Source organism: Enterobacter sp. PTB (assembly GCF_051130085.1).
Lineage (GTDB): Bacteria > Pseudomonadota > Gammaproteobacteria > Enterobacterales > Enterobacteriaceae > Enterobacter > Enterobacter ludwigii.
In genome coordinates this window covers 282,261-339,660 of the sequence record NZ_JBDKEE010000004.1, presented here as the reverse complement: position 1 = coordinate 339,660, position 57,400 = coordinate 282,261, and the positions used below count along the sequence as shown (strand labels likewise).

Annotated in this window: 53 protein-coding genes and 1 riboswitch (2 of these 54 only partly in view); of the genes, 25 read left to right on the top strand and 28 right to left on the bottom strand. The window is 55.8% G+C overall.

Annotated elements, in window-relative coordinates; genetic code table 11:
* The 3 genes in view from pgaB to pgaD are tightly spaced (each overlapping or abutting the next) and all read left to right on the top strand, a layout consistent with a single transcriptional unit that may run on beyond the window.
* On the top strand, positions 1-593 hold the 3' portion of the coding sequence (gene pgaB / locus AAIR21_RS07640) for a poly-beta-1,6-N-acetyl-D-glucosamine N-deacetylase PgaB (RefSeq protein ID WP_073396395.1). The gene continues 1,411 nt to the left of window position 1, outside the view; the window shows 593 of its 2,004 coding nt (coding positions 1,412-2,004); its start codon lies off the left edge, out of view; it ends in the stop codon at positions 591-593.
* Positions 586-1,917, top strand: a complete 1,332-nt coding sequence (gene pgaC / locus AAIR21_RS07635) for a poly-beta-1,6-N-acetyl-D-glucosamine synthase (protein ID WP_020883671.1) — start codon at positions 586-588, stop codon at positions 1,915-1,917. Before pgaB ends, pgaC begins: the two co-directional genes overlap by 8 nt.
* Positions 1,914-2,345 (top strand): poly-beta-1,6-N-acetyl-D-glucosamine biosynthesis protein PgaD, encoded by a 432-nt coding sequence (gene pgaD, locus AAIR21_RS07630; protein WP_047355874.1) that lies wholly within the window; start codon positions 1,914-1,916, stop codon positions 2,343-2,345. Before pgaC ends, pgaD begins: the two co-directional genes overlap by 4 nt.
* Positions 2,346-2,410: 65 nt before the next feature.
* Here the strand turns inward: pgaD and gss are convergent, their stop codons facing one another.
* On the bottom strand, positions 2,411-4,273 hold the full coding sequence (gene gss / locus AAIR21_RS07625; protein ID WP_032680303.1) for a bifunctional glutathionylspermidine amidase/synthase: 1,863 nt from the start codon (positions 4,271-4,273) through the stop codon (positions 2,411-2,413).
* A gap of 213 nt (positions 4,274-4,486) precedes the next feature.
* Here gss and yghU point away from each other — a divergent pair, with 213 nt between their 5' ends.
* Entirely contained in the window at positions 4,487-5,356 is an 870-nt protein-coding gene (yghU, locus tag AAIR21_RS07620) for a glutathione-dependent disulfide-bond oxidoreductase (RefSeq protein ID WP_020883668.1), read from the top strand.
* A gap of 160 nt (positions 5,357-5,516) precedes the next feature.
* Positions 5,517-5,849, top strand: coding sequence for a glycine zipper domain-containing protein (locus tag AAIR21_RS07615; protein ID WP_020883667.1), 333 nt, complete (start codon positions 5,517-5,519; stop codon positions 5,847-5,849).
* A gap of 80 nt (positions 5,850-5,929) precedes the next feature.
* Here AAIR21_RS07615 and AAIR21_RS07610 read toward each other — a convergent pair whose 3' ends face one another.
* Positions 5,930-7,477: a methyl-accepting chemotaxis protein gene (locus tag AAIR21_RS07610; protein ID WP_020883666.1), complete on the bottom strand. Its 1,548-nt coding sequence runs from the start codon at positions 7,475-7,477 to the stop codon at positions 5,930-5,932.
* A gap of 507 nt (positions 7,478-7,984) precedes the next feature.
* On the opposite strand from AAIR21_RS07610, the gene AAIR21_RS07605 reads away from it, so the two are divergent.
* Entirely contained in the window at positions 7,985-10,576 is a 2,592-nt protein-coding gene (locus AAIR21_RS07605) for an autotransporter outer membrane beta-barrel domain-containing protein (protein ID WP_079231680.1), read from the top strand.
* Positions 10,577-10,724: 148 nt separating this feature from the next.
* Positions 10,725-11,765, top strand: a complete 1,041-nt coding sequence (locus tag AAIR21_RS07600; RefSeq protein ID WP_025203160.1) for an aldo/keto reductase — start codon at positions 10,725-10,727, stop codon at positions 11,763-11,765.
* Positions 11,766-11,816: 51 nt separating this feature from the next.
* On the opposite strand, the gene AAIR21_RS07595 is transcribed toward AAIR21_RS07600, so the two are convergent.
* Entirely contained in the window at positions 11,817-12,305 is a 489-nt protein-coding gene (locus AAIR21_RS07595; RefSeq protein WP_014171606.1) for a TIGR00645 family protein, read from the bottom strand.
* Positions 12,306-12,386: 81 nt separating this feature from the next.
* Positions 12,387-12,890: an ESA_00282 family adhesion-associated protein gene (locus tag AAIR21_RS07590; protein ID WP_020883663.1), complete on the bottom strand. Its 504-nt coding sequence runs from the start codon at positions 12,888-12,890 to the stop codon at positions 12,387-12,389.
* 102 nt (positions 12,891-12,992) lie between these two features.
* Between AAIR21_RS07590 and AAIR21_RS07585 the strand changes: the two genes are divergently transcribed.
* A complete protein-coding gene (locus tag AAIR21_RS07585) occupies positions 12,993-13,397 on the top strand; it encodes a hypothetical protein (protein ID WP_020883662.1) in 405 nt (134 codons plus the stop codon).
* Position 13,398: 1 nt separating this feature from the next.
* Positions 13,399-13,851, top strand: a complete 453-nt coding sequence (locus AAIR21_RS07580) for a hypothetical protein (protein ID WP_020883661.1) — start codon at positions 13,399-13,401, stop codon at positions 13,849-13,851.
* Between the two features lie 45 nt (positions 13,852-13,896).
* Here the strand turns inward: AAIR21_RS07580 and exbD are convergent, their stop codons facing one another.
* Together exbD and exbB are read right to left on the bottom strand one after the other, a co-directional pair.
* Entirely contained in the window at positions 13,897-14,322 is a 426-nt protein-coding gene (gene exbD / locus AAIR21_RS07575) for a TonB system transport protein ExbD (protein WP_014171610.1), read from the bottom strand.
* A 4-nt stretch (positions 14,323-14,326) separates the two neighbouring features.
* The gene (exbB, locus tag AAIR21_RS07570) at positions 14,327-15,058 is read right to left on the bottom strand and encodes a tol-pal system-associated acyl-CoA thioesterase (protein ID WP_014171611.1); all 732 of its coding nucleotides are present in this window, start codon (positions 15,056-15,058) and stop codon (positions 14,327-14,329) included.
* A gap of 251 nt (positions 15,059-15,309) precedes the next feature.
* Here exbB and metC point away from each other — a divergent pair, with 251 nt between their 5' ends.
* Entirely contained in the window at positions 15,310-16,497 is a 1,188-nt protein-coding gene (gene metC, locus AAIR21_RS07565; protein ID WP_025203159.1) for a cystathionine beta-lyase, read from the top strand.
* 149 nt (positions 16,498-16,646) lie between these two features.
* Entirely contained in the window at positions 16,647-17,306 is a 660-nt protein-coding gene (gene yghB / locus AAIR21_RS07560) for a DedA family general envelope maintenance protein YghB (protein WP_014171613.1), read from the top strand.
* Between the two features lie 47 nt (positions 17,307-17,353).
* Here the strand turns inward: yghB and AAIR21_RS07555 are convergent, their stop codons facing one another.
* Entirely contained in the window at positions 17,354-18,253 is a 900-nt protein-coding gene (locus AAIR21_RS07555) for an AraC family transcriptional regulator (RefSeq protein ID WP_020883659.1), read from the bottom strand.
* 195 nt (positions 18,254-18,448) lie between these two features.
* On the opposite strand from AAIR21_RS07555, the gene yqhD reads away from it, so the two are divergent.
* A complete protein-coding gene (gene yqhD / locus AAIR21_RS07550) occupies positions 18,449-19,612 on the top strand; it encodes an alcohol dehydrogenase (protein WP_020883658.1) in 1,164 nt (387 codons plus the stop codon).
* A gap of 105 nt (positions 19,613-19,717) precedes the next feature.
* Positions 19,718-20,545, top strand: a complete 828-nt coding sequence (gene dkgA, locus AAIR21_RS07545; protein WP_020883657.1) for a 2,5-didehydrogluconate reductase DkgA — start codon at positions 19,718-19,720, stop codon at positions 20,543-20,545.
* A 35-nt stretch (positions 20,546-20,580) separates the two neighbouring features.
* Here the strand turns inward: dkgA and AAIR21_RS07540 are convergent, their stop codons facing one another.
* Complete coding sequence (locus AAIR21_RS07540) at positions 20,581-22,752, bottom strand: YgiQ family radical SAM protein (RefSeq protein ID WP_020883656.1); 2,172 nt, start codon at positions 22,750-22,752, stop codon at positions 20,581-20,583.
* A 200-nt stretch (positions 22,753-22,952) separates the two neighbouring features.
* Between AAIR21_RS07540 and AAIR21_RS07535 the strand changes: the two genes are divergently transcribed.
* Positions 22,953-24,428: a TrkH family potassium uptake protein gene (locus tag AAIR21_RS07535; protein ID WP_014171619.1), complete on the top strand. Its 1,476-nt coding sequence runs from the start codon at positions 22,953-22,955 to the stop codon at positions 24,426-24,428.
* Positions 24,429-24,461: 33 nt separating this feature from the next.
* Here the strand turns inward: AAIR21_RS07535 and ftsP are convergent, their stop codons facing one another.
* The 4 genes from ftsP to AAIR21_RS07515 form a co-directional block, all read right to left on the bottom strand.
* Positions 24,462-25,874: a cell division protein FtsP gene (gene ftsP / locus AAIR21_RS07530; RefSeq protein ID WP_020883655.1), complete on the bottom strand. Its 1,413-nt coding sequence runs from the start codon at positions 25,872-25,874 to the stop codon at positions 24,462-24,464.
* 59 nt (positions 25,875-25,933) lie between these two features.
* Positions 25,934-26,671, bottom strand: a complete 738-nt coding sequence (plsC, locus tag AAIR21_RS07525) for a 1-acylglycerol-3-phosphate O-acyltransferase (protein WP_020883654.1) — start codon at positions 26,669-26,671, stop codon at positions 25,934-25,936.
* A gap of 164 nt (positions 26,672-26,835) precedes the next feature.
* On the bottom strand, positions 26,836-29,094 hold the full coding sequence (gene parC, locus AAIR21_RS07520; RefSeq protein ID WP_014171622.1) for a DNA topoisomerase IV subunit A: 2,259 nt from the start codon (positions 29,092-29,094) through the stop codon (positions 26,836-26,838).
* A gap of 118 nt (positions 29,095-29,212) precedes the next feature.
* Positions 29,213-29,614: a YgiW/YdeI family stress tolerance OB fold protein gene (locus AAIR21_RS07515; RefSeq protein ID WP_059306217.1), complete on the bottom strand. Its 402-nt coding sequence runs from the start codon at positions 29,612-29,614 to the stop codon at positions 29,213-29,215.
* Positions 29,615-29,752: 138 nt separating this feature from the next.
* Here AAIR21_RS07515 and qseB point away from each other — a divergent pair, with 138 nt between their 5' ends.
* The 4 genes from qseB to AAIR21_RS07495 all read left to right on the top strand — a co-directional run bounded on the left by qseB (position 29,753) and on the right by AAIR21_RS07495 (position 32,790).
* Positions 29,753-30,412 (top strand): quorum sensing response regulator transcription factor QseB, encoded by a 660-nt coding sequence (qseB, locus tag AAIR21_RS07510; protein ID WP_025203157.1) that lies wholly within the window; start codon positions 29,753-29,755, stop codon positions 30,410-30,412.
* Positions 30,409-31,758, top strand: a complete 1,350-nt coding sequence (gene qseC / locus AAIR21_RS07505) for a quorum sensing histidine kinase QseC (RefSeq protein ID WP_183516711.1) — start codon at positions 30,409-30,411, stop codon at positions 31,756-31,758. Before qseB ends, qseC begins: the two co-directional genes overlap by 4 nt.
* 105 nt (positions 31,759-31,863) lie before the next feature.
* A complete protein-coding gene (locus tag AAIR21_RS07500; protein WP_020883651.1) occupies positions 31,864-32,445 on the top strand; it encodes an NAD(P)H-dependent oxidoreductase in 582 nt (193 codons plus the stop codon).
* A 30-nt stretch (positions 32,446-32,475) separates the two neighbouring features.
* Positions 32,476-32,790, top strand: coding sequence for a putative quinol monooxygenase (locus AAIR21_RS07495; RefSeq protein ID WP_014171627.1), 315 nt, complete (start codon positions 32,476-32,478; stop codon positions 32,788-32,790).
* Positions 32,791-32,848: 58 nt separating this feature from the next.
* Here the strand turns inward: AAIR21_RS07495 and AAIR21_RS07490 are convergent, their stop codons facing one another.
* The 3 genes from AAIR21_RS07490 to AAIR21_RS07480 are packed head-to-tail and all read right to left on the bottom strand — an operon-like array spanning position 32,849 to position 37,176.
* Positions 32,849-34,036 carry a glycoside hydrolase family 88 protein gene (locus tag AAIR21_RS07490; RefSeq protein ID WP_020883650.1) on the bottom strand — a complete coding sequence of 396 codons (1,188 nt, stop codon included), beginning with the start codon at positions 34,034-34,036 and terminating at the stop codon, positions 32,849-32,851.
* Between the two features lie 27 nt (positions 34,037-34,063).
* The gene (locus AAIR21_RS07485; RefSeq protein WP_025203155.1) at positions 34,064-35,329 is read right to left on the bottom strand and encodes an oligosaccharide MFS transporter; all 1,266 of its coding nucleotides are present in this window, start codon (positions 35,327-35,329) and stop codon (positions 34,064-34,066) included.
* Between the two features lie 32 nt (positions 35,330-35,361).
* Complete coding sequence (locus AAIR21_RS07480) at positions 35,362-37,176, bottom strand: DUF2264 domain-containing protein (protein WP_183516712.1); 1,815 nt, start codon at positions 37,174-37,176, stop codon at positions 35,362-35,364.
* 166 nt (positions 37,177-37,342) lie between these two features.
* On the opposite strand from AAIR21_RS07480, the gene AAIR21_RS07475 reads away from it, so the two are divergent.
* Positions 37,343-38,182 carry an AraC family transcriptional regulator gene (locus AAIR21_RS07475; protein WP_183516713.1) on the top strand — a complete coding sequence of 280 codons (840 nt, stop codon included), beginning with the start codon at positions 37,343-37,345 and terminating at the stop codon, positions 38,180-38,182.
* A 5-nt stretch (positions 38,183-38,187) separates the two neighbouring features.
* Here the strand turns inward: AAIR21_RS07475 and AAIR21_RS07470 are convergent, their stop codons facing one another.
* The 5 genes from AAIR21_RS07470 to AAIR21_RS07450 are packed head-to-tail and all read right to left on the bottom strand — an operon-like array spanning position 38,188 to position 42,861.
* The gene (locus AAIR21_RS07470; RefSeq protein ID WP_014171632.1) at positions 38,188-39,075 is read right to left on the bottom strand and encodes a MurR/RpiR family transcriptional regulator; all 888 of its coding nucleotides are present in this window, start codon (positions 39,073-39,075) and stop codon (positions 38,188-38,190) included.
* A complete protein-coding gene (locus AAIR21_RS07465; RefSeq protein WP_032680282.1) occupies positions 39,072-40,022 on the bottom strand; it encodes an iron-siderophore ABC transporter substrate-binding protein in 951 nt (316 codons plus the stop codon). Before AAIR21_RS07465 ends, AAIR21_RS07470 begins: the two co-directional genes overlap by 4 nt.
* Positions 40,023-40,031: 9 nt before the next feature.
* Entirely contained in the window at positions 40,032-41,072 is a 1,041-nt protein-coding gene (locus AAIR21_RS07460; RefSeq protein ID WP_032680281.1) for a FecCD family ABC transporter permease, read from the bottom strand.
* The gene (locus AAIR21_RS07455; RefSeq protein WP_032680280.1) at positions 41,069-42,052 is read right to left on the bottom strand and encodes a FecCD family ABC transporter permease; all 984 of its coding nucleotides are present in this window, start codon (positions 42,050-42,052) and stop codon (positions 41,069-41,071) included. Before AAIR21_RS07455 ends, AAIR21_RS07460 begins: the two co-directional genes overlap by 4 nt.
* A complete protein-coding gene (locus AAIR21_RS07450) occupies positions 42,049-42,861 on the bottom strand; it encodes an ABC transporter ATP-binding protein (RefSeq protein WP_014171637.1) in 813 nt (270 codons plus the stop codon). The genes AAIR21_RS07455 and AAIR21_RS07450 overlap by 4 nt, the downstream gene beginning before the upstream one ends.
* Positions 42,862-43,245: 384 nt before the next feature.
* Here AAIR21_RS07450 and AAIR21_RS07445 point away from each other — a divergent pair, with 384 nt between their 5' ends.
* Complete coding sequence (locus AAIR21_RS07445) at positions 43,246-45,387, top strand: TonB-dependent siderophore receptor (RefSeq protein ID WP_183516714.1); 2,142 nt, start codon at positions 43,246-43,248, stop codon at positions 45,385-45,387.
* A gap of 83 nt (positions 45,388-45,470) precedes the next feature.
* Here the strand turns inward: AAIR21_RS07445 and parE are convergent, their stop codons facing one another.
* Genes parE through nudF form a run of 5 tightly spaced genes read right to left on the bottom strand, consistent with a single transcriptional unit; the run spans position 45,471 to position 49,879 of the window.
* Entirely contained in the window at positions 45,471-47,363 is a 1,893-nt protein-coding gene (parE, locus tag AAIR21_RS07440; protein WP_020883640.1) for a DNA topoisomerase IV subunit B, read from the bottom strand.
* 28 nt (positions 47,364-47,391) lie between these two features.
* Positions 47,392-47,973 (bottom strand): esterase YqiA, encoded by a 582-nt coding sequence (gene yqiA / locus AAIR21_RS07435; protein WP_025203008.1) that lies wholly within the window; start codon positions 47,971-47,973, stop codon positions 47,392-47,394.
* Positions 47,973-48,800: a 3',5'-cyclic-AMP phosphodiesterase gene (gene cpdA / locus AAIR21_RS07430; protein WP_014171641.1), complete on the bottom strand. Its 828-nt coding sequence runs from the start codon at positions 48,798-48,800 to the stop codon at positions 47,973-47,975. Before cpdA ends, yqiA begins: the two co-directional genes overlap by 1 nt.
* Before the next feature lie 27 nt (positions 48,801-48,827).
* Positions 48,828-49,250, bottom strand: a complete 423-nt coding sequence (locus AAIR21_RS07425; RefSeq protein WP_014833293.1) for a DUF1249 family protein — start codon at positions 49,248-49,250, stop codon at positions 48,828-48,830.
* The gene (nudF, locus tag AAIR21_RS07420) at positions 49,247-49,879 is read right to left on the bottom strand and encodes an ADP-ribose diphosphatase (protein ID WP_032680277.1); all 633 of its coding nucleotides are present in this window, start codon (positions 49,877-49,879) and stop codon (positions 49,247-49,249) included. Before nudF ends, AAIR21_RS07425 begins: the two co-directional genes overlap by 4 nt.
* 204 nt (positions 49,880-50,083) lie before the next feature.
* Between nudF and tolC the strand changes: the two genes are divergently transcribed.
* From tolC to AAIR21_RS07405, 3 genes are all read left to right on the top strand, one after another.
* The gene (tolC, locus tag AAIR21_RS07415; RefSeq protein ID WP_020883637.1) at positions 50,084-51,562 is read left to right on the top strand and encodes an outer membrane channel protein TolC; all 1,479 of its coding nucleotides are present in this window, start codon (positions 50,084-50,086) and stop codon (positions 51,560-51,562) included.
* 190 nt (positions 51,563-51,752) lie between these two features.
* Positions 51,753-52,418, top strand: coding sequence for a DUF1190 family protein (locus AAIR21_RS07410; RefSeq protein WP_014171645.1), 666 nt, complete (start codon positions 51,753-51,755; stop codon positions 52,416-52,418).
* 2 nt (positions 52,419-52,420) lie between these two features.
* Positions 52,421-53,581 (top strand): glutathionylspermidine synthase family protein, encoded by a 1,161-nt coding sequence (locus AAIR21_RS07405; RefSeq protein ID WP_014171646.1) that lies wholly within the window; start codon positions 52,421-52,423, stop codon positions 53,579-53,581.
* A gap of 69 nt (positions 53,582-53,650) precedes the next feature.
* Here AAIR21_RS07405 and ygiD read toward each other — a convergent pair whose 3' ends face one another.
* Positions 53,651-54,439, bottom strand: a complete 789-nt coding sequence (gene ygiD / locus AAIR21_RS07400; protein ID WP_020883636.1) for a 4,5-DOPA dioxygenase extradiol — start codon at positions 54,437-54,439, stop codon at positions 53,651-53,653.
* A 196-nt stretch (positions 54,440-54,635) separates the two neighbouring features.
* On the opposite strand from ygiD, the gene zupT reads away from it, so the two are divergent.
* Positions 54,636-55,409, top strand: coding sequence for a zinc transporter ZupT (gene zupT / locus AAIR21_RS07395; protein ID WP_014171648.1), 774 nt, complete (start codon positions 54,636-54,638; stop codon positions 55,407-55,409).
* A gap of 67 nt (positions 55,410-55,476) precedes the next feature.
* Here the strand turns inward: zupT and ribB are convergent, their stop codons facing one another.
* Positions 55,477-56,130, bottom strand: a complete 654-nt coding sequence (gene ribB, locus AAIR21_RS07390; RefSeq protein ID WP_014171649.1) for a 3,4-dihydroxy-2-butanone-4-phosphate synthase — start codon at positions 56,128-56,130, stop codon at positions 55,477-55,479.
* A gap of 105 nt (positions 56,131-56,235) precedes the next feature.
* A riboswitch (FMN riboswitch) is annotated at positions 56,236-56,386 on the bottom strand.
* A gap of 117 nt (positions 56,387-56,503) precedes the next feature.
* Between ribB and ubiK the strand changes: the two genes are divergently transcribed.
* Positions 56,504-56,800, top strand: coding sequence for a ubiquinone biosynthesis accessory factor UbiK (gene ubiK, locus AAIR21_RS07385; RefSeq protein WP_020883634.1), 297 nt, complete (start codon positions 56,504-56,506; stop codon positions 56,798-56,800).
* 95 nt (positions 56,801-56,895) lie between these two features.
* Here ubiK and hldE read toward each other — a convergent pair whose 3' ends face one another.
* Positions 56,896-57,400, bottom strand: partial view of a bifunctional D-glycero-beta-D-manno-heptose-7-phosphate kinase/D-glycero-beta-D-manno-heptose 1-phosphate adenylyltransferase HldE gene (gene hldE, locus AAIR21_RS07380; RefSeq protein WP_149376008.1) — the final stretch only. 926 nt of this gene lie beyond the right edge of the window; 505 of the gene's 1,431 nt are visible here — the last part of the coding sequence; its start codon lies off the right edge, out of view; its stop codon occupies positions 56,896-56,898.

Sequence of the window (57,400 nt, the reverse complement as noted above, 5' to 3'; positions counted from 1 at the left end):
CAGACTTTGAAGATGCCGGCCCGGATGCCCTGCGCGCCTGGAATAACCGCAGCATCGCCGCGATGCAACACGATCCGGCCGCCCTTCACGCCTGGAGTCGCTTTAAAAGTCAGACGCTCATCGGCTTTACCCGCAGCCTTAGCCAGGCGGTGAAAAACATACGCGGCCCGCAGATTAAAACCGCGCGGAATATGTTCGCCCTGCCCATCCTGCAGCCCGAGAGCGAAGCGTGGTTTGCACAAAATCTGGATGATTTTCTGATGACCTACGACTGGACGGTTCCGATGGCTATGCCGCTGATGGAATCCGTTCCGGCAGAGGAAAGCGATGCCTGGCTCACGCGGTTGATCGCCGCCGTTGCCGCACGGCCCGGAGCGCTCAATAAAACCATTTTCGAGCTACAGGCCCGGGACTGGGAGCAGAAACCTCAACGTGCCGTGCCCGACACGCGTCTGGCGCAGTGGATGCGCGTACTCCAGCTGAACGGCATCAAAAATTATGGTTACTACCCCGACGATTTCATCAACAACCAACCTGATATTTCACGCATCAGGCCTGAATTCTCTTCGTACTGGTACCCTGACAATGACTGATCGCATTATCGCATTCTCTATTTTATGCCTGGTATTCGGGTTGCCTCTGGGCGTGGCAGCCCTCTTTACCGGAGAACTGATTCTGGATTTTGTCTTCTTCTGGCCACTGTTCATGTCCGTGCTCTGGATAACCGGGGGGCTCTATTTCTGGTTTCAGCTTGAACGGCACTGGTCATGGGATAAGCAGACGCCTGCTCCCACGTTAGACGGCGATCCGTTAATTTCAATCCTGATCCCGTGTTTCAACGAGGAAAGAAATGCCCGGGAGACCATTAGCGCCGCGCTGGATCAGCGCTACCCCAATATCGAAGTTATCGCGATCAACGATGGTTCTTCTGACAACACCGCAGAGGTGCTGCAGCAGCTGGCGCAGGAACAGCCGCGCCTGCGCGTCATTCACCTCGCAGAAAACCAGGGGAAGGCGGTGGCGCTTAAGGCCGGCGCGGCGGCGGCACGCGGCGATCTGCTGGTCTGTATTGATGGCGACGCCCTGCTCGATCGTGATACCGCAGCCTATCTGGTAGAGCCGCTGATTAAGTATCCCCACGTCGGAGCCGTCACCGGGAATCCGCGTATTCGCACACGATCAACGCTGATTGGCCGTATTCAGGTAGGCGAGTTCTCATCGATTATTGGTCTCATCAAACGGACGCAGCGGATCTACGGCAGGGTCTTTACCGTCTCCGGGGTTATTGCGGCCTTTCGCCGACAGGCGCTGGCAGATGTGGGGTACTGGAGCCCGGATATGATCACCGAAGATATCGACATCAGCTGGAAGCTTCAGCTTCGACACTGGGATATCTTTTTTGAGCCGCGGGCGCTGTGCTGGATCCTGATGCCAGAGACGTTAAAAGGTCTGTGGAAACAGCGTTTACGCTGGGCGCAGGGCGGTGCAGAGGTCTTTCTGGTTAACCTTCGCAAGATCGTGCGCTGGGAACATCATCGCATGTGGCCGCTGTTTTTAGAGTACGCGTTGTCAACGCTCTGGGCATTCGCGTATGCGGTGACCGTGTTGCTGTTCATTGTCAGCCATATCATTACGTTACCCACAAACCTGACCGTCGAGAGTCTGTTTCCTCCTGAATTTACCGGGTTGCTTCTGGGGGTCATGTGTCTGATGCAATTCCTCGTCAGTTTGTATATCGAGCGGCGCTATGAAAGAAACGTGGCGAGTTCGCTTTTCTGGGTGATCTGGTTCCCGATGGTGTACTGGATGATTGGTCTGTTCACCACCCTCGTCGCCTTTCCAAAAGTCATGCTTAAACGTCAGCGTGCACGTGCGCGCTGGATCAGTCCGGACCGGGGAAAAGGAAGCATTCAATGAACGAAAATACGCTAATTCTGACTGAACATCGGCTATTGCCCCGTCTTTTTGATGCGGTGCTGACGCTGCTGGCATGGGGAGGTTTTCTGTTTTTCCTCTATGCCAATCTGTGGATGCAGGTAACCGAGGAGAGCAACTACCGCTGGGGCATTATTATTGCCTCGTTTAATACGGTGCTGATCTATTTGCTGATCGCCGTGCTTAACGGCTGGTTGCTCATTCTGTGGTATCAGTACAATCGCCGTCGCGCTCAGGTAAGGCGGCGGCGTCCCGATACCTGGCGTCACGATGAGCTGGCGAGAAGCTTTAACGTCCCCCCGCAAATCATTTCAGAGATGAGTCAGTACAATTTGCTGACGGTCTATCATGACCAGATCGGCCGCATCATTGACCTGAAGATAAGTCAGCAGCACGACGAGCATCCCTGAGCCGCCAGAAAACGAAAAACACCCGCAAGGAACACTTGCGGGTGTGTGTTGACAGCCGGAACAGCTTACTTGTCTTTCACCACAATCAACGGTTCGATGTCGCTCTCTTTCTTCACCACCAGCGAATCATCCCCGCGCAGACAGGTGCCGCCGTAGTTACCGCCCACGGTAAACGTACAGACCTGGATATGCTTGCCATCCACCTTCGGCAGGCACCACAGCTGCTGGTAGATATTTTTGCGATCGACAAACTTGCCGCTCGATTTATCCAGCACTTCATCCCCGGCGCTAATCAGATCGATATTGCTGCCGCAGCGTCCGGCAATCGGTTTGATGGCGTAACCGGTCTGTTTCAGCAGGTCGTTAACCTCGAAATCGGTATCGAGCAGATAACGGTGATTCGGGAACAGCTGCCAGAGCACCGGGAGGATCGCCTTGTTGCCGGGAATAACCGTCCACAGCGGTTCGAACACCAGCACTTCCGGACGCAGCAGGACGTCAATCAGCCGTACGTCACCTGCCGGATACCCGGTGCGGATCGGCACGGCGGCGTATTCGGTTTCGCTCACCTCGCGGATCTGCTCTATCGCCGTCTCCCACGCCCAGGTTTTCCACACGCAGTTAACGTGACGGCCTTCGTCGTCAATCAGTTGCCCGGCCGCATCCCAGCTGAGAGCGTTAAGCCCATGCAGAATTTTGGTTTCAAACCCGGCCTGCAGCAGAGAGCGCTGAATAAAGAGCGCGTGATAATCCTCTTCGACGTCATTGTCCTGCATGATGTGCACGAACGGACGCGCATGGCTGTGCTTCCACGCGCCGGTAAGTTCTTCCAGCAAACCTTCCGCCGGATTGTGGCCGTTACCGCGATAACCGTTCTTCACCCACTCTTCGAGGATTAATCCCCCTTCCGTGTGGCAGGAGGCGGAATCGGCGTTGTACTCGTAAACCTTGATGCCACGCTCATCCATACAGAAATCCATACGACCGGTGATCATATGGTGACGACGCCACTGCCATGAGAGGCGCAGACGCGGCCAGAGGATTTTAGGGATGTCAAAAAGCGCCAGTAAGTTATCGTCTTTCAGCACTTTGTCGGTCGCGTGCAGGTACATCAGGTGCAGTTCATTGGTCGCTTTGATCAGCTCCTGCTCGGCACTTTCGGTGATGGTAAAATACTGGCAGGGATCTTTATTGATAAAGTGGCCGTTTGCGCGGACATATGCCTGCTGCAGGGCGTCGTTTTCGTTGAGCCATTTCCCGTCAAACTGACGTTTATTCTTCAGCCGCGCACCGCTGATTTTGAGCAGTTCACCGTCGAGTTCCGGCTGCGGGATGCTGTGCTCCGTGTCGTCCGTCTGGATCATCCAGCCGAGAATTTCGGTATCGTTAAAGGTGTCATGCAGCGTGTAAGTACCGTTCTCAACGGTCATTCGCAGCTCGCGCGTCCACTGCTGCCCGAGCGGGAGCGGAGAGTGAATAACGTTCTGCTCGGCAATGCGCACCTTATCGTCCAACAGTTGCGTGATCACAGCAACGTGGCCGGTCTCATGAAACTCCCCGCCCTTTTGCCAGATAAGCAACGCCCCGGCCTGCGGCGCGCGTTTCGACCCATTGGCAAAGGCCTGAAGCGGCAGGATGTTATCGTTCACGACCTGGCGCAAAAAGCGCAGAGAGAAGATCTCCCACGCCATACCGACGTCGGTGAAAACACATCCATAATTGAGGAACAGAAAACGGCGGGCGAACTCAACACACTGCCACTTATGGCCCATGTATTCATTGCCAATATAGCTGCGAAAATCCGCGTCTTCCGGATAACGACGCGGATCGAGACTGCCGTAGTTTGAAGAGTAAATCGCCACGCCACCCGGCGCATAACCTAATAACGTCCCGAATGGCGCGTCACTGCTTAACTTTCCTTTACGCATGTATCCAACCTAAAACGGGCAGGCGGCAATGTTGAAAGGGTTGTCGTCGTCTGCACGTTGTAATTAACCTGACAGAGGTGGGATTTATCATACACCCGTTCCGCTGTCTGTGTAGCGTGGCGCGAAGGGGAAATGTATTGCGCTCAGTTCGCTAAACCCTCCCATGAACTCCTGCTACACTCCCTCAACACATCACAAAAAAGGCAGGCCAACATGTCAGACGAAAATACCTATCAGCCACCCAAAGTGTGGGAATGGAAAAAGAACGGCGGCGGCGCGTTCGCCAATATTAACCGTCCGATCTCCGGTGCGACGCATGAGAAAGAGTTACCCGTGGGTTCGCATCCGCTGCAGCTCTATTCTCTGGGCACACCAAACGGGCAGAAAGTGACCATCATGCTGGAAGAGCTTCTGGCGCTTGGCGTGACGGGTGCCGAGTACGATGCATGGTTGATTCGCATTGGTGAAGGCGACCAGTTCTCCAGCGGCTTTGTTGAAGTGAACCCGAACTCGAAAATACCGGCGCTGCGTGACCACTCAACGACACCGCCCACGCGCGTATTTGAATCCGGCAGCATCCTGCTCTATCTGGCAGAGAAGTTCGGCCATTTCCTGCCAAAAGATCCGGCGGGACGTACGGAAACCCTGAACTGGCTGTTCTGGCTGCAGGGCGCGGCCCCGTTCCTCGGCGGCGGTTTCGGCCACTTCTATAACTACGCACCGGTGAAGATTGAGTACGCGATTGACCGCTTCACGATGGAAGCCAAACGCCTGTTCGACGTGCTGGATAAACAGCTGGCGCGTAGCCGCTACGTGGCCGGTGAAGAGTACACCATCGCCGATATGGCGGTCTGGCCGTGGTTCGGCTGTGTGGCGCTGGGTAGCGTGTATAACGCCGCCGAGTTCCTCGACGCTGAGAAGTACACCAACGTTCAGCGCTGGGCGAAAGATGTTGCACACCGCCCTGCCGTGAAGCGCGGGCGTATCGTTAACCGCACCAGCGGCGAGCTCAACGAGCAGCTCCACGAACGCCACGCGGCGAGCGACTTCGAGACCAATACGGAAGACAAGCGTCAGGCGTAATTCTCTGCCGGGCGGACCACCGCCCGGCAACAGGGATCCCTGCCAGGGGCATGATTTGCTTAAGGGTTGAGCCGGTATTACTGGCACTATGCGGACGTTTTTCTCAGGTCAGATGACGAGAAAAGCGGACTCAACCGACAGCAGTCACAAAGGATTTGTTATGAAATTGATGAAAACAGCGCTGATTATCAGCACCCTGATCTTTTCCACTTCTGGTATGGCGATAGATAAAACCGCCGCCGGTGCAGTGGCCGGTGCGGCAATTGGCGCAGCCACGGGCAAAGATTTGAAATCCACGGTAGGCGGTGCGGTCGTTGGCGCGGGTACCGGTGCGATGTTCAAAAACGGCGACAAAGGTAAAGCTGCGCGTAAAGGCGGCGCGGTGGGTGCCGTGGTGGGCGCAGGTGCTGCAGCGGTAACAGGCAACAGCGTACTGAAAGGGGCTGCCGTCGGTGCCGGCTCTGGCGCACTGATTGGTGAAGCCACCCACTGATAAGCGGCAGGCGGCGCTCCGTTTGGTTCGCCTGCATTTAACCGAAAAAAAGGCCGCACACGGCGGCCTTTTAGCAGTGATTATGCCGAGAGGCGGAATTTCTGCACCGACCGCTGAAGCTCTTCGGTCTGACGTTCAAGCGCGGAGGCCGCTGCCGAGACCTCTTCCACAAGCGAGGCGTTTTGCTGTGTCACGCCATCCATTTGCGTGATAGCAATACCCACCTGCGAAATCCCCTTACTTTGCTCCTCAGACGCAGACGCGATTTGCTTCATGATGGTCGTCACTTCCGTCACATCACGCAAAATGGCATCCATGGTGGTGCCCGTGTCGCCCACCAGCTTTGCGCCCTGCTCAACGCGGGAAACGGAATCGGTAATCAATCCCTCAATTTCTTTTGCCGCGTTGGCGCTGCGGCTTGCCAGGCTACGCACCTCGCCGGCCACGACGGCAAACCCACGTCCCTGCTCGCCCGCGCGCGCCGCTTCCACGGCAGCGTTGAGCGCCAGGATATTGGTCTGGAAGGCAATGCTGTTGATCACATTGGTGATTTCAGCAATCTTCTTCGAGCTCTCAGAAATACCGCTCATGGTGGTCACCACCTCTTCCACCAGCGAGCCGCCGCGGCTGGCCGTTGTTGACGCCACATCCGCCAGCTGGCTGGCCTGACGCGCGCTTTCCGCGTTCAGCTTCACGGTGGCGGTCAGCTGTTCCATGCTGGCCGCCGTCTCTTCCAGTGCGGCGGCCTGCTCTTCGGTACGGGACGAGAGATCGTTATTACCGCTGGAGATCTCCGTCGCGCCGCGCCAGATATTCTCGCTGCCGGAGCGAATAGAGCTCACCGCTTCTCGCAGGCTATCCTGCATCGCGCTCAGCAGAGGAACCAGTTGACCCACGCAGTTGCGACCGAACGGTTCAATCGGTTGACTGAGATCGCCCTGGGCAATCTGGCGGAACTGCTGGCGAATGCGAGCCAGCGGTTTTACCAGCATCGCCACCAGGTAACGGTCGGTGAAGAGCAGTATTAACAGGCCAATAATCGTGGCGGTGATAATTACCGTGCGGGTCATGCTGGTCAGGCTGTCCACGACCACTCGGGTGCTGTCGAGTGCCCGGGCGGCCGCGTTGTTAAAGTTCTCCGCAGCAGCACCAAACGCACGACTCAGCGGAGGGGTGATGTTATTCGCCTGCTGACGGTAGCCCTCCAGAGAGGACTGCTTCGCCTGCTGCATTTGCGGCGTTACGCCCTGCTCAAGCAAAGCCTGCCAGCTACCGATCACCTGAGCTGAAACTTGCTCATCCATCGGTCCTGGTGAGATTGCCTTCATCTCAGCCAGTTTCTTCCCCATATTGTCCAGCGCCTGCTGGGCAGGGGCCAGGTCCGGTGTGCCGCCCGCGGCTTTCACTTCCATCGCGCGACTCAACCGGGTCACAAAGCGAAAATACTGATCGTTACCCTGACTGAGTATGGTCATCTGTTTGACCAGCTGGCGATCCACCTCATTGCCCTCTGATACCCGTGACAGAGACCAGGTGCTGTAAAGCCCCACGCCCGCCCACATTAAACAAAAGATCCCGAGAATCGTCAGCATGACGAAACGGATCGTGAAATTACGCAACATATTCATAAGTCTTCCTTGCCGTGAGGGTGAATTCGCCCAGAGGCGAGTCTTACCCTCGTTATCGGCAGGAATGAGCAAATTCATCACCTTTCACGCATTATTTTTATTAAAATTTTTACTGCCCCTGCGTTCATTCAGAAAAAAGAGACATTTTAGAAGGGGAAAATTACCCTGCTAAGAATGTGTTTTACTTTGTCAGTGGATAAATAAATGTAAAACTGCAGCGCATTAAATTAACGGCCATACCTCCTGAGGAGTACATCATCAACAGGTTGCGTCAATCAATAGCGCTACCCTTTCGCGAAAACCCGCTTAATTTGCAGGGTAACTATTCAGTTCTATTTATCACACAAATATATTAACACCTAATTATCAGATCTCCTGATTTAAATACCCCAATAACTTACTCCTTATCTTTTAAATTTCATTACATCCTTTACTTATGAGAAATTCCTTAAATTAAATAAATTCCTTTACAAGGATGTCGACGATTTTTTATTAACGGAGTTTCAGATGCGTAAATTTATGAACCGCACATTGCTTTCGCAGTGTGTCTTAATGGCTTTAACCTCTTTCGGTACCCAGGCAGCAATGACGACAGCGACACCGTGTGAGGATGGCGTGACGACGCAAACCTGTGGATTAACGAAATATACCGATGACAGCTTTTATCAAAATCCCGGTGTAACAAATGCGGTTATGGCCGACGCCACGGCGAATAATATTTTCATGGATGGTCATCGAGGTGATGGCGACACGCAGTCATTAACGGTATCCGGAACGGATATGTCAGGCCACTATATCCAGGGAAGCAACGGCGGTACCGCGAATATCACCCTGAATAACGGCGCTACGGCCGATATGATTGAAGTCGGTAGCGGAGGCGCGACCACCAATACCACCGTGACGGTTGATGGCGCGACGCTGAACGGTGAAAACAGCACAGGCAATTACCAGGGTAATAAAATCTATATGATGGGCTCAGCGATTTATCTCGATCCCCTGGATAAAGGCTACCACACAGTCAATATTGAGAACGGGAGCGCGCTGCATGGCAGCATTGTAAGCGCCGGCGCTGGCGAACAGGATATTACCCTCAGCAACAGTACAATGGATAAGGGCGGTATTTATGCAGGGAGCGATCAATCAAATACCCGCATTACGCTGACCGGAGCCACCGTCGATGCCTCGCAGAGTGAAATCGCGCAGAACATGGGCGACCTGGCCGAAAAACTCAGCGAGTATAAGCCGTTCAGTGACATCAACCTGGATGGCGTGGGCGATCTAGCCATCGCCATGTACGGCACCCAGGCCGATTCCCTGGCCCTGAATAACAGTACCGTCACTGGCGATATTGGCGTTATTAATGAAAAGGGGTCGACATCACTTACGTTTACTAATAAGAGCGTCGTGAATGGCAATATTACCCTGAACGGCAGTTCAGCGAATTCTGTTCTGGTGGATAACAGCACCATTAATGGTGCGGTAAATACCGGTCAAAACAGCGGCAATACCACCATCACGCTGCAAAACAATGCCACCGTAAATGGTGATATTACAACCGGTGCGGGCGATGATACGGTCGTGCTGACCAATAATTCTCATGTTAACGGCAATGTTGATGGCGGTGACGGTAGCGACACGCTGTCAATGGATGCCGGCAGTTCTGTTTCTGGTGAAATTAGTCAGTTCGAGACGGTGAACACGACCAGCAATAACAGCATCGCCATTGATAAAATTAACGATGCCACCAGCTGGAGTTTGCAAAATGGCTCAACGCTTGTCGCTACTACCACCGGCAGTAATGCGATGGTAAATATGAGCACCGACAGCTTTGTTGATTTCGGCAATATCACCGGGGTTAATAACGCCGTTGTCGTCAACAGCATTACTCCCTCGGCACAAAATCAGCAGAACGTGATTCTGGGTACGTTCACCACTTCAGGCACCAGCACCCCGCAAAATTATGCGGCGGCCACCTTCACAAATGGCCAACAGAATGTTGAAAACCGTAGCGGCGCTTATAACTATGACAACAGTCTGAATATTGTGGCCGCAGATACCGCGCCGCAGACACGCCTTACCGCCGATAATACGCAGTCGTGGAATATCGAATTTAACAGCCAGAAGGGCAGCCTCGCGAGCGACGTTCAGGGCCTTGTTGCCGGTCTGGACGCTGCCGAGCAGGCCGGACATCAGGTGGCTGATGATATCAGCAACCATATGAATCAGGTGCATCTGGCTAACCTGCTCGGCAAGCAGGAGGAAGGTGCGCAGGTCTGGGGTGATTTCCTCTATCAGAATGGCAATTTCAGCAATGATGTTGACTATAAGAGCATCACCCAGGGCGCTCAGGGTGGGGTGGACTGGACGGCGCATCTGGACAACGGTGATAGCGTCACTGGCGGTATTGCACTGGCATGGACACGCAGCCGCGTGCAGGATACCCATGACGGCGCTGATAGCTTTAATGACAGCGTCTACGGAAATTACTACAGCCTGTACGGTGGCTGGCAGCAGGCGCTTAACGGCAGAACATGGGGTATGTTTGCCGACGGTAGCTTCAGCTATGGCGATATGCGGTACACCCTGTCTGCGAATAACGTGACGGGGAATACCAGCGGCATGACCGAAGCACTGCACGGTTCGACGGATGGCACCCTGTATATGGCGCAGGCGCGTACCGGTGTGAACGTGTTGCTGCCAGGTGAAACCCTGCTGCAGCCTTACGCCACCTTAGGCTGGGATCAAACCAAAGCAAACGGCTTCTCCGACAGTGAAGTGGCCTTCGCCGACAGTCAGGTCTCTTCCTGGAACAGTGGGGTCGGGTTGAGACTCACCACAACGCTTCGCGATCTGAGCAAGAACGTGCAGATGATGCCGTGGATCGACGCACGCTTCCAGAAAGAGTTCAGCGACGATACTGATATTCAGGCGGCGGATTACCACACCACCTCCGGCCATAACAACACGATGGGGATCTTCGGAGCAGGCATCAATGCAACGATAGCGCATAACTTCACGCTCAATACCGGGGTGTATGTCGGCACCGGTGACGTGGACAACGATGCCAGCGTGCAGGCGGGGATGAGCTACAGCTTCTGACGAGTGAACGCCCGGTCAGTCTGATGCTGCCGGGCTTTAATCATTCAGGGTGGTCAGGCATGTCATCGCTTATCAACAGGATTTGTGATTTGATAAGCACAGAATGAAAACGTTGTTTCGAAAATTCATCGACAAGAAAGGAGACATCATGTCCTGGCACCCTTACCCCGCCCGCTACGAAAATATGCAGTACCGCTATTGCGGAAAAAGCGGCCTGCGCCTGCCGGCGCTGTCGCTTGGTCTGTGGCATAGTTTCGGCCACGTACAGCCTCTCGACTCTCAGCGGGCGCTGTTGCATAAAGCCTTCGACCTCGGCATTACCCATTTCGATCTTGCCAACAACTACGGCCCGCCGGCGGGAAGCGCGGAAGAAAACATGGGGCGTCTGCTGCGGGAAGATTTTGCCGCGTATCGCGATGAACTGATCATCTCAACCAAAGCAGGCTATGACATGTGGCCGGGGCCATATGGGTCGGGCGGGTCGCGCAAATACCTGCTCGCCAGTCTCGATCAGAGCCTCAAGCGCATGGGGCTGGAGTATGTGGATATTTTCTATTCTCACCGCGTGGATGAAAATACGCCGATGGAAGAGACCGCCGCTGCGCTGGCCCAGGCTGTGCAGAGCGGTAAAGCGCTGTATGTCGGTATCTCCTCCTACTCCACGGAGCGCACCCAGAAAATGGCGGACCTGTTACGTGAGTGGAAGATCCCGCTGCTTATCCACCAGCCATCTTACAACCTGCTCAACCGCTGGGTCGATCACACCGGCCTGCTGGATACGCTTGAGAAAAACGGGGCGGGTTGCATTGCGTTTACGCCGCTGGCGCAGGGTCTGCTGACCGGAAAATACCTGAACGGTATTCCTGAAGATTCTCGTATGCAGCGTGAAGGCAAGAAGGTGCGCGGTCTGACGGAAAACATGCTGACTGAAGCCAACCTGAACAGCCTGCGTTTACTGAATGAGATGGCACAGGCCCGTGGTCAGACGATGGCGCAAATGGCACTGAGCTGGCTGCTGAAGGATGAACGCGTGACGTCCGTGCTGATTGGTGCGAGCCGTCCGGAGCAGATCGAAGAGAACGTGCAGGCCCTGAATAACCTGCACTTTAGCGACGATGAGCTGAAAAGGATTGACCAGCATGTTGCGGATGGGGAATTGAATTTGTGGCAGGCATCGTCGGATAAATAGCGCGGTCTGTCGCGCTCACGCCCCCCTCTCCCTTGGGAAGAGGGGGGGAAATTACTTCTTACTGATCTTATCCAGATACCCCATCACGAACGCAGACAGCACAAACGTCAGATGGATAATCACATACCACATCAGTTTGTTGTCCGGGACATTCTTGGCGTCCATGAATACGCGTAACAGGTGGATAGATGAGATCGCCACAATCGACGCGGCCACTTTATTCTTCAGCGACGAGGCATCCATTTTGCCCAGCCAGTTGAGCTTCTCTTTGCGCTCGTCGATATCGAGCTGAGAGACAAAGTTCTCATAACCGGAGAACATCACCATCACCAGTAATCCGCCCACCAGCGTCATATCCACCAGCGAAAGCAGAACCAGAATCAAATCTGCTTCGGCAATGGAAAAGATGTTCGGCAGAACATGCAAGATTTCCTGGAAAAACTTAATCGTCAGCGCAATCAGCGCCAGCGAAAGGCCAAAATAGACGGGTGCCAGTATCCAGCGAGAGGCGTACATCGCGTTTTCAAAGAAGCGTTCCATAAAGTCCTGTCTGCAAACGAAACCAGCGCCCAGTATATCTCAACGGCGCTGACTGTTTGCAACAACTCACTCGTTGTACGTTCAGACATTGTCAGGATTAACGTCCGGGCGCGCGTACTCCGGCCAGACCAGCACCACCAGTTCCGGATACGCCTCCAGGCTGAACTCACGAAAACACTGGCGCAGGTTTAATACGTCCAGATCGGAACAGGAGACCTTCTCACCGTTAAGGCAACGCTTTTTGATATTGTCATAATATTTATACACCGCGGAATTCAGGTCGCTGCAGCGGCGCTGCGCTTCAAACAACCCAGGCGTGTCATTAATTTCCGACATTTTCATTCGCTTAATTGTCGCGTGCAAAAAGTCGATATATTCATGGTTCACCCGCCAGTACCAAACCGGTGTAACCGAGTTCATCAATACGGAGAAATGGTCTTCACCTTCCTCTTTTGTCATCAGTTCAGGTAGCGGAGGTTCACTGGCGTCTTTCGACACTTGCGTTTTATTGAACTCCTGCATCAATAAAAGAACACCAGCGGTCAGTAATAGTAATGTGATGACCGTAAAAAAAATGCTGTTCATGGGTAGGCTCCATTTTTTTTGATTTTAAAATTGCCTCATGATATTGTCAACGAATCTCACGCCTTTACCAACCCCACCCTGTTGTAATTAAAGGAAATTAAAATGCTGCCCGACTACCTCGTCCCGGCTAAGTACCACATTGCGCCTGTGGAACAGCAAACGACGGAAGCAGAAAAAGAGGCTAATTTCACTCAGGGGAAAAGAAAGCTCTCTGATTACGAGTCTGACATATTAATAGGCGTTTCTCGCACCGGTAAATCCCGTAATATGTTACTGGAAGAGCACGACCGTCATATAAAGGACCGGTTATTTCGCGCCGTTAAAATAGAAGCCTTTGTCCACCTGCTGAATGACCTGCAGGCCGAAGGTGAAATAGATGCCCAGAAATTAAGTCAAATAATCGCGGAAAAAACCAAAGAAATAAACGAAGCCGGCAATGAAATTTGGCTTAATCTAATTACGCGTGAAACCAATAACCCTATTTTTTATAACCTGGGGGAAGAGTAACGTGAAAGAAATTAAAGATAACGACGTTTATTTGGCTTTAGATAACAAAAAAAGTGATGAATTTATCTTAAAGCAAAATCTCGATGCACTGCGAAACACAAAAAATGCCGAGATGACGCGAATAACTCAGGACCTGGTATCGATCCCGGCGACGCTGGTACGCCTGAAATGGCATAATCGCCGCGAGATTTATCCTTTGCAGGTGAAGGAAGAGATATACGGCGCGGTGATGAATACCCTCATCGAACAGCGGCCTGAGCTGAAAGAGAAGCTTCTCGGGCGTCTGGAGGCCAATTATCAGTATCTGCTCGCCAGAGAAGTGGCCACCCTGCGCCTGACGCGCAAACTGTCCGACGGCGAGTACCGCACGTCAAACGTCACCTGCGTTGCGCTTGATGAAGACGCGCTGGCGTCCCACGCGCCTGCGCCTGCGTCCACTGAGACAAAAAACTGATCGCCCGACACGCATAAAAAAAGCCGGCTTTCGCCAGCTTCTTTGTTATTTCGCGGCCGCTTTCTCTTCGCCGACCAGCCCAATCTTGAGATAACCCGCCTGATGCAGCGTGTCCATTACCTTCATCATGGTTTCGTAATCGACGGTTTTATCCGCGCGGAAGAAAACCGTGGTGTCTTTCTTGCCGCCGGTGAGCTGATCCAGCGCCGGGATAACAGACTGATCCGTCACCGGGTCGTTGCCGAGGAACATCGATTTATCCGCTTTCACCGACAAATAGACAGGTTTCTCAGGACGCGGCTGCGGCTGGCTGGAAGAGGCAGGCAGATTCACCTTCACGTCGACCGTCGCCAGCGGCGCAGCCACCATGAAGATAATCAGCAGAACCAGCATGACGTCGATAAACGGCGTCACGTTGATTTCATGCATTTCGCCGTTATCGTCCAGATTTTCGTTAAGACGCATCGCCATACAATCAACCTACGCGCAGTTTAGACGCCGCATGCACCGGTTTAACGGAGCTGGCATTGAGGTCAAGATCGCGGCTTTGCAGCAGCAGCACCTGCGCGGCGACGTCACCGAGCGTGGCTTTATAGTTGCCAATCATACGCGCGAAGATGTTATAGATGACGACCGCCGGAATGGCCGCGACCAGACCGATTGCGGTCGCCAGCAGCGCTTCGGCAATCCCTGGCGCAACCACCGCCAGGTTGGTGGTCTGCGTCTGCGCAATGCCGATAAAGCTGTTCATGATGCCCCAGACCGTACCGAACAGACCGATGAACGGTGAGATCGCCCCGATAGTGGCCAGATAACCGTTACCGCGGCCCATATGACGGCCAACGGCAGCAACGCGACGCTCCAGGCGGAAGCCGGTACGTTCTTTAATGCCTTCGTTATCTTCACTGCCTGCGGAGAGTTCCAGCTCGTTCTGTGCTTCGTTGACTAACAGGGTGGTCAGGCTTTTTCCATGGAAGGATGAGGTCATGTCTAAGGCCTGATCCAGGGAGCGGGCTTCAGCCAGTTGCTGTTGTTCCCGCTTGAGGCGACGCTTCTGCGACAGCAGTTCGACGCTCTTACTGAAGAAGATAGCCCAGGTGATCACGGACGCCAGAACCAGGCCGATCATCACAATCTTAACCACGATGTCAGCATGATGATACATGCCCCAGACGGAGAGATCCGTCTGCATCAAATTATTACCCACTCTGTATCTCCAGGACGCAAATCACAAAATCTGACCGTAATAATATCAAAACGTCGTCGAATTGATAGTAGTTCTCATTAGTATTTACATACTGCCGTAATTTTCGTTCACTTTCCTTGCGCTTACGCAGTAAAAATTTCTTATGCGTATTTTTGCTAATATTTTCTGCTTATTCGATAAGCCCCCGGGTGCAGATTTTTACAATCGTGGTAGTCTGGACGTCCAGACGTATAAAAACAGGGTTAGCGAACATGACAAAGAAGCATCTTGATACCACGCTGGTACAGGCAGGACGCAGCAAAAAATACACTCAGGGATCGGTCAACAGCGTGATTCAACGCGCCTCCTCACTGGTATTTGATACCGTCGAGGATAAAAAAATCGCCACGCGCAACCGCGCCAAAGGCGGGCTGTTCTATGGCCGTCGTGGCACGCTAACCCATTTTTCACTTCAGGAAGCCATGTGCGAACTGGAAGGCGGCGTGGGCTGCGCCCTGTTCCCCTGTGGTGCGGCGGCAGTCGCCAATACCATTCTGGCGTTTGTGGAACAGGGCGACCATATCCTGATGACCAATACCGCTTATGAACCAAGCCAGGATTTTTGCACCAAAATCCTCAGCAAGCTCGGCGTGACCACCGGCTGGTTCGATCCGCTGATTGGCGAAGGTATCGCTGAACTTATCCAGCCGAACACGCGCATTGTGTTTCTGGAATCCCCAGGCTCTATCACCATGGAAGTGCACGACGTCCCGGCTATTGTGAAAGCAGTGCGCAGCAAAGCCCCCGAGGCAATCATCATGATCGACAACACCTGGGCGGCGGGCGTCCTGTTCAGGGCGCTGGAATTCGACATTGATATCTCTATTCAGGCAGCAACCAAATATCTGATTGGCCACTCTGATGGCATGATCGGTACTGCGGTATCCAACGCGCGCTGCTGGGATCAACTTCGGGAGAATGCCTACCTGATGGGCCAGATGGTGGATGCGGATACAGCCTACATGACCAGCCGCGGTATCCGTACGCTGGGGGTGCGCCTGCGTCAGCACCATGAAAGCAGTCTGAAGGTGGCCGAATGGCTGGCCCGGCACCCGCAGGTCGAGCGCGTTAACCATCCGGCGCTTCCGGGCAGCAAAGGCCATGAATTCTGGCAACGTGACTTTACGGGCAGTAGCGGGTTGTTCTCATTTGTTCTTAAAAAACGGCTCAGTAACGACGAACTGGCGAACTACCTGGATCATTTTACCCTCTTCAGCATGGCTTACTCCTGGGGCGGGTTTGAATCCCTGATCCTGCCTAACCAGCCGGAGCAAATTGCGGCCCTGCGCCCCGGTGGAGAAGTGGATTTCAGCGGCACGCTGATCCGACTGCATATTGGTTTAGAAGATGTTGACGATTTAATTGCGGATTTAGCGGCAGGGTTTGAACGTATCGTGTAGAGTGCATGCTGAAAATGTACTCCCTGGACGCTTTTGTGAACACTGCCACCAGAAAAGTCTGCATTAGTTGCGCCCGCGATCAAACCCCACGGGCGAATTAGGGAGTACAATAGCGCTATATCTGCATCTGCTGTTCCACAGGAAAGTCCATGGCTGTTATTCAAGATATTATTGCGGCGCTCTGGCAACACGATTTTGCCGCGCTGGCGGACCCTCACGTTGTAGGTATCGTCTATTTCGTGATGTTCGCAACCCTGTTTCTGGAAAATGGATTACTGCCAGCCTCATTTTTACCCGGTGACAGCCTGCTTTTACTGGCCGGGGCGTTAATCGGTAAAGGCGTCATGGACTTCACGCCGACGATGGTCATACTTACCTCCGCTGCCAGCCTCGGTTGCTGGCTGAGCTATCTGCAGGGCCGCTGGCTCGGCAATACGCGCGTCGTGAAAGGCTGGCTGGCGCAGTTACCGCATAAATATCATCAACGTGCGACCTGCATGTTTGACCGCCACGGTCTGCTGGCGCTGCTGGCCGGGCGTTTTCTGGCGTTTGTTCGCACGCTGCTGCCCACCATGGCAGGCATTTCCGGGCTGTCAAACCGCCGCTTCCAGTTCTTCAACTGGTTGAGTGCCCTGCTGTGGGTAGGCGTGGTGACCACGCTTGGCTACGCGCTGAATATGATCCCCTTTGTGAAACACCACGAAGACCAGGTAATGACCTTCCTGATGATCCTCCCGCTTTTCCTGCTGGTCGCGGGACTGCTCGGGACGATTGCGGTCGTGATTAAGAAGAAATACTGCAGCGCGTGATATAAAAAAGCCGGGTGACGTTACGCTTACCCGGCTGGACTCTCCCCTCAGGTCCCCTGCATCATTCTGATGCGCGACGCATCTTCCCCCGGCGTGACGCCGAAGTAACGCTTAAACTCCCGACTAAACTGCGACGCACTTTCATAGCCCACCCGCATCGCCGCCGCGCTGGCCTTCATGCCGTCGTGGATCATCAGCATACGAGCCTTATGCAGCCGATAGGTTTTGAGATACTGCAGCGGTGAGGTGCTGGTCACCGACTTAAAATTATGATGAAACGCCGAGACGCTCATGTTTGCTTCCGCCGCCAGCTGGTCAACGCTCAGGTTTTCCGTGTACTGGCTTTCGATACGCTTGAGCACGCGGCTAATCAGGCTGAAGTGCGTCTGGCGGCTGACCAGCGCGAGTAATGCCCCACCGCCCGGCCCCAGCAGCACATGGTAAAGAATTTCGCGGATAATCTGTTTGCCCAGGATGCGTGCATCCAGCGGCCGTTCCATAACGTCGAGCAGACGCTCAATGGCGCAGAGGATCTCCTCGGATAACGTCGCGGAGTTAATCCCGCTCGCGGGCATCGACGGCCGGAACAATGCGTCCTCGCCAATCTCCATCAGCAGCTCCTGCAGCTGAAGGATATCGACATTTAAACGAATGCCCGCCAGCGGTACCGCTTCTGTCGCGAAAGTTTCACATTCGAAGGGTAAAGGTACTGTGAGCAGCAGATATTCATTGGTGTCATACCGGAACACGCGCTCATTGATATAGCCAATTTTATGGCCTGAAAAGAGAAAAACGATGCCCGGCTGGTACATGACCGGTGTGCGTGTCCCTGGCTGCGTCCCATACAGAAGACGAATGTCAGGCAACATGTCACCGACACCATTTTCTTTATCAATCAGTCTTTTAATCTGCGCAGTAAGCTGAAGGCAGATCGCTTCACGGTTCATTTTACGTTACTCCGGCTACGGTTTCCGACGTTGACAGTGTGCGCAGTTTACCGTGTTTTCTCCAGCGCTCTGTAGAAATGGGCAAGACATCGGCAGGAATGTGCATTGAGAGGATAGCCCCGGACGGCCACAATGTGCAGCATCAGGTAGCCTTCAGCGCCACCACGGTTTTTCACCCACATAAGGGAACGAGCAATGAATAATTTTAATCTCCACACCCCAACCCGCATTCTGTTTGGTAAAGGCGCTATCGCCGACCTGCGCGCACAGATCCCCGCTGACGCCCGCGTACTGATCACCTACGGTGGCGGCAGCGTGAAAAAAACCGGCGTACTGGATCAGGTTTACAGCGCGCTGGAAGGTCTGGACGTGCGTGAGTTCGGCGGTATCGAGCCTAACCCGTCTTATGAAACACTGATGAACGCGGTCAAGATCGCCCGTGATGAAAAAGTCACCTTCCTGCTGGCAGTCGGCGGCGGCTCCGTCCTGGATGGCACCAAATTCATCGCCGCTGCGGCGCACTACGCGGACGGTATTGACCCGTGGCACATTCTGGAAACCCGCGGCAGCGATATCAAAAGCGCGATCCCAATGGGTTCCGTGCTGACCCTGCCCGCGACCGGTTCTGAATCCAACAAAGGTGCCGTTATCTCCCGTAAAACCACGGGTGATAAGCAGGCCTTTATGAACGATCACGTTCAGCCTGTATTCGCCATCCTCGATCCGGTTTACACCTACACCCTGCCTGCACGTCAGGTCGCGAACGGTGTGGTCGATGCGTTTGTGCACACCGTTGAGCAGTACGTTACCTACCCGGTAGATGCCAAAATTCAGGATCGCTTCGCGGAAGGCATTCTGTTGACGCTGATTGAAGACGGCCCGACAGCGCTGAAAGAGCCGGAAAACTACGATGTGCGCGCCAACGTGATGTGGGCGGCAACCCAGGCGCTGAACGGTCTGATCGGTGCCGGCGTGCCGCAGGACTGGGCAACCCATATGCTGGGCCACGAACTGACGGCCATGCACGGCCTGGATCACGCGCAAACGCTGGCCGTCGTCCTGCCTGCACTGTGGAACGAAAAACGTGATACCAAACGCGCTAAATTGCTGCAGTACGCTGAGCGCGTGTGGAACATCACCGAAGGTTCTGACGATGCGCGTATCGACGCGGCTATCGAAGCAACCCGCAGCTTCTTTGAAGGTCTGGGCGTGCCAACGCGTCTGTCCGGCTATGGTCTGGATGGCAGCTCCATCCCTGCCCTGCTGGCGAAACTTGAAGAACACGGTATGACCCAGTTGGGCGAGCACGGCGACATTACGCTGGAAGTGAGCCGTCGTATCTACGAAGCGGCACGCTAAGCGTTTTTGACATCCCGACTTTCGTTTTTTGACATTTCGTCCAGACTTAATGCACATCACATCGTCGGGGGTTCCCTCCGACGATGAGCACCTGAAGGAGGAAAAATGGCAAACCAAACCGTAATCAAGCTGCAGGATGGCAACGTGATGCCCCAACTGGGGCTAGGTGTATGGAAAGCCGGTAACGACGAGGTCGTCTCCGCCATTCATAAAGCACTGGAAGTCGGCTATCGGTCGATTGATACCGCCGCCGCGTACAAAAATGAGGACGGCGTGGGTAAGGCACTGGCCAGCGCTGGCATGCCCCGCGACGACCTTTTCATCACCACCAAACTGTGGAACGACGATCAAAAACGCCCCCGCGAAGCCCTGCAGGAGAGTCTGGACAAACTCCAGCTCGATTTCGTCGATCTCTATCTGATGCACTGGCCAGTCCCGGCTATCGATCACTATGTTGACGCCTGGAAAGGGATGATTGAGCTGCAGCAGGCAGGGCTGGTGAAAAGCATCGGCGTGTGTAATTTCCAGGTTCACCACCTGCAGCGCCTGATTGACGAGACGGGTGTCGCGCCGGTTATCAACCAGATTGAGCTGCACCCGCTGATGCAGCAGCGTCAGCTTCACGCCTGGAACGCCACGCACAAGATCCAGACCGAGTCCTGGAGCCCGCTGGCACAGGGCGGTGAAGGGGTGTTCGACCAGAAAATTATTCGCGATCTCGCGGATAAATACGGCAAGACGCCGGCGCAAATCGTTATTCGCTGGCATCTGGATAACGGCCTGGTGGTGATCCCGAAATCGGTCACGCCATCGCGTATCGCTGAGAACTTCGACGTCTGGGATTTCCGCCTGGATAAAGATGAACTGAGTGAAATTGCGAAGCTGGACAAGGGCAAGCGTTTAGGCCCGGATCCCGATCAGTTTGGCGGGTGAATAAAAAAACCCCGGCTCGCCGGGGTTTTTATTTTTTACGCTTTACGTTTCACGGGTTTCTTCGCACTGGCGTTACCGTTTGAACGCTGATGCACAATCGGCGTGTGCTTGGTCAATGCCGGGCGCGTATGGCGGTTCTGGCGGCGCGCTTCACGCATCTCGTCAAGCGTAGGCGCAGGCACCAGGCAGTCGCGGCGCGAGCCGATCAGGTGCTTTTTACCCATATCTTCCAGCGCCTGACGGATCAGCGGCCAGTTAGCCGGATCGTGGTAGCGCAGCAGTGCTTTATGCAGACGGCGCTGTTTATCCCCTTTCGGTACCACCACATCTTCACTCTTATAGCCAATTTTACCCAGCGGGTTCTTGCCGGTGTAATACATGGTCGTTGAGTTTGCGAGCGGTGATGGATAGAAGTTCTGCACCTGATCCAGACGGAAGCGACGCTGTTTCAGCCACAGCGCCAGGTTCACCATGTCCTCATCGCGCGTGCCGGGGTGCGCGGAGATGAAGTATGGGATCAGATACTGCTCTTTACCCGCCTGCTTCGAGTAGGTGTCAAACAGCTCTTTAAAGCGATCGTAGCTGCCCATACCCGGCTTCATCATCTTGGACAGCGGGCCTTCTTCGGTATGCTCAGGGGCAATCTTCAGGTAGCCACCCACGTGATGCGTCGCCAGCTCTTTGATGTAGCGCGGATCTTCCACGGCGATATCGTAACGTACCCCGGAGGCGATCAGGATCTTCTTGATCCCTTTCAGGTCACGCGCACGACGATAAAGGTTGATCGTCGGTTCATGGTTGGTATCCATGTGCTGACAGATATCCGGATACACGCACGACAGACGACGGCAGGTCTGTTCCGCGCGCGGTGACTTACAGCGCAGCATGTACATGTTGGCAGTCGGACCGCCCAGATCGGAGATCACCCCGGTGAAGCCAGGCACGGTATCGCGAATGGCTTCGATCTCATTGATGATCGAATCTTCGGAGCGACTCTGAATAATGCGCCCTTCGTGCTCGGTAATGGAGCAGAAGGAGCAGCCGCCGAAGCAGCCGCGCATGATGTTTATTGAGAAACGGATCATCTCATACGCCGGAATTCGGCTCTCGCCGTATGCCGGATGCGGCACGCGTTTGTACGGCAGCGCGAAGACGCTGTCCATCTCTTCGGTGGAAAGCGGGATGGCCGGCGGGTTGATCCAGATAAAGCGCTCGCCGTGCTTTTGCATCAGCGCACGCGCGCAGCCCGGGTTGGTTTCGTGGTGCAGAATACGGGACGCATGCGCGTAGAGCACTTTATCGGCTTTGACCTTCTCAAAGGAAGGCAGCAGCACGTAGGTTTTTTCCCACGGTTTCGGGCGCGGCGGCTGAACAACAATAGCTTTCGTTTCAGCCTTCTTTGGCTCTACCGGTTTGTTATCCGCACACGGCAGATCGTCGCCGTACGGGTGCGGGATCGGGTCGATTTTACCCGGCATATCAATGATACGGGAATCCACCCCGCTCCAGCCCGGCAGCGCCTCTTTCACCATGATCGCGGTGTTGCGCACGTCGCGGATGCTGCTCACCGGCTCACCCTGTGAGAGACGGTGCGCCACTTCCACCAGCGGACGTTCACCGTTACCGTAAATCAGCATATCGGCTTTGGAATCCACCAGCACCGAACGGCGCACGGTGTCTGACCAGTAGTCGTAGTGCGCGGTACGGCGCAGACTCGCCTCGATGCCGCCCAGGATAACCGGCACGTCTTTCCAGGCTTCTTTGCAGCGTTGGGTGTAGACCAGCGTCGCGCGGTCAGGACGTTTACCCGCGACGTTATCCGGCGTGTAGGCATCGTCATGACGCAGCTTACGGTCGGCGGTATAGCGGTTGATCATCGAGTCCATGTTGCCTGCGGTCACGCCGAAGAACAGGTTGGGTTTCCCCAGACGCATAAAGTCGTCTTTGCTGTTCCAGTCAGGCTGGGCGATGATCCCCACACGGAAGCCCTGCGCCTCAAGCATACGGCCACAGATAGCCATGCCAAAGCTCGGGTGGTCGACATAGGCATCGCCCGTCACCAGAATGATATCGCAGCTGTCCCAGCCCAGTTGGTCCATCTCTTCCCGGGACATCGGCAGGAACGGCGCCGGTCCAAAGCAGGCCGCCCAGTACTGGGGCCAGGAGAAGAGGTCACGATCCGGCTGGATCAGGGAAATTGCGCTCATAGTGCTTCCGAAGAAAAAATAGACAAAAGGAGCGGGATTATACGCTGTTAGTCCGCCGGATTTGAAGAAAAGGATGCAAGAAGTAAACAGAAAATCCTGGAAGCCGTTAAAATACAGCGCACTGTTAATTTTGGATCATAATATCCACTCTATCTTGCGGTATTCAGTTACCGGGATGCATTCTGGCACGGAGTTTCTTTGTGAAGTTCAACGATTCGTTACATGTGTCCCAGCTGCGGGTTGTGCTTCACCTCTGCGGTTTTCTGGTTCTTCTGTACAGCCTGTCCATGCTGCCGCCGATGGTTATCGCCCTGCTGAATAAAGAGCGAACCTACTTTGCTTTTTTAACCACCTTTTTGACCTTTTTCACTCTTGGTGGACTCACCTGGCGGGCAACACGTCATTCCGGTATACAGCTGCGCACCCGTGACGGTTTCGTGATTATCGTTCTGTTCTGGCTGCTGTTTTCATTGATTAGCGCCATGCCGTTATGGATGGATGACGGTCTGCAACTCTCCTTTTCCGATGCGCTCTTTGAAGGGGTCTCAGGGATCACCACCACCGGGGCGACGGTGATTGGGGACGTCAGTGCCCTGCCGAAGTCGTACCTTTATTACCGCGCTCAGCTCAATTTCATTGGCGGATTAGGGGTCATCGTACTGGCCGTCGCGGTCCTGCCGCTGCTCGGTATCGGTGGCATGAAGCTATATCAGTCGGAAATGCCTGGGCCGTTCAAGGAGGAGCGCCTGACGCCCCGACTCGCCGATACCGCGCGTACGCTGTGGGTAACCTATCTGGCGCTGGGACTGGTCTGCACGCTGGCGTACTGGCTGGCGGGCATGCCCTTTTTTGACGCCGTCTGTCACGGGCTTTCCACCGTCTCATTGGGTGGGTTTTCAACCCGAAGTGAGAGCATCGGGTTTTACGACAGCCACGCGATTGAGCTTGTCGCCGGGGCTTTTTCGCTGCTTTCCGCGTTTAACTTTACCCTCTGGTATGTCGTCATCGCGCGCCGCACGCTGAAACCGATTCGGCGCAGCCCGGAGGTGAAATTCTTTCTCGGTGCCGCCACCGTCATTATCGCCATCACCGCCTGGCAGGTGTGGCACGCGGGGATGTACAACGGCACCGACAGCCTGGTACATGCCTTCTTTCTGGCCAGCTCCATGATGACCGACAACGGTCTTTCGACGGCCGATTACGCTCACTGGCCTCCCCACACCATTTTCCTGCTGCTGAGCGCCAGCTTTTTTGGCGGCTGCGTCGGCTCTACCTGCGGCGGGATCAAAGCGCTGCGTTTTCTCATCATGTTTAAGCAGTGTATTCAGGAGATGAATCAACTCGCGCATCCGCGCGCGCTGCTGAGTATTAAGGTCGGCAAAAGCGTCGTGAATGAACGCGTTCTGCGCTCGGTGTGGAGCTTCTTTTTTCTCTACGTGATGATAACGGGCTTTTTCGTCTGGGCGCTGAACCTGCTGGGATACGATCTGTTCACGTCATTTGCCACCGTTGCGGCCTGCATTAACAATATGGGGCTGGGGTTCGGCGAAACGGCATCGACCTTCGGGACATTAAAAGACGAGGCCAAGCTGTTGATGTGTGCGGCGATGATTATGGGGCGTCTGGAAATTTATCCGGTACTGATCCTGTGCTCACGCTTTTTCTGGCGGGCATAAACATTCCCGGCGAACCGGGAATCGTATCGTGGTTTAGGGTGCCGGGTTGACCAGCATCTGGCCGACGGATCCCCTGTCCATCATCTCCAGCGTCTGGCTGTGGAACAGGAACGGGAAGTGCGGCCACGAAGGCTGTCCATAGTAGACCAGCAGTTCGACCTGCCCATCCACCCAGACGGTATCCTTCCAGCCCCTGTCTTCAGGGAACGGCATCGCGCCATTGACGTTGCGGATCAGGAAACTCACCCCTTCGATATGGAACGACTGCGGCATGTCCGAGCGAACCGTCCAGCGCTCCCAGGTACCCTGCTGCGCGGTAATATCGATACGGTTAACGTCCCACAGCGTACCGTTGATCCCCGGATCGTCGCCCAGGCTGATATCGCGGCTGCGCACCGGCGAACCGCTCATGATCTCCTGCGGTAGCAGGCGCATCGGCAGGCTGTCGGTCACCAACGGCAGCAGGCCGGTAGGACGCAGGGTCAGCACCAGGGTGGAGACCAGGATACTCGACGGCTCAAAGAAACCGCGAATGCGGTCCACAATGCTGGCCGCTTCGCCACAGGTGATCGACACCTCATCACCGTTGGTCATATCAATAAGGATTTCGCGGCGTTCGCCTGGCGACAGCGCCAGCTGCTTCACGGAAACCGGGGCCGGTAAAAAGCCCTGGTCGCCGGAGATGACGTGTAGCGCGCGGCCATCGCTCATTTGCAGCTGGTAGCGGCGCGAGTTAGAGGCGTTCAGCAGACGCAGACGTACCCATCCGCGCGACACTTCAACATACGGACTTTGCGCGCCGTTAACCAGCAGCGTATCGCCAACGAAGCCACCGCTGCCCGGCTCGCTGTATTCCGGTGTGCCGAAATTATCCAGCCGTTTGTCCTGAATAATGACCGGAAAATCATCCACGCCATAGTGGTTCGGGATTGGCAGGGATTTACTGATTTCATCTTCCACCAGCCACATACCGGCCAGGCCGTTATACACCTGCTGGGCCGTGCGGTTAGGGGTATTGGCATGATACCAGAGCGTCGCCGCGCTCTGACGAATCGGCAGAACGGGCGCCCAGTCAGCGTTAGGCGACATCATGCGCGCCGCGCCGCCAAGCAGCGGGCCAGGCACCTGTAAACCACTGATGGTCATGGCGACATTTTCTGTCGTACGGTTACTGTAGATCAGCTTAACGTCATCGCCATTCCACACGCGTATGGTCGGCCCAAGGTAACGCCCGTTAATGCCCCACACCGGCGCACGCGTGCCCTGGGTAAAGGACCAGTGGCTGCGCTGTAGCGTCAGGAAAAGCGGCTGCCCACGACGGGATTCTATTAACGGCGGAATGGGCAGCGGCTGTTGCTGCCCGGCGGCGTTGGCTGTCAGCGGCAGCGCACCCGCACAAAGGGCGATCCCGGAAGCCTGAATAAACTGACGCCGACTGAATGACATATAAGCTCCATCTGAAACGACTAACAACGCGGGAATTCGTTTTCCCTTTTAACGCCGGCTTACTTCTTACCGGCGGCTTCTCTCTCTGCGACTTCTTTGTCGAGCAGCGCAATATGCTGAGCCATCAGTTCACGGCAGTGTGCTGCCAGCTCGCGAACCTGGTCTTTACCGTATTTGCTGGTATCCACCGGCGGCAGCATTTCGACAATCACCAGCCCGTTATTCAGGCGGTTAAGATTAATCTTATTAGAAGTGTTGGAAACACACACAGGAATAATTGGAACACCTGCCGCAATTGCAGCATGAAACGCACCGGTTTTGAACGGCAGCAGGCCACGGCCACGGCTGCGCGTCCCTTCCGGGAACATCCAGATTGAGATCCTGCGCTTTTTGAAGTGATTAACCACTTCAGCAATAGTGCTGTGCGCTTTCGCGCGGTTGTTACGGTCAATCAGCAGGTTACCGGTCAGCCAGTACAGCTGGCCGAAAAAAGGGATCCACAGCAGGCTCTTTTTGCCCACGGTCACGGTCGGTGGCAGAACAATGTTGGAGGCCGTCACCATATCGTAGTTGTTCTGATGGTTAGCGATAAAGATGGCGTTACCGAAGTTCTCAGCCCCTTCCGGCAGGCGTTTTTCTACCTTCAGGCCAAACAGCGGCGCAAGGCGGCCGAACATATGGCCGAAGGTGGCGACATGTTTCGGATTGCGCGGACTGAACAGGCAATAAATAGAGCCGAAAATACAGACCAGAATGCAGTAAATAATGGTAAGAATTAAACGAACAATGAATAGCATAGCGACCTCTGAAGCCCTGACAGCTGACAATTATACTTCACCTGTGGCCAGGTAAGGACTTTATTACGAGCGCGTATTGTTAATCGCAACGCACGAATTAACAACGATTTTACGGGAAATTTTATTGAAATTCCCCCTCCGGAACAGAGGGGGAGATAACGGCGTTACTCTTCGCTGTCGCCCGCGGTACTGCGCGCAGGAGAGTCAATCTCCACGCGGTCAATACGCTGCAGGCCGCGCATCAGCGAGCCGCGTCGACCGCGCTCGCCCACCACTTTCTGCAACTCTTCCGGACGAAGCTTGATTTTACGTTTGCCGACATGAATGGTCAGCGTGCTCTGCGGCGGCAGAATAAAGAGGTGCGCCAGACCATCTACCCCTTTCGCCGCTTCCGCTGACGGGATGCTGATGATCTTGTTGCCCTTGCCTTTTGACAATTCCGGCAGGTCGCTGACCGGGAACATCAGCATACGTCCGGCGGCAGTGATCGCCAGCAGCATATCGCTGTCGTTTTCCACTACCAGCGGCGGCATCACATGCGCGTTGTCAGGCAGGCTGATCAGCGCCTTACCGGCACGGTTACGGGAAACAAGATCGTTAAAGGTACAGATAAAGCCGTACCCCGCGTCAGACGCCAGCAGCAGTTTCTGGTCATCGGCTTCCATCAGCATATGGTCAACCGTCGCACCCGGCGGCAGCGTCAGCTTACCGGTAAGCGGTTCGCCCTGTCCGCGGGCAGAAGGCAGCGTGATCGGGTCGATGGCGTAGCTGCGCCCCGTCGAGTCGATAAAGGCGACCGGCTGGTTGCTCTTACCTTTCACGGCGGCTTTAAAGCTATCGCCCGCCTTGTAGCTCAACCCTGGCGCGTCGATATCGTGACCTTTTGCACTGCGCACCCAGCCGCTCTGAGACAGCACAATGGTGACCGGCTCTGATGGCTGCATGTCGTGCTCATTCATCGCCTTCGCTTCTTCGCGCTCATGCAGCGGAGAACGACGGTCGTCACCGAATGCATCGGCGTCAGCCTGCAGCTCTTTCTTAAGCAGGTTGTTCATCTTGCGTTCGGACGCGAGGATCGCCTGCAGCTGATCGCGCTCTTTTTCCAGTTCGTTCTGCTCACCGCGGATCTTCATCTCTTCGAGTTTGGCGAGATGACGCAGTTTCAGTTCAAGGATCGCTTCGGCCTGGGTTTCACTGATGCCAAAGCGCGACATCAGCGCCGGCTTCGGCTCGTCCTCGGAACGGATAATCTCAATAACTTCGTCGATATTGAGGAACGCCACCAGCAAACCTTCAAGGATGTGCAGGCGTTTAAGCACTTTTTCCAGTCGATAGTTCAGACGGCGGCGAACGGTATCGCGGCGGAACGTCAGCCATTCGCTCAGGATCTCCAGCAGGTTTTTCACTGCCGGACGACCGTCGAGGCCGATCATGTTCAGGTTGATGCGGTAGCTTTTTTCCAGATCGGTGGTGGCAAACAGGTGGTTCATCACCTGCTCCATGTCCACGCGGTTGGAACGCGGCACGATCACCAGACGCGTCGGGTTCTCGTGGTCGGATTCGTCGCGCAGGTCATCCACCATCGGCAGCTTTTTATTGCGCATCTGGGAGGCAATCTGTTCCAGCACTTTCGCGCCGGAGACCTGGTGCGGCAGCGCGGTGATGACCACTGCGCCGTCCTCTTTGGTCCATACCGCACGCATGCGCACGGAGCCGCGGCCGTTCTGGTAGATTTTGCGGATTTCCGCGCGCGAGGTGATGATTTCGGCCTCGGTCGGGTAGTCCGGCCCCTGCACGATATCCAGCAGATCGTCCAGCGTGGTTTTCGGCTGTTCAATCAGGGTGATGGCGGCTTTCGCCACTTCACGCAGGTTGTGCGGCGGAATGTCCGTCGCCATACCCACCGCGATACCGGTAGTGCCGTTCAGCAGGATGTTCGGCAGACGCGCAGGCAGCATTTTCGGCTCCTGCATCGTACCGTCGAAGTTTGGCACCCAGTCCACGGTTCCCTGACCCAGCTCGCCCAGCAGCACTTCAGCGTAGCGGGAGAGACGGGATTCGGTATAACGCATCGCTGCGAAGGATTTCGGATCGTCCGGCGCCCCCCAGTTCCCCTGACCATCCACCAGCGGATAACGGTAAGAGAACGGCTGTGCCATCAGCACCATCGCTTCATAACAGGCGCTGTCGCCGTGCGGATGGTATTTACCCAGTACGTCACCGACGGTACGGGCGGATTTTTTGAACTTGGCGGTCGCATTCAGCCCCAGCTCGGACATCGCATAGACGATGCGGCGCTGAACGGGCTTCAGGCCATCCCCGATAAACGGCAACGCCCTGTCCATGATGACGTACATGGAGTAGTTCAGGTAGGCGTTTTCCGTGAATTCATGTAGCGCGAGGCGCTCTGCCATATCGCTCATTATGTGTGATTCCTCAACTCAGAAACCGAAAGGTTTCAGGCAATATTGCCGCAGATACTACCTTATCTGGCGTGTTGAGTCACAAAGAAAAAGGGCCGCATCCGCGGCCCTTTCGGGGTTATTTGTTCAGTTTGATAACCTGCTTCACGTCGATTTCAAAATCGTTCCACTCTTTATCGACTTTACCCTGGATTTCCACCTTATCCTGCGGGGTTACGGTCACGCCGTTCCAGCGCTTGTGGTCAATCTCCACGTTAACCGTACCGGTCTCATCGCGGAAGGTGTAGCGGTCATCAGACAGGCGCTGAGTGATGTTCCCGCGCAGCTTCACCCAGCTGTCGTCCTTCATGTCCTTCACTTTCACCGCGGTGGTGAGGTTCGCGTCATTATCGACAAAACCGCCCGCCTGCGTCTGGGTCTGGGTTTGTGCGGCAGAGGGGCCGTTAAATCCGCCCTGTGCAGCAAAAACAGGGGCAGTGGTCATCATCATGATGGCGGCAATCGCAGCGAATTTTTTCATATTAACTCTCCCTTTAATGTGGTTTCGCAGTCCATTTAACAGGGTAAACCTTAACAACTTCTTAAGGGAAAAATTTATTTATTATTACTGTACAGCAGGCTGATGCAGAGGGTTTACTGACGTTATCAAGGAGGGAACATGCGCATTTTACTGGTTGAAGACGACAAGCTGATTGGCGATGGTATCAAGGCGGGTTTAAGCAAAATGGGCTTTAGCGTGGACTGGTTCACCGACGGAAAAACCGGCCAAACCGCGCTTCATTCTGCACCGTATGATGCCGTAGTGCTGGATCTGACGCTGCCGGAAATCGACGGACTGGATATTCTGCGCGCCTGGCGCGAAAGCGGACGCCGCGAGCCGGTATTGATTCTGACGGCGCGGGATGCGTTGAACCAGCGTGTCGAAGGGCTGCGTCTGGGGGCGGATGATTACCTGTGCAAGCCCTTTGCACTGATCGAAGTGGCTGCCCGCCTTGAGGCGCTGGTGCGCCGAAGCCACGGCCAGACCCGCAGCGAGTTGCACCATGGAAAGGTCACGCTCGATCCCACCAGTCTCGTGGCCACGCTGGACGGCGAAACGCTGACGCTCAAGCCGAAAGAGTTCGCCCTGCTGGAGCTGCTGATGCGTAACGCGGGCCGCGTGCTGCCGCGCAAGCTGATCGAGGAAAAGCTCTACACCTGGGACGACGACGTCTCCAGCAACGCCGTTGAAGTCCACGTCCACCATCTTCGTCGTAAACTGGGCAGCGAATTTATCCGCACCGTGCACGGTATCGGCTATACCCTGGGTGACGCATGAAACTGACTCAACGCCTGAGCCTGAAGCTGCGCCTGACGCTCCTCTTTTTAGTGCTGTCGCTGACGGCGTGGTTTGCCGCAAGCCTGGTCGCCTGGCAGCAGACCACCCACACGCTGGATAAGCTGTTCGATACGCAGCAGATGCTGTTTGCCAAACGGCTGTTGACCATGGATCTGGATGAGATCCGGGCCCCCGAACGGATGCGTGAGATCCCCAAAAAAGCGAAGCACGGTCGTCTGGATGACGACGCGCTGGCCTTCGCCATCTACGCCACCGACGGCAAGATGATATTAAATGACGGCGAAAACGGGCGGGACATTCCGTACCACTATCGCCGTGACGGGTTTGATAATGGACGGCTACAGGGCGACAACGACGAGTGGCGTTTTTTATGGCTCACCTCACCCGACGGGAAGTACCGCGTGGTGGTCGGCCAGGAGTGGGAGTATCGCCAGGAGATGGCGGTAGATGTGGTCAGCTCCCAGTTGACCCCGTGGCTGGTGGCGCTGCCCCTGATGCTGCTGTTGCTGATCGTTCTGCTGAGCCGGGAACTGAAACCGTTAAAAAAACTGGCGCAGACCCTGCGCTCCCGCTCACCGGATGCCACCGACGCGCTCCCGACTCAGGGGGTTCCCATTGAAGTGCGCCCGCTGCTCGACTCGCTGAACCATCTGTTCACGCGAACCCAGGAGATGATGACCCGCGAGCGTCGTTTTACCTCAGATGCCGCGCACGAGCTACGCAGCCCTCTCGCGGCCCTGAAGGTGCAAACCGACGTGGCGCAACTGTATCAGGACGATCCGCAGGCGCAGCAAAAAGCGCTGGCGCAGCTGCATGCGGGTATCGATCGCGCATCCCGGCTGGTGGATCAGCTCCTTACGCTGTCGCGTCTGGACTCGCTGGATAACCTCGACGATATCGAACCGATCGTGATGGCCGATCTCCTGCAGTCGGCGGTGCTGGATATCTGGCATCCGGCACAGCAGGCCGGGATTGATATTCGCCTGAACATTCATGCCCCACAGGTCACACGTCAGGGCCAGCCGCTGCTGCTGAGCCTGCTGGTGCGTAACCTGCTGGACAACGCCGTGCGTTATAGCCCGCATGGCAGCGTGGTGGACGTCACGCTGGACACCCGGCGTTTTACCGTGCGTGATACCGGCCCCGGCGTTTCCACCGATGCGCTGGCGCGTATTGGCGAGCGTTTTTATCGCCCACCGGGACAGGATGCAACGGGTAGCGGCCTGGGGTTATCTATCGTCAGGCGCATTGCCGCCCTGCATGGTATGCGCGTCGCGCTGGGCAACGCGGCAGAAGGCGGCTTCGAAGTGAAGGTCAGCTGGTAAGGGATTATTGCGTTTAATGCAAAAGACTTTGCACATTTTGCTCATTTAACCGCATCGCTCGCGCGCGTAGAATCCTCGCCATACTTTCATCTTCGAGGACACCTCATGAGCAACATTCTGATTATCAACGGTGCAAAAGAATTTGCGCACTCTAAAGGCCAACTGAATGACACCCTGACCGAGGTCGCGGACGGTTTTCTGCGCGACGCCGGGCATGATGTTAAGATCGTGCGCGCGGACAGCGATTACGATGTCAACGCGGAAGTGCAGAACTTCTTGTGGGCTGACGTGATTATCTGGCAAATGCCTGGCTGGTGGATGGGCGCCCCCTGGACCGTGAAAAAATACATGGATGATGTCTTCACCGAAGGCCATGGCGCACTGTACGCCAGCGACGGTCGCACCCGCTCCGACGCCTCCAAAAAATACGGTTCTGGCGGCCTGATTCAGGGCAAAAAATATATGCTGTCCCTGACCTGGAACGCACCGCTGGAAGCGTTCACCGAAAAAGATCAGTTCTTCGAAGGGGTGGGCGTTGACGGCGCATATCTGCCGTTCCACAAAGCTAACCAGTTCCTCGGAATGACGCCGCTGCCAACCTTTATCGTTAACGACGTCATCAAAATGCCTGACGTCCCGCGCTATATCGCAGAATATCGCAAGCATCTCGCGGAAATTTTTGCTTAACTGGTAACCTGGAATTAGAAGGAGTTAACCATGCTTACTGTTATTGCTGAAATCCGTACTCGTCCAGGCCAACATCACCGCCAGGCGGTGCTGGATGAGTTCGTGAAAATTATCCCCACTGTACTGAAGGAAGAAGGCTGCCACGGCTACGCGCCGATGGTCGACGCCACCACCACCGCCAGCTTCCAGGCTACTGCCCCAGACTCGATCATTATGATTGAGCAGTGGGAAACCGTGGCCCATCTTGAAGCCCACCTGCAGACCGCGCACATGAAAGCGTGGAGCGACGCGGTGAAGGGCGATGTGCTGGAAACGCATATCCGCATTCTGGAGCAAGGGGTGTAAGTTTACCCTGCTCCTGATTCCTGCCCTCCCCCTTCCGGGAGAGGGTCAGGGAGGCATATTACCAGTACAACTTCCAGCTTTGGGTAAACCTGACCAACGCCTCCACGTAGAAGTAGTCCCCCCAGCTCGCGCACTCGTCCACGCCTTTATTGCTTGCCAGATGATAAACGGAGTGCTTCAGCAGCCCAGTGCCCTTCTCATCTTTGCCCATCAGGTAGTGTTTCGTCAGTGACGACATCATTCCTTTTGCCCATTCAGAATACCGCTCGCGATCCGGATCGGTCACCGGCAGGTGCTTCACCAGCTCCAGCAGGCCACATACCGCAATCGCCGCCGAGGACGCGTCGCGTAGCGCATCCGTGCCGACCAGCGCCAGATCCCAGTGGCAGACGTAATCTTCCGGCAGACGGTTGAGGAAGTAGTTCGCCAGCCGTTTCGACAGGGCAATCATCGTCGCATCACCGGTATAGATGTAGCTCAACAGGAAGCCGTAAATTCCCCACGCCTGCCCGCGTGACCAGCAGGAGTCATCGGCATAGCCTTGCTGAGTATTGCCGTAGCGCGGCGCGCCGGTGTGCACATCCATATAGTAGGTGTGGAACGTTGAGGCATCTTCACGGATAAGGTACCTCGCTGCCTGCATCACGTGTGCTTTAGCAGCATCGGCAAAGCGCGGATCGCCCGTCTGTTCGCTCGCCCAGTAGAGCAGCGGCAGGTTCATATTGCAGTCGATAATCATCCGCCCGGCCTGTTCCGGGTCAGCCAGATCGCCCCACGCCTGAATAATTTTTGCCTTCTCGTGGAAGCGCTCCAGCAGCGCCTCCGCCGCCAGCAGCGAGAAGCCACGCGCCTCACGGTTACCGGTCAGTCGCCAGGCCGCCACGCAGGAGAGCGTATACAAAAAGCCCAGATCGTGGGTGTTAGTGTCGTGGCGCCCGGCGATACGCAGGCCAAACGAGCGCACATGTTTTTCCGCCATCGCGCGGAATTTCGCTTCGCCGCTCATCTCCCACGCCAGCCACAGCTGCCCGGTCCAGAAGCTGGTGGTCCACTCCACGTTGTCGGTCAGCGGATAAAAACCCTGCTGGCAGGTTTCCGCCGGGAACTGCTCACCAAACGCCGTTAAATGGCGGCTAATCAGCGCAAGGACATGGTCGCGTGCTGAACTCAGTTCATCGCGGAATACGCGCGAATCAACGGGCACGGGGATAGCGGGCAGGCGTTCCTCTGCGATACGACTTAACATATTTCGGTTCCTTCTTTGACGGCTTAATTATCGTGATGAGGGTTCTGCTACGTTCAGCGCGCGGGGGCCGCGCCATTTACTCTGGCAGGCAGATAACGTAAAGGCAGAAATAAACGTGAAGATCAGCGCCGTGGCGCCCATGATGATATAGGTGTTCTCGAAACCGATGCGGTCATACATATAGCCAGCAGGCGACGAGACCACGACATTGCCGACGTACAGCATCGCCTGATATCCCAGCAAATACATGGTGGCGTTAACACGCTTATCGAAATGTTCGGCAATATATTTAAAGACGGAGACCAGCAGCAGACAAATTTCCAGACCGTACAGCGGCTTAAGAATGGAAATTAACAGATGTGAATCACACAGACCGGAAATAATCAGACGCGCACCGACCACCAGCCCGACAATTAACAGCCCACGTTTGGCGCCAATAGCGTTCACCAGCAGCGGGATCACCATATACATGACAAACTCCATTCCCGACTGCACGGTCCCCAGATAACCAAACACCGCATTGCCCTGGTGAATATCATCAAAGAAGGTCACGAAATAGCGCGAAAACTGCTGCTCGGCGATAAACATCATCCACGCCACACCGGCCACGTACAGACAGAAGGCCCAGAATTTACGGTTACGCAGCAGCGCGTAAACGTCTGACGGGGCAATTTTCTCTTTCGTCAGCACTTCGCCGGCATGTGCGGAGTTAGTATTCACTTTCAGGCTCAACAGGACAATCAGCATCACCACCGATGCCACGCTGCCCATAATAAAGTTATACGCTGGCGAGAGATTAAACAGCAGGCCGGAGAAGGAGGACGCCACTGCCCAGCCAAGGGAGCCCCACATCCGGATCTGGCCAAATTCCATGCCATTTAAACGGCTAAACCGGTCAGAATAGGATTCGCACGCCGCCACGCCCGCATACCAGGCAAAGCTTAAATAGAGTGCGCCAATAATAATCCCCAGCAGCGTGTTGGACATTAACAGCGGCTGATAGACATAAATAAAGAACGGCGCCATCAGGGCAGACATTGCCACCACAAAATAGAGCAGGTATTTGCTCATGCCGATCTTATCGAGAATATAGCCATAGATGGGCTTCAGAATGACGGAGAAAATCCCGTTCACCGCAAATACGGTACCAATCACCGAACCACTGAGGTTCGCTTTCTGGCCTAACCAGATAGCCAGCAGGCCAATACTGGCAGACCAGGTAAAGAAATAGAGAAATATAAAACTGCTGATTTTGTAATATTCAGTTCTGTTTGTTGTAGCGGTCTTTTTCATATCATCCTCGCCGACGTGTAGGGTCAGAGTTTTTATAATGAGAACGACAGCTGTCGCTCACTGCCGGGCTCGCGGATAACAACCCGGTTCTCGCTAATATTCAGTTGTGGGACTGCCATAACCGGCTGGCTTTCGCCGGCGACGGCGGCACAACAGAGCCAGCTCTCCCCCTGCGCAAGCGTGGTTTTCAACAGCGGAATGGCAGCGCATTCCGGGAACATGATGCTGCTGTTCGGCGGTGTGACGATGCTGTCCGGTTCACGGCTAACCACCGGAGAGAGATCGACCAGCACGCTGGTGCCGTTACCGGCGACAAGCCAGCATCCGTTCTCACGGATCTGCGGTTCGGTGTTCATCACCGCAAAACCGCCCTCCGCCGTATTCAGTCGACGCGCGCTGTTGATACGGTGCAGGCGCAGGTGCCACTCACCAAACGGCACTTGCCAGGTTTCGATATGGACGTCATGCCACGGAGACCAGCGTGAGTAGAGATAATCTTCAGTGACCCGCACCGCTTCACATTCGCGGCGACCGCGGAAATAGTTATCCCCGTCTGCCAGCAGCAGCATGGAGTCGCAGGCGGCATGTTTCAGGCCAAACCGTCCGCGCTCAATCGTGAAACCAAAGCGGCTGGAGTAGGCAAATTTAGTGTATTTGGCTTCCGTATTAACGTAGTTATTCAGCTCAAGCTGCCCGGCGGTAAGCAGGGTGACGTGCTGCGACTGACCGGCATGCATCAGGATCTGCTGTGCATGCGGGATGACGCGTTTTTCCGCAAGCGCGGGCAGCGGCTGCTCTTCAGCCTGCCAGAACGGATGGTCCTCCGGCATCGCCAGAATCAGGTAGGTTTTCAGCGCCCAGTATGGCGAGCCGGGGGCGTTATAGTCCTCACACATCGCCAGGTTCGGATAAGCAAAACCGAGGGTCAGAATGCCGTCCCGATCGGTGATGGGCTGTTGCTGCCACCAGCGCAGATGGCGCAGCACGATGCCCTTCACAATCCCCGGCGTGAACACCTCCAGACCGGAAAAGGCGACGGCACTCCAGAAGGCGACCATTGCAAAGCGATAGGTCAGGCTGCGACCAAACGGTACCGAGGCACCGTCGGCGGCTGACCAGTAGATAAAGTCTTCGGCGAACAGGCGCGAACGCGCTCGCAGCACCTGCGCCCTCTCCTCGTCACCGCTCAGGGTGGCGTAAATCAGGCCGTAGAAATGGAATGCCATCGAGATGTAATAATCTTTCGGCCGCCCCGGCCCGTCGGAATACCAGCCATCGCCCAGGTAATAGGCTTCCATCATCGCAAACCGTCGGTCAATCGCCGTCTGGTCATACGGCAGCCCGGCGCGCTTAAAACCGAGCTGCACCATAATGGCAAAGTAGTTCCAGTTGCTGTCCGGCATTTGCGCATGGGTGATCTGGTTGAGCCATGCGTGCAGGTTCATGACCTCGCGCCCGGTGAAGTGCGCGGTGAGTTTATCCCCCAGCAGGGCAAGCCCCAGACCGTAGGCCGCCATCTCGACCAGACGCTGATCGTAGGGGCCGGTTTCGCCCCAGTAACCGTCACTGTGCGGATCGGTGCCGAATTTGATCGCGGTAAGGTATTTTTCGCAAAAGGGGCTGGCATCGCCGGATGCCAGCAGCGGAAACAGCCCCCATAACGCACGTGAGAGTCCCTCCATCTGCGCGATATCCGTGCTGTAATGCGCACAGGTTTCACCCAGCGAAAATCGTGAACTGCCCGGTGCAAACGCCTTATCCAGCGCACTCAACAGAGTATTCAATGACGCCACGATATCCTGGCGTGAAGACAACGGATTTGATTTTTCTTTATTTGCCGCCCACATACGCTCACCCTCGTAATCAACTGCGGCAAAGCATAGTGAATCCGCAAGGGGCAGAAATGTTAGCCATGTCACAGCTAAGAGCGATGAATAAACCCGCAGTTAAGAAAATTTAAAAAGGTGGTTTATAAAGAGATTCTGACGGGAAAAAGTTGAGTTTTATTGCACTATGCGCGACACGCCAACATCCGATCATCTGGAGCTGATTACCTTAAATGACACCGTGGTGTCGTTTAGCCGCCTGTTCGCCAATACGGTGCGCTATCACCACTGGCATCAGTGTCTGGAAATTCTCTATGTGGAAGAGGGCTTTGGCGTGGCGATTGTCGATAACCGTCATTACACCATGCGCCCCGGGCGGCTGTTTTTCTTCCCACCGTTTACCCTGCATAAGGTGATGGTGGACGAGAAGGCAGAAGCCCTTTACAGGCGCACCATTATTCATCTCGACCAGCATGCCGTACTGAAAACCCTGCGTGATTTTCCGCAGGCTCAGCAGCGTCTGCAGAAGCTGTCTCGTCGTGGCGGCGAGGCCTGGGTCGCTGACCTGGCGCATTGCCAGAAGCATATCGATTATATTCTTGGCTGTTATCAGCCGCCGCTGAATAGCGAAAACATTGCCGGGCTGTTGATTAGCCTGTTTGCCATGCTGCCGGATGATAACGACGGTGCCCCGGGGAGCAGTCAGGGGGTGGCAAGCCAGGTGATGTTCTGGCTGGATGAGCACTATCGGGAGAAATTTCGCCTGGATGCGCTGGCGGCTGAGCTGGGAAAATCACGCAGCTATGTATCGCGAAAATTCCATGCGGAAACAGGCGAGAAGATCCACGACTATCTGAATACGCTACGGCTGCGAAAAGCCTGCGAGTACTTGCTGCACAGCAATGCCAGCGTGCGTGAGATTGCCGCGCGGGTGGGATTTTCCGACGTGACGTGGTTTATCAGCGCTTTTAAAAAAGGGATTGGCGAGACGCCGCTGCAGTACCGGAAAAATCATGGCGCGGCGTGAACCCCTCACCCGCTCTTCTTGCCCGGTTTTAACCCGCGATGAAATTCGTTAATGCGCTTCATCGACCTGATGGTGCGCTGGGGCTCCGTTGACGCTACAGATAAAATGATCATCTCCAGACACAGCAGCACCGTGCCGTGGAGCGGAATTTTGCCCTTTTCACCGCCGCGCGGAACGTGGATCACCACGCTGGCCTCTTTGCTGAAGCGCGAGTCCGTAGCATTGGTCAGCAATATCGTGGGAATACCCAGCCGTTTCGCTTCACGCAGCGTGGTTTGTCCTTCCCGGTGGGCCGATTTTTGCGCCATCATCACCAGCACGTCGCCGCGCTGTAAGGCTATCAGTTGCTCTGCCAGACCAATGCCGGTGCGGTTGAGCGCAATAGCGGGCAGGCCGATACGGCTGAACAGCCGGGAAGTGTACTCGGCCAGAATGCCGGAAGCCCCAATCCCAAAGATCGCGACCTGACGTGCCTGCGCCAGCAACGATACCGCCTGCGCCATTGCGTAGCGGTTGTGCGGCTCGGATAGTACGTCACAGGTATGCTGATGCCCTTCCAGCACAAAATCGATGCTCGCGTTCACGTCGCTGGTGAGCGTATTCACCGTGGTGGACATTTTTTCGCTGGAGGAGACCACTGGCCCAAACCACTGCTCCAGAGTCTGCTTCAGGTCACGCAGCCCGGCAAAGCCAAGAGCCTGAATGGCGCGTACCACCGTAGCGTCCGAGGTTTTCAGCAACGCGGCAATCTCCATCGCCGTCTGCTCCATCACCGCTTCGCGGTTTTCATTGATGTAACGCGCAACCTGCAGCAGGCGCGGCGTGAGCTGGTGCCCCCGCGAGCGAAAGCGGTCGCCATAGACATCAACCCGGGCTTTGTCTTTTCTGATCACTGTGACGCCTCCGGCAGCGGTCGACCGACAATCTGCGACTGCACCTGGGCGGCCATCAGTCCTAAGGAGGCAAAGGAGTTCGAGATGGCCTCTTCACGGGAGATCAGTATGTAGTGGCCGGTGCGACAGGCATTGAGGAACTGACACCAGCCAGGCATCACAGCATCCATCGCTGCCAGCTCATCCTGCGGTTTGCCGCCGGTATCCCCGCGCCAGGTGGCAAAGACAAAATCTGCATCCAGCTCGGGCAGACGCTCGGCGCTGACGTCAATTCGACCGCCGTCAGGGATGGACTCAATCAGCGGCGGGAATGTGAATCCTGCGTCGCGCAGCACGCGCCCCAGCGAGTGGTAGCTGTGCATGGCGTTGATTTTGCCCTGGTTGGCCTGTATCACCGACACGGTGATGTTGCGGGTGTCGATGGTCGCTTTCAGGGCGTTAATCTGCTCCTGATAGCGACGTTCAAGGATCTTCAGCCGGGCTTCAGTGCCCGTGAGCTGTGCCAGCTTGCGGTAGATCTCCGGCGCGCCGCCATCGAGATGATCGATACTCACCGTCGGGGCAATTTTCTCCAGCTGTTCAACCGGCGTGTTACGGGTCGGTTCGGTGATGATCAGATCCGGCTTTGCAGCGGCGATGGCCTCGATGTCGATATCCGCGGAGCCGATAAATTTGATGTCGGCGTTATCAAAATCAACGCCCGTCAGCATGCCGCTGGCGCGCAGAAAATGGCTACCGTCCGGCCGCGTGCGCCCGTGGCTTGCCACTGGCGGCACGCCGAGCTCAATCAGCGGAATGGTGATATCCAGATCGTGCAGCGAGACAATCCGCTTTGGGTGAAGGGGCACAGTCACCTTGCGGTTCAGATCGTCGGTAAACGTCTGCGTCGGCTCCGCCGCACTCACGGTAAACCCCACCAGCAACAACATCGAAAAAAGTATACGCATCTCCATCCCCTAAAATCTGTCCCGTCGCTGCCAGAGCAGCAGCAGGAAAAACGGTCCGCCAATCAATGAAATGACTACGCCTGCCGGCAGCTGCAGCGGCAGGAAAGCCAGACGTCCGACGTTATCTGCCAGCAGAACCAGCAGCGCACCCAGCACGGCACTTCCCGCCAGCAGCGCGGTTTGTCCGCCGCGCAGCAGCAGGCGTGCCATATGTGGCGCAATCAGTCCCACAAAACCGATACTGCCCACGCAGGAGACGCAGGCCGCGGTCAGCACCACCGGGGCAAGCACGCGCAGCAGCGCCAGCCGTGAGGTGTGTACGCCAAGCCCCGTTGCGGTGGGGTTGCCCATCAGGGCCACGTCTGCGGCGCGCGCGGTCAACAGCAATAGCGCAAATGCCGGCAGCGTCCAGGCTGCCGCAATGACCACCAGCGTCCAGTTTGCTGCATGCAGGCTTCCCGCCAGCCACAGCATCGCCGTCTGCACGTCACGCACGTCGGCGGTGGTCATGAAGACCCCCATTGCCGCGGCAAACGCCCAGGAAACGCCGATCCCCGTCAGGATAAATCGCGGCCGCGAAATATCGCGCGCCAGCGCCACCACCAGCAGCGCGGTGAGTATGCCCCCCGCCATTCCCGCCAGCGGTCGCCAGGCCAGGCTGAGCGCCGGGAACTGAAAAATCAGCACCAGCACCGCCGCGCTACATCCCTCTTTCACGCCGATAAGCCCCGGGTCGGCAAGGCCATTACGAGTGACAGACTGCATCGCTGCCCCCGCCATGCCGAGCATGGCACCGCATAACACCGCCATCAGCAGACGCGGCAGGCGGATATCCATCACGATGTAGCGCGTATCCGCCTCCAGACTTTGCGGATACAGCAGCGCCCGTCCGATGGCCGACGTCGGGATCGGCAGCGAGCCGTGCGTCAGGCCAAACCCGAGCAGGATAAAGGCCGCGAGCGAAATCAGCGCAAGGCAGGCCAGCGCCCTCGGGCGTACCAGCGTAGAAAAGGTGCCAATACGCAACGCGCGCAGTCCGGCCCGGCTCATTTGAACGCCCTCGAGGCCATAAAGATAAAGACGGGAGCACCGACCAGCGCGGTCATAATGCCGGTCGCCAGTTCATAAGGGGTAAACAGCGTGCGGGCGGCGAGATCCGCCAGCAGCAAAACCAACCCTCCACACAGGGCTGAAAGCGGCACCATCACGCGCAGATCCACCGTCACCAGACGCCGTATCAGCTGTGGCACCACGAGGCCAATAAAACCAATCGGCCCGGCAACGGAGACTGCCGCGCCGCACAGCAGCGCGATTGCCAGCAGCGCGAACAGGCGCGTCCTGAGAAGCGATACGCCAAGCCCCTGGGCCATCCGATCCCCCAGTGCCAGCATATTGAGTGACCGCGACAGCCAGAGCGCAAGGGCGAAACCCGCGCCAGCGGCCCACGAAGCGCTGCGAAGCGTTCTTTCTGTTATTCCGGCCAAATCCCCCGCCAGCCAGGTGCGTAAGGCGAGAAGCGTCTGCTCATCAAGGATCAGGACCGTGGCGGTAATCGAGGAGGCGAACGCCGACATCGCCACCCCGCACAAGGTGACTTTCATCGGCGTCAACCCGCCGCGTCCCGAAGAGGAGAGCATCAGTACCAGCAGAAACAGCGCGGCGGCGCCGGCGGCGGCAATCAGCGGGCGACCAAACGGCAGGGTGAACCCGAGTGCGCTTGTCAGCACGACGGCCAGCGCGGCACCGGCATTCAGCCCCAGAATATGCGGCTCGCCCAGCGGGTTACGAATAACGGACTGCAGCAAGACGCCTGCCACGCCAAGTGCAGCGCCGGTCAGCATGGCCGCAAGGAGGCGTAACAGGCGCAGCCTGATAATGATGTTATGGTCGAAATTGCGCGGGTCGAAATCGACAAAAGCCTGCACGACCGTCAGGGGAGAAATAACGCGCGCGCCCGTGCCCAGGTGTGCAATTGCGCCCATCACCAGCAGTAGCGCAAAGAGCAGAAAAGCCAGTGACGTTCGCATCATGATTTTTCTGCGACCTGGCGAAACGGCATGAAGAACGGTTTGCCGGTGAGCGGATTAACTGACATATGTACGTCAACCTCAAACACCGCTTTGATCAGTTCCGGCGTACAGGTATCACCCTCGTGAAGCACGCCCTCTACTTTCCCCTGGCGTAAAAAGACCAGGGAATCACCGTAGTTCACCGCGAAGTTAAGATCGTGCAGCACCACCACGACGGTGCGCCCGTGCTGACGGGTCAGCGTATGCAGCAGTTCAAGGATTTCCACCTGATAGCGGAGGTCAAGAAACGTTGTCGGCTCGTCGAGCAGGATATAGGGCGTTTGCTGCGCCAGCGCCATCGCAATCCAGCAGCGCTGACGCTGGCCGCCGGAAAGGCTTTCCACCGGCAAATGGGCAAACTCCGCCGTACCGGTCAGGCGCAGTGCCTCTTCCACGGCCTGCTCGTCTTCGTCACTCCACTGGCGCATAAAATTTTGCCAGGGGAAACGCCCGCGCGAAACCAGTTCAAACACGGTTAACCCTTCCGGCAACAGCGGTGACTGCGGCAGAATGCCCAGCTGACGGGCGACCGCTTTGGTTGGCTGTTGATGAATGGCTTTGCCATCCAGCAGCGCAGCTCCCCCGAGCGGTTGCAGCAGACGTGCGATCGTGCTCAGTAGCGTGGATTTTCCACAGCCGTTCGCGCCCACCAGAACGGTTATTTTCTGTGGGGGGATCGCAAGCGAGATCTCATCGACGATGATTTTTTTCTGATAGCCAGCAGAGAGGTTTTCAAGAACCAGCCCTGACTTATTCGTGTTGTGAGCCACGTGAACGCCAACTTAATAAAAAACTAACAAATAAAAATAAAACTCATTCTCTTTTGAGAGTTTGCCGCTGCGCCATGTAGTAGTCAAGAGAAGAAACACCCTTAAAACCCCAGGGTTATCGTGCAGGAACGGGAAAACCGCCAAACGCATTAATTAATTTATTTTCAACAGGTTAATTACTTACCTCGCTAAGCATCAGAGCGGAAGTACCGCTGTAGTCGATTTTTGCTTTTTTCCATTTACTACTACATCAGCGCATGATTGAATGATTCTCAATTACATGTTCGATGCCAGCGATGGCTAACGAGCAGACCGTAAAGGGCAATGACTCACACATTCTTCCGTGACGCTTCATTCGCGGGATATTTCGGGAAAACAGATGTAATGGCTACGTTCACTCCTTCACTCTCTGGGGTAAAAGGGCGCGCGCTCTTTTCACTGCTGTTTATGGCGCCGCTGGTGCAGGCAGCAGACAACACTGCGGCTCAGGACGGTGAAACGCTTACCGTCACCGCCGATCCTAATGCCGTGGCCGATGCCACCAACGGCTATCAGCCGCTGAACACCTCCACCGCCACACTGACCAATATGCCGATGCTGGATATCCCGCAGGTGGTAAATACTGTCAGCGATAAAGTGCTGGAAGATCAGCACGCTACCACGCTGGATGAAGCCCTCTATAACGTCAGTAACGTGGTGCAGACCAACACGCTGGGCGGCACGCAGGATGCGTTTGTACGCCGTGGATTTGGCGCGAACCGCGACGGTTCAATCATGACCAACGGCCTGCGCACCGTGCTGCCGCGCAGCTTTAACGCGGCCACCGAGCGTGTGGAAGTCCTCAAGGGACCGGCCTCAACGCTGTACGGCATCCTCGATCCGGGAGGGCTTATCAATGTGGTCACCCGACGCCCGGAAAAACAGTTTGGCGGTTCGATCTCGGGCACCTCCTCAAGTTTTGGCGGCGGTACCGGCCAGGTCGATGTCACGGGTCCCATTGAAGGAACGCGCCTGGCTTACCGCCTGACGGGCGAGTACCAGGACGAAGATTACTGGCGAAGTTTCGGCAAGGCGCGCAGCACCTTTATCGCGCCCTCGCTGACCTGGTTTGGCGATGACGCCACCGTGACCGTGCTCTATTCACATCGTGATTATAAGACGCCGTTCGATCGCGGCACGATCTTCGATCTCACGACCAAACAGCCGGTGAATGTTGACCGTAAAACCCGGTTTGACGAGCCGTTCAACATTACCGATGGCCAGTCCGATCTGGCGCAGCTCAACGCGGAATACCGCCTTAACAGCCAGTGGACAGCGAAGTTCGATTACAGCTACAGCCAGGATAAATACAGCGATAACCAGGCGCGGGTGATGGCCTATGACGCGAAAACCGGCAACCTGACCCGCCGTGTCGATGCGACGCAAGGATCAACGCAGCGCATGCATTCCACCCGTGCAGACCTGCAGGGGAACGTGGATATCGCGGGCTTTTACAATGAGATCCTGACCGGCGTGTCGTATGAGAATTACGACCTGCTGCGCACGGATATGATTCGCTGTAAGAATGTTAAAGATTTCAATATTTACCATCCGTCTTACGGCAATCTGAGCAAGTGTACGACCGTTTCCGCCGCGGACAGCGATCAGACGCTCAAACAGGAGAGTTACTCCGCTTACGCTCAGGACGCCCTGTACCTGACGGATAAATGGATTGCCGTCGCGGGGTTGCGTTATCAGTATTACACCCAGTACGCGGGCAAGGGCCGGCCATTCAACGTCAATACCGACAGCCGCGACGACCAGTGGACGCCGAAGCTGGGGCTGGTCTACAAGCTCACGCCATCCGTCTCGCTGTTTGCGAACTACGCCCAGACGTTTATGCCGCAATCGTCCATCGCGAGCTACATTGGCGACCTGCCACCAGAAACGTCCAATGCCTACGAAGTCGGCGCTAAATTTGACCTGTTCAACGGTATTACCGCCAACATCGCGTTGTTTGATATCCACAAGCGCAACGTGCTGTACACCGAAAGCGTGGCGGGTGAAAACATTGCTAAAACCGCTGGCCGCGTGCGCTCGCAGGGCGTGGAAGTGGATCTGGCAGGCTCTCTGACCGAGAACACCAATATTATTGCCAGCTATGGCTACACCGACGCGAAAGTGCTGGAAGACCCGGATTATGCCGGCAAACCGCTGCCAAACGTGCCGCGCCATACCGGTTCGCTGTTCCTGACGTACGATATTCACAATGTCATCGGCGGGAATACCCTGACAATTGGCGGCGGTGGACACGGCGTGAGCCGTCGCTCCGCGACCAACGGTGCGGATTATTATTTGCCAGGGTACGTTGTTGCTGATGCCTTTGCGGCCTATAAAATGAAGCTACAGTATCCGGTGACGCTTCAGGTCAACGTGAAGAACCTGTTTGATAAGACCTACTACACCTCGTCGATTGCGACCAATAACCTCGGCAACCAGCCAGGCGATCCGCGTGAAGTGCAGTTTACGGTGAAGATGGAATTTTGATGTAAAAAAGCCCGGTGGCGCTAGCGCCTACCGGGCCTTCGTTCCAACCCCTCTCCCGGTGGGAGAGGAGTAAAGAGAGGGCATCAGGCCTCAATATCCGCCATATCGCCTTTTTCCTGCAGCCAGTTGCGTCGGTCTTCCGAACGCTTCTTGGCAAGCAGCATATCCATCATGGCGTTGGTTTGCTGTTCGTCTTCGTCGCTGATGGTCAATTGCACCAGGCGGCGGGTGTTTGGATCCAGCGTGGTTTCGCGCAACTGCATCGGGTTCATCTCGCCCAGCCCTTTAAAGCGCTGCACGTTCGGTTTGCCCTTCTTACGCTTGAGCTGTTCCAGTACGCCCGCTTTTTCCTCTTCCGTCAGCGCGTAGTAGACCTCTTTGCCGAGGTCGATACGGTAGAGCGGCGGCAGCGCCACGTGGACGTGACCGTTTTTCACCAGCGTCCTGAAGTGCTTCACAAACAGCGCGCACAGCAGCGTAGCGATGTGCAGACCATCGGAGTCCGCATCCGCGAGGATACAGATCTTACCGTAGCGCAGCTGGCTCAGATCGTCGCTGTCCGGATCGATGCCGATCGCAACGGAGATATCATGCACTTCCTGCGAGGCCAGCACTTCATCCGACGACACTTCCCAGGTGTTCAGGATCTTACCCTTGAGCGGCATGATCGCCTGATATTCACGATCGCGCGCCTGCTTGGCAGAGCCTCCTGCCGAGTCCCCTTCCACGAGGAACAGTTCGGTGCGGTTCAGATCCTGCGCAGTACAGTCCGCCAGCTTGCCCGGAAGCGCCGGGCCACTGGTCAGTTTTTTACGTACCACCTTCTTGGCAGCACGCAGGCGTCGCTGGGCGCTGGAAATGGCCATTTCTGCCAGCATCTCGGCGGCCTGCACGTTCTGGTTCAGCCACAGGGTGAAAGCATCTTTGACCACGCCGGAGACGAACGCCGCACACTGACGTGAGGACAAACGTTCTTTGGTCTGACCGGCGAACTGCGGATCCTGCATCTTCACCGACAGGACGTAGGCGCAGCGATCCCAGATATCTTCCGCCGACAGCTTCACGCCGCGGGGCAGAATGTTGCGGTATTCGCAGAACTCGCGCATTGCATCCAGCAGCCCCTGACGCAGACCGTTGACGTGCGTACCGCCAAGCATGGTCGGGATCAGGTTGACGTAGCTTTCGGTCAGCAGCTCGCCGCCTTCCGGCAGCCACAACAGCGCCCAGTCCACCGCTTCCGTATCACCGGTGAAATTACCGACAAACGGTTTTTCCGGCAGGGTTGGCAGGCCGTTAACGGCTTCGCACAGATAGTCGTTTAGACCGTCTTCATAGCGCCAGGTCTGTTCGGTGTTGTTGACGTTATCTTTAAAGGTAATTTCCACGCCAGGGCACAGTACCGCTTTGGCTTTCAGCAGGTGCGTCAGGCGTGAAACAGAGAAACGAGGACTGTCAAAGAAGCTTTCGTCAGGCCAGAAGTGGACGCTGGTCCCGGTATTGCGCTTGCCGCACGTGCCGACGACCTGCAGATCCTGCACCTTCTCGCCGTTTTCAAAGGCGATGTTATACACCTGACCGTCGCGGCGGACATTGACTTCCACGCGTCTGGACAGGGCGTTAACCACGGAGATCCCCACGCCGTGCAAACCACCCGAGAACTGGTAGTTTTTGTTGGAGAACTTACCGCCCGCATGAAGACGACAGAGGATCAGCTCAACGGCTGGCACCCCCTCTTCCGGGTGGATATCCACCGGCATGCCGCGTCCGTCGTCGATGACTTCCAGCGACTGATCGGCATGGAGGATGACGTCAACGCGTTTGGCATGGCCAGCCAGCGCTTCATCCACACTGTTATCAATAACTTCCTGGCCCAGATGGTTTGGGCGTGTCGTATCGGTGTACATCCCAGGGCGGCGGCGAACCGGCTCAAGCCCGGTGAGTACCTCAATGGCATCAGCGTTATAGGTTTGCGTCATGATTTAAACTAGCAGTTCGCATTGATTGTCAGTGGCTGTGCAGTCCAAGAAAATCGACAATCTGGGTGAAATGATTCTCAAAGCCCGTGAAAGCATGGTTTCCGCCTTCTTCTATAGTCTGGCGGCAGGATGCGTAATACGCCACTGCCTGGCGGTAATCCAGCACTTCATCACCCGTCTGTTGCAGCAACCAGATAAGATCGGGCGCTTCAAGCGGGTCTACCTGCATAACTTTGAGATCGTAAATATGGCGTGACTCTAGCACATATTGTTGGCCGGTGTAGGGGTTCTCGTTTTGCCCGAGAAAGTCCCGCAGCAGCTCAAATGGCCGAACCGCCGGGTTAACCACCACCGCAGGCAGCATAAAACATTGCGAGAGCCAGGTGGCGTAATATCCGCCCAGCGAAGAACCGACCACGCCGAACGATTCGCCGCCGTGTTCCATCACTACCGATTCCAGCATTTCTGCGGCTTCCGCCGGGTAAGGCGGCAGTTGAGGGATAATCATCTCAACGTGCGGGTGATGTTCGCTCAGCCACTGGCGAAACTGCGTCGCTTTCGCGGAACGCGGCGAACTGTTGAATCCGTGCAGATAGAGGAGCGTAGACATCAATAGCCTTCTGAAGCGGTGTCCGGGCGGAATTTTGCGCCGGTTAAACGGCAGACTTCCGTGGTGAGCAGGCCATCGGGATGCAGTTCGAGCCAGCGCCAGCCCGGTGCGATGGTGTCCAGGGTAAAGTTTGCGCAATGCGGCTTGAACTGAACGCAGGTCGAGGGCGTGGCCAGCAGTCGGCGGCCATTCCAGTCGAGATCCTGTTCCTGATGAATGTGTCCGCACAGGAGATTCTGCACCCGCGGGAATTTCGCCAGCACTCTGTCCAGAGCGGCAGAGTTGCGCAGGCTGTGTTGATCAAGCCAGCTACAGCCCGCCGGCAAAGGATGATGATGCAGCAACAGCAGCGTATGACGTTCAGGTTCGGCAGACAATTTGGTCTCAAGCCAGTCGAGTTGAAAGTCGCTTAACTCACCGTGTGGGACGCCAAAGACCTGGCTGTCCAGCAGCAGGATCTGCCAGTGGTCACCCACAAAAACACATTTTGCCGGAGAGATCCCCGCATCCTGCAGAGAGCTGTACATGGCAGGCTGGAAATCGTGATTTCCCGGTAGCCAGACGCAAGGCACGCTAAAACTCGCGATGCCTTCAGCGAAATGCTGGTAGGCCGCGGAGGATTGGTCCTGCGCCAGATCGCCCGTCGCGACAATCAGATCGCATGGGCGATTTTCAGCGTGAATGGCGCTAAGTACCGCCTGATAGCTCTCCCAGGTATTCACCCCAAGCAGAGTTTCATGCTTTTCGGCAAAAAGGTGGGTATCGGTGATTTGTAATATCCTGACTGGTGCCCCACCAGCAACAGTCAGGTTCAACAGGCTTTCCAAATGGTGTCCTTAGGTAGGTTTATGACGCTAACAAACCGGAATCGCCATTGCTCCATGTGCTAAACAATATCTTAGCCAGTCGGCTAAAAACTGGTTAATTTGATGCTTTTCGTCGCGTTGATGCAACTTTTTATTCGGATAATCATACCGCGCTTTGAAGCGAAAGATCTGCTGGCTTGAACACACTTCAGCGACCATCGCGTCATGGTAAAGGCGCACCGTCATCGACGGCAGGCTCCAGTAGCTAATGCTGGGCGCCGTTTGTTCAATTTCGACAAGCGTAGTGTAGCGCGTTGATTCTGTTATCGTTAATCGATACTGCGCGTTGCTCACCTGATAGCTCACCGTTTCGCCGGGTGCGTCGTTTTTCGGCAGCAGGCGGCGCAATTGTGCGAAATTGGTTTCGCACAGGCGCATCATTTCTGGGAAGTCAGGTGTATAACGCTTCATTTTTTCCACTCGTTTCGTAAAGTCTGATAATGCAGTTGCAGCCATTGCAGAGCGATGACAGACGCTGCGTTGTCGATTTTCCCCTCTTCTACCCACTGATAAGCCTGCTCCCGACTCACCACATGAACCCGAATATCTTCGTTTTCATCTGCCAGACCGTGGATCCCTTCCGCCGTCGTGGCGTCCACTTCGCCCACCATAATGGACAAGCGCTCGCTGGTGCCGCCTGGGCTTGCCAGATAACTCAGCACCGGTTTTGTCCGGCCAACCACCAGCCCCGCCTCTTCCAGCGCCTCGCGGCGGGCAACGTCTTCGACCGATTCGCCCTCTTCAATCATGCCGGCCACCATCTCCAGCAGCCAGGGGCTGACGCTGACGTCATACGCGGCAATACGGATCTGCTCCACCAGCACGACTTCATCACGCACTGGGTCAAAGGGTAGCAAGACTGCCGCATGCCCGCGCTCAAAAATTTCGCGTCTGATTTCACCGCTCATTTCGCCGTTAAACAGGCGATGCCTGAAACGGTAAAGTTCCATTGAAAAAAAACCGCTATAAAGCGTTTCTCGTGCAATAATTTCTACATCGTTTTTCGCGAATGTCACGGGCAAGTTTTCTGGTTTTTGCATGAGTCGAGTCCTGGTAGCAATGGTGATGAAATTATGAATTTCAAGGCTGTTTGGCTGCCGTTTGTAAGGCTATATGGTAGATTGGTGCAAATTACCGCCAGATGGCACGTAACGCCAACCTTTTGGTATGGAAGATTCTGTTAGAATCGGCAATTATTTTTTAATTAGATCAGCGCTAATACTGCTTCACAACAAGGAATGCAAATGAAGAAATTGCTCCCCATCCTTATCGGCCTGAGCCTGACGGGCTTCAGTGCAATGAGCCAGGCGGAAAACCTGTTACAGGTCTACCAGCAGGCACGTCTGGGCAACCCTGATTTACGTAAATCAGCGGCCGATCGTGATGCTGCGTTTGAAAAGATTAACGAAGCGCGTAGCCCATTGCTGCCACAGTTAGGTTTAGGTGCAGATTATACCTACAGCAACGGCTTCCGCGACGCCAATGGCGTTAACTCCAATGCTACCAGCGCCTCACTGCAATTAACACAGACGCTGTTTGATATGTCCAAATGGCGCGCCCTGACCCTGCAGGAAAAGAGCGCGGGCATCCAGGATGTGACGTATCAGACCGATCAGCAGACGCTGATCCTGAACACCGCCACCGCATACTTCAACGTGCTGAGCGCAATTGACTCGCTCTCCTACACCGAAGCGCAGAAACAGGCGATTTACCGCCAGTTAGATCAAACCACCCAGCGTTTCAACGTGGGTCTGGTGGCAATCACTGACGTTCAGAACGCCCGTTCACAATACGATAGCGTCCTGGCCAACGAAGTGACCGCACGTAATAACCTCGATAACGCGCTGGAATCCCTGCGTCAGGTTACCGGGAATTACTACCCTGAGCTGGCGTCGCTGAACGTCGACAGCTTCAAAACGGATAAACCGCAGGCCGTTAACGCCCTGCTGAAAGAAGCGGAAAACCGCAACCTGACGTTACTGCAGGCGCGTCTGAGCCAGGATTTGGCCCGCGAGCAAATCCGTCAGGCACAGGACGGCCACCTGCCGACCCTGAGCCTGAGCGCGTCTACCGGCGTGTCTGATACCACTTACAGTGGTTCTAAAACGAACACGTCCCAGTACGACGACAGCAACATGGGTCAGAACAAAGTGGGTCTGAACTTCTCGCTGCCACTGTACCAGGGCGGCCAGGTGACCTCTCAGGTGAAACAGGCGCAGTACAACTTTGTTGGCGCGAGCGAACAGCTGGAAAGTGCCCACCGCAACGTGGTACAGACCGTTCGTTCGTCCTTCAACAACGTGAATGCCTCTATCAGCAGCATCAACGCCTACAAACAGGCCGTTGTGTCTGCGCAGAGCTCTCTTGATGCCATGGAAGCGGGTTACTCCGTGGGTACGCGTACCATCGTTGACGTCCTGGACGCAACCACCACGCTGTACAACGCGAAACAGCAGCTCTCCAGCGCACGTTATCAGTACCTGATTAACCAGCTGAACATCAAACAGGCGCTGGGTACGTTGAACGAGCAGGATCTGCAGATGCTGAACAGCACCCTGGGTAAACCTGTCTCTACTTCTCCGGAAAATGTTGCGCCAGAGAACCCTGAGCAGGTTGCCGCCGTTGATAACTTCAACGGTAACGGTGCTGCACCTGCCGCGCAGCCAGCTGCCGCACGTACGACTGCACCCGCCAGCAGCGGTAACAATCCGTTCCGCAATTAAGCATGTCATCGGGCCCACTGCGGCCTGATGCCCTCGCCATACCCCTCTCCTTTCGGGAGAGGGCGTACGCAAATCACACCTGAACGTAAGCCAACGTAAAGATCCCCCTCATTCCGGCCATCATCGCTTCATTTTCAACCACTCATCCTCTATCCTGAGCGTTATTACCACTGGGTCCAGGAAGACAACGATGAAACGGACAAAATCTATCAATCACGCTTCGTTCCGCAAAAGCTGGAACGCGCGTCATCTCACCCCTGTTGCGCTGGCCGTCACGGCTGTCTTTATGCTGGCAGGCTGTGAGAAAAGCGATGAAACAGTTTCGCTTTATCAAAACGCGGACGACTGTTCTGCTGCAACCGGCAACGCCGCAGAATGTAAAACGGCATATACCAACGCCCTGAAAGAGGCGGAACGCACTGCGCCGAAATATGCTTCACGTGAAGACTGCGTGGCAGAGTTCGGTGAAGGTCAGTGCCAGCAGGCACCGGCTCAGGCAGGCACGGCCCCTGAAAACCAGGCACAGGCCCAGTCCAGCGGCAGTTTCTGGATGCCGCTGATGGCAGGTTACATGATGGGCCGCCTGATGAGTGGTGGTGCGGGTTACCAGCAGCAGCCGCTGTTTAGCTCGAAAAACCCGGCCAGCCCGGCTTATGGTCAATATACCGATGCCAGCGGCAAAGGCTATGGCGCAGCCACCCCTGGCCGCTCCGTAACCGTACCGAAAACGGCGATGGCTCCGAAACCCGCGACCACCAGCACCATTACCCGTGGCGGGTTCGGTGAGTCTGTGGCGAAACAGACCAGCATGCAGCGTAGCGCGTCAGGCACGTCCACTCGCTCAATGGGCGGCTGATCATGGAACGAGTCAGTATCACCGAGCGCCCGGACTGGCGCGAAAAAGCGACCGAATACGGTTTTAACTTCCACACGATGTACGGCGAGCCATACTGGTGTGAAGACGCTTACTACAAGCTCACGCTTGCCCAGGTTGAGAAACTGGAAGAGGTGACCGCCGAGCTGCACCAGATGTGCCTGAAAGTGGTGGATAAAGTCATCGACAGCGACGCGCTGATGGCGAAGTTCCGCATTCCGAAGCACACCTGGAGTTTCGTCCGCCAGTCGTGGAAAACCCACCAGCCTTCGCTTTACTCACGTCTGGATCTGGCGTGGGACGGCGTGGGCGATCCTAAACTTCTGGAAAACAATGCTGATACGCCAACCTCGCTGTACGAAGCGGCGTTCTTCCAGTGGATCTGGCTGGAAGACCAGGCCAATGCCGGCAACCTGCCGCAAGGCAGCGACCAGTTCAACAGCCTGCAGGAAAAGCTGATTGAGCGTTTCGCCGAACTGCGCGAACAGCATGGTTTTAATCTGCTGCACCTTGCCTGCTGCCGCGACACGGAAGAAGACCGTGGCACGGTGCAATATCTGCAGGACTGCGCGGCCGAAGCTGAAGTGGCGACCGAGTTTCTCTATATCGAAGATATCGGCCTGGGTGAGAAAGGTCAGTTTACTGACCTGCAGGATCAGGTGATAAGCAACCTGTTCAAGCTCTACCCGTGGGAATACATGCTGCGTGAAATGTTCTCCACCAAGCTGGAAGACGCCGGCGTGCGCTGGCTGGAGCCGGCATGGAAGAGCATTATCTCCAACAAAGCCCTGCTGCCGATGCTGTGGGAGATGTTCCCGAACCATCCGAACCTGCTGCCGGCTTACTTTGCGGAAGACGATCACCCGCCGATGGAGAAATACGTCGTTAAACCGATCTTCTCCCGCGAAGGGGCGAACGTGTCGATTATCGAAAATGGCAAAACGCTGGAAGCCGTTGAAGGGCCTTACGGCGAGGAAGGAATGATCGTCCAGGCGTTTTATCAACTGCCGAAGTTTGGTGACAGCTATACCCTGATTGGCAGCTGGCTCATCAACGATCAGCCAGCCGGGATTGGCATCCGCGAAGATCGCGCGCTGATCACGCAGGATCTGTCACGGTTCTATCCGCACATTTTCGTCGAGTGATCGGGTGTGCCGGGGTGCGAGCGGAAGCCCTCACCCCGGCCCTTTCTCTTTGGGAAAGGCATGCATACGTTATCCAATCTGCACCGACAACATACTTAAGCTTCCCATCTCAATGCCATCGACCGGTATGCTGATCGGCTCCTGACCATCCCACGCGCCCAGTACATACAGCAACGGCAGGAAGTGTTCCGGCGTCGGGTTAGAGAGTGAACCGCCTTCGTGATCCAGATAGTTCACCAGCGGATGCTCCTCAACCGGCCCTTGCCAGGTCAGATTTGCTTTCACGTAATCGTTAAAAGATGTCGCCCACGGGTATGGCGTGTTCTCACCGTGCCAGCGCGCTGTACGCAGGTTGTGTACCACGTTGCCGCTTGCGATCAGCATGATGCCCTCGTCGCGTAAGGTCGCCAGTTTTCGCCCCATCTCCAGGTGCCAGGCCGCCGGTTTAGTGCTGTCGATACTCAACTGCACCATTGGGATGTCCGCCTCGGGATACATCTTTATCAGTACGCCCCACGAGCCATGGTCAAAGCCCCAGGCTTCGTTATCCAGCGCCACAGGCACAGGCGCGAGTAATTCCACCAGCTGTCGGGCCAGCGCTGGCGAGCCGGGTGCCGGATAGTGCGTGTCGTACAACGCCTGCGGGAAGCCACCGAAATCATGAATGGTTTTTGGCGTTTCCATTGCGGTCACGCCCGTGCCCCGGGTAAACCAGTGCGCAGACACCACCACAATCGCTTTCGGACGCGGTAGCGTCTCGCCCAGATGACGCCATACTCGGGTATAGACGTTGTCTTCCAGAACGTTCATTGGGCTACCGTGGCCTAAAAACAGTGCTGGCATACGGGAAGAAGTCATGGTGATATCCTTACAGAAGGTGTCGATTTAATGGTTCTACATTACGCGCAATCTCGCCCGGATGAACGCTGATAAGCGTGAAGATCATCATCAGGAAATTTGAATGTAAGGAATGTGTAAAGCAGGGTTTCGCCTCTCGCTTTGACCGAAATGAACCATTAATATTAATGATAATCATTATCATAAGGAGCAATGCATGTCAGTCCCCTTGATCCTGACTATACTGGCGGGCGCCGCAACGTTCATCGGTGCCATTCTCGGTGTGCTTGGTCAAAAGCCGTCTAACCGCGTGCTGGCCTTCTCATTGGGCTTTGCTGCCGGGATCATGCTGCTCATCTCTCTGATGGAGATGCTCCCTGCCGCACTGGGCACCGAAGGCATGTCTCCGGTGCTGGGATATGGCATGTTTGTATTCGGCCTGCTTGGTTACTTTGCCCTCGACCGCATGCTGCCGCACGCGCATCCGCAGGATTTAATGCAAAAAAGCGTGACCCCGATGCCGCGCAATATTAAGCGCACGGCCATTCTGTTAACGCTCGGCATAAGCCTGCACAACTTCCCGGAAGGCGTGGCAACCTATGTCACCGCCAGCAGCAATCTGGAGATGGGCTTTGGTATCGCCCTGGCGGTAGCTTTGCACAATATTCCTGAAGGTCTGGCGGTGGCCGGGCCGGTTTATGCCGCCACGGGCTCGAAACGGACCGCGGTCTTCTGGGCGGGGATCTCGGGGATGGCCGAAATTCTCGGCGGCGTGCTGGCGTGGTTGATTCTGGGCAGCCTGGTCTCGCCTGTGGTGATGGCCGCTATCATGGCCGCCGTGGCCGGGATAATGGTGGCGCTCTCCGTGGATGAGCTGATGCCGCTGGCGAAAGAGATCGATCCGAATAATAACCCGAGCTATGGCGTGCTGTGCGGCATGTCGGTGATGGGCTTGAGCCTGGTGCTGCTGCAAACGGCAGGGATCGGCTAAGACAATCGCGCATTAACGTCTCACAACAAAAAAGCCGGGTTTCCCCGGCTTTTTCACATCAGCCCTTTCAGCTGGCTTTGCGCGCGTGCGCCTGGCGATACTCCACCAGATCTTCAATCGTCACCACGGGCATATTATGCAGACGGGCAAAGGTGATGCACTCCGGCGCACGTGCCATGGTGCCATCGTCGTTGGTGAGTTCACACAGTACGCCCGCAGGTTTAAAGCCTGCCAGGGTCACGAGGTCAATGGTCGCTTCGGTGTGACCGCCACGGGTCAATACACCGCCAGCCTGCGCACGCAACGGGAAGACGTGGCCTGGACGATGCAGGTCTGATGGCTTCGCATCATCGGCAATCGCGGCACGTACGGTGGTCAGACGGTCAGCCGCCGACACGCCGGTGGTCACGCCATGTGCCGCTTCGATGGTCACGGTAAAACCGGTTCCAAAGGCGCTGGTGTTGTTTTCAACCATCATGGGCAGGTCGAGCTGCTTACGACGGTCTTCGTTGATACACAGGCACACGATGCCGCTACCGTGACGGATGGTCAGCGCCATCTGCTCAACGGTCATGTTTTCGGCGGCGAAAATCATGTCGCCTTCATTTTCACGGTTTTCATCGTCAAGCACCATTACGCCGCGGCCTTCGCGCAGTGCATCCAGTGCATGTTCAACACGTTCAATAGAAGTGCCAAAAGAGGAAAGTAGCGTCTGATTCATGGTAAAAAAACCTCATTAACATTATGGTTACCAGAATCAGGGCAGTCTTAGGAGCGCCGTATTAGCGGCAAAAAGATAACGTGAGCGGGCCAGGCCCGACTTGATCGTTACTCTCTCCCATCCGGACTCTAACCGTCGGCCCCGGAATTACACCGGATCTGCTGTCCTTTGAGTGGTGACCCAAAGCGCTCGCGGGCTTTCAGCGTTACGCTGATTTACCGCCGGTGGGGAATTTCGCCCCGCCCTGAGAATAAGCGAGATAACTATAACGCGATTGATTACCCTGGGCAATGCGCAGACATAAAATCTCCTTTATCCTGGGGCATGACGCGCTACAATGTTCATTAACACCGTCTTATCAAGGGAAGCCACAATGATTGACCCGAAGAAAATTGAGCAAATTGCGCGTCAGGTTCATGAGTCTATGCCAAAAGGTATTCGTGAGTTTGGGGATGACGTAGAGAAGAAAATCCGCCAGACGCTGCAGGCGCAGTTGGTTCGCCTTGATTTAGTCAGCCGCGAAGAGTTTGACGTGCAGACGCAGGTTCTGCTGCGTACCCGCGAGAAGCTGGCCCTGCTGGAGCAGCGTCTGAACGAGCTGGAAAACCGCAATACGCCAGCGGAAGTAAAACCGGCACCGGCCATTCCACCGGTTGATGAAGCAGAATAACAGCCGCGTATAACGGGCTGTTTGCGAAGATACCCTCTCCTGCAAAGAGAGGGTGAAAAAAACGGGCCAGATGGCCCGTTTTTTATTGGCTGACTTTATTTGCTGTCTTTCTGGATCTTCTTGATGATGTTGGTGGTTGAGCACCCGTCCTCAAAGTTGAGCACCATCACTTCACCACCATTAGCCCAGACCTCTTCGCTGCCCGCGATTTGTTCCGGTTTGTAATCGCCGCCTTTCACCAGCAGATCCGGCAAAATACCGGCAATCAGGCGCTGCGGGGTATCTTCTTCAAACGACACCACCCAGTCCACCGCTTCCAGCGCACCCAGCACGATCATGCGCTGCTCCAGCGGGTTCACCGGACGCGTTTCACCTTTAAGACGTTTCGTCGACGCATCGCTGTTCACCGCCACAATCAGACGGTCGCCCAGCTTACGCGCATTGGCCAGATAAGAGACATGACCGGCATGCAGGATGTCGAACACGCCGTTGGTCATCACCACTTTTTCACCGCGTTTACGGGCGGCGGCAACGGCCACTTTCAGCTCATCTTCGCTCATCACGCCAAAACCGGTATCGGCACGACCGCGCACCGCGTTT

What these genes read in the sequence shown, in the direction of transcription:
- pgaC (WP_020883671.1), top strand. Translation starts at nt 586, where the DNA reads ATGACTGATCGCATTATCGCATTCTCTATTTTATGCCTGGTATTCGGG.
- pgaD (WP_047355874.1), top strand. Translation starts at nt 1,914, where the DNA reads ATGAACGAAAATACGCTAATTCTGACTGAACATCGGCTATTGCCCCGT.
- gss (WP_032680303.1), bottom strand. Translation starts at nt 4,273, where the DNA reads ATGCGTAAAGGAAAGTTAAGCAGTGACGCGCCATTCGGGACGTTATTA.
- yghU (WP_020883668.1), top strand. Translation starts at nt 4,487, where the DNA reads ATGTCAGACGAAAATACCTATCAGCCACCCAAAGTGTGGGAATGGAAA.
- AAIR21_RS07615 (WP_020883667.1), top strand. Translation starts at nt 5,517, where the DNA reads ATGAAATTGATGAAAACAGCGCTGATTATCAGCACCCTGATCTTTTCC.
- AAIR21_RS07610 (WP_020883666.1), bottom strand. Translation starts at nt 7,477, where the DNA reads ATGAATATGTTGCGTAATTTCACGATCCGTTTCGTCATGCTGACGATT.
- AAIR21_RS07605 (WP_079231680.1), top strand. Translation starts at nt 7,985, where the DNA reads ATGCGTAAATTTATGAACCGCACATTGCTTTCGCAGTGTGTCTTAATG.
- AAIR21_RS07600 (WP_025203160.1), top strand. Translation starts at nt 10,725, where the DNA reads ATGTCCTGGCACCCTTACCCCGCCCGCTACGAAAATATGCAGTACCGC.
- AAIR21_RS07595 (WP_014171606.1), bottom strand. Translation starts at nt 12,305, where the DNA reads ATGGAACGCTTCTTTGAAAACGCGATGTACGCCTCTCGCTGGATACTG.
- AAIR21_RS07590 (WP_020883663.1), bottom strand. Translation starts at nt 12,890, where the DNA reads ATGAACAGCATTTTTTTTACGGTCATCACATTACTATTACTGACCGCT.
- AAIR21_RS07585 (WP_020883662.1), top strand. Translation starts at nt 12,993, where the DNA reads ATGCTGCCCGACTACCTCGTCCCGGCTAAGTACCACATTGCGCCTGTG.
- exbD (WP_014171610.1), bottom strand. Translation starts at nt 14,322, where the DNA reads ATGGCGATGCGTCTTAACGAAAATCTGGACGATAACGGCGAAATGCAT.
- metC (WP_025203159.1), top strand. Translation starts at nt 15,310, where the DNA reads ATGACAAAGAAGCATCTTGATACCACGCTGGTACAGGCAGGACGCAGC.
- yghB (WP_014171613.1), top strand. Translation starts at nt 16,647, where the DNA reads ATGGCTGTTATTCAAGATATTATTGCGGCGCTCTGGCAACACGATTTT.
- AAIR21_RS07555 (WP_020883659.1), bottom strand. Translation starts at nt 18,253, where the DNA reads ATGAACCGTGAAGCGATCTGCCTTCAGCTTACTGCGCAGATTAAAAGA.
- yqhD (WP_020883658.1), top strand. Translation starts at nt 18,449, where the DNA reads ATGAATAATTTTAATCTCCACACCCCAACCCGCATTCTGTTTGGTAAA.
- dkgA (WP_020883657.1), top strand. Translation starts at nt 19,718, where the DNA reads ATGGCAAACCAAACCGTAATCAAGCTGCAGGATGGCAACGTGATGCCC.
- AAIR21_RS07540 (WP_020883656.1), bottom strand. Translation starts at nt 22,752, where the DNA reads ATGAGCGCAATTTCCCTGATCCAGCCGGATCGTGACCTCTTCTCCTGG.
- ftsP (WP_020883655.1), bottom strand. Translation starts at nt 25,874, where the DNA reads ATGTCATTCAGTCGGCGTCAGTTTATTCAGGCTTCCGGGATCGCCCTT.
- plsC (WP_020883654.1), bottom strand. Translation starts at nt 26,671, where the DNA reads ATGCTATTCATTGTTCGTTTAATTCTTACCATTATTTACTGCATTCTG.
- parC (WP_014171622.1), bottom strand. Translation starts at nt 29,094, where the DNA reads ATGAGCGATATGGCAGAGCGCCTCGCGCTACATGAATTCACGGAAAAC.
- AAIR21_RS07515 (WP_059306217.1), bottom strand. Translation starts at nt 29,614, where the DNA reads ATGAAAAAATTCGCTGCGATTGCCGCCATCATGATGATGACCACTGCC.
- qseB (WP_025203157.1), top strand. Translation starts at nt 29,753, where the DNA reads ATGCGCATTTTACTGGTTGAAGACGACAAGCTGATTGGCGATGGTATC.
- qseC (WP_183516711.1), top strand. Translation starts at nt 30,409, where the DNA reads ATGAAACTGACTCAACGCCTGAGCCTGAAGCTGCGCCTGACGCTCCTC.
- AAIR21_RS07500 (WP_020883651.1), top strand. Translation starts at nt 31,864, where the DNA reads ATGAGCAACATTCTGATTATCAACGGTGCAAAAGAATTTGCGCACTCT.
- AAIR21_RS07495 (WP_014171627.1), top strand. Translation starts at nt 32,476, where the DNA reads ATGCTTACTGTTATTGCTGAAATCCGTACTCGTCCAGGCCAACATCAC.
- AAIR21_RS07490 (WP_020883650.1), bottom strand. Translation starts at nt 34,036, where the DNA reads ATGTTAAGTCGTATCGCAGAGGAACGCCTGCCCGCTATCCCCGTGCCC.
- AAIR21_RS07485 (WP_025203155.1), bottom strand. Translation starts at nt 35,329, where the DNA reads ATGAAAAAGACCGCTACAACAAACAGAACTGAATATTACAAAATCAGC.
- AAIR21_RS07480 (WP_183516712.1), bottom strand. Translation starts at nt 37,176, where the DNA reads ATGTGGGCGGCAAATAAAGAAAAATCAAATCCGTTGTCTTCACGCCAG.
- AAIR21_RS07475 (WP_183516713.1), top strand. Translation starts at nt 37,343, where the DNA reads ATGCGCGACACGCCAACATCCGATCATCTGGAGCTGATTACCTTAAAT.
- AAIR21_RS07465 (WP_032680282.1), bottom strand. Translation starts at nt 40,022, where the DNA reads ATGCGTATACTTTTTTCGATGTTGTTGCTGGTGGGGTTTACCGTGAGT.
- AAIR21_RS07460 (WP_032680281.1), bottom strand. Translation starts at nt 41,072, where the DNA reads ATGAGCCGGGCCGGACTGCGCGCGTTGCGTATTGGCACCTTTTCTACG.
- AAIR21_RS07455 (WP_032680280.1), bottom strand. Translation starts at nt 42,052, where the DNA reads ATGATGCGAACGTCACTGGCTTTTCTGCTCTTTGCGCTACTGCTGGTG.
- AAIR21_RS07445 (WP_183516714.1), top strand. Translation starts at nt 43,246, where the DNA reads ATGGCTACGTTCACTCCTTCACTCTCTGGGGTAAAAGGGCGCGCGCTC.
- parE (WP_020883640.1), bottom strand. Translation starts at nt 47,363, where the DNA reads ATGACGCAAACCTATAACGCTGATGCCATTGAGGTACTCACCGGGCTT.
- yqiA (WP_025203008.1), bottom strand. Translation starts at nt 47,973, where the DNA reads ATGTCTACGCTCCTCTATCTGCACGGATTCAACAGTTCGCCGCGTTCC.
- AAIR21_RS07425 (WP_014833293.1), bottom strand. Translation starts at nt 49,250, where the DNA reads ATGAAGCGTTATACACCTGACTTCCCAGAAATGATGCGCCTGTGCGAA.
- nudF (WP_032680277.1), bottom strand. Translation starts at nt 49,879, where the DNA reads ATGCAAAAACCAGAAAACTTGCCCGTGACATTCGCGAAAAACGATGTA.
- tolC (WP_020883637.1), top strand. Translation starts at nt 50,084, where the DNA reads ATGAAGAAATTGCTCCCCATCCTTATCGGCCTGAGCCTGACGGGCTTC.
- AAIR21_RS07410 (WP_014171645.1), top strand. Translation starts at nt 51,753, where the DNA reads ATGAAACGGACAAAATCTATCAATCACGCTTCGTTCCGCAAAAGCTGG.
- AAIR21_RS07405 (WP_014171646.1), top strand. Translation starts at nt 52,421, where the DNA reads ATGGAACGAGTCAGTATCACCGAGCGCCCGGACTGGCGCGAAAAAGCG.
- ygiD (WP_020883636.1), bottom strand. Translation starts at nt 54,439, where the DNA reads ATGACTTCTTCCCGTATGCCAGCACTGTTTTTAGGCCACGGTAGCCCA.
- zupT (WP_014171648.1), top strand. Translation starts at nt 54,636, where the DNA reads ATGTCAGTCCCCTTGATCCTGACTATACTGGCGGGCGCCGCAACGTTC.
- ribB (WP_014171649.1), bottom strand. Translation starts at nt 56,130, where the DNA reads ATGAATCAGACGCTACTTTCCTCTTTTGGCACTTCTATTGAACGTGTT.
- ubiK (WP_020883634.1), top strand. Translation starts at nt 56,504, where the DNA reads ATGATTGACCCGAAGAAAATTGAGCAAATTGCGCGTCAGGTTCATGAG.